47 protein-coding genes and 2 pseudogenes (2 of these 49 cut by a window edge) are annotated in these 57,671 nt (G+C 61.8%); 20 read left to right on the top strand and 29 right to left on the bottom strand.

Going from position 1 to position 57,671, the window contains the following annotated elements; genetic code table 11:
• A protein-coding gene (locus CO666_RS18075; RefSeq protein ID WP_097613678.1) for a methyl-accepting chemotaxis protein crosses the window boundary here: on the top strand, positions 1 to 1,738 show its 3' portion. Its footprint begins 767 nt before the window's first position; 1,738 of the gene's 2,505 nt are visible here — the last part of the coding sequence; its start codon lies off the left edge, out of view; its stop codon occupies positions 1,736 to 1,738.
• A gap of 11 nt (positions 1,739 to 1,749) precedes the next feature.
• Here the strand turns inward: CO666_RS18075 and CO666_RS18080 are convergent, their stop codons facing one another.
• The 9 genes from CO666_RS18080 to araD all read right to left on the bottom strand — a co-directional run bounded on the left by CO666_RS18080 (position 1,750) and on the right by araD (position 7,529).
• On the bottom strand, positions 1,750 to 2,001 hold the full coding sequence (locus tag CO666_RS18080; RefSeq protein WP_097613575.1) for a hypothetical protein: 252 nt from the start codon (positions 1,999 to 2,001) through the stop codon (positions 1,750 to 1,752).
• 30 nt (positions 2,002 to 2,031) lie between these two features.
• On the bottom strand, positions 2,032 to 2,559 hold the full coding sequence (locus CO666_RS18085; RefSeq protein WP_097613577.1) for a hypothetical protein: 528 nt from the start codon (positions 2,557 to 2,559) through the stop codon (positions 2,032 to 2,034).
• 171 nt (positions 2,560 to 2,730) lie between these two features.
• Positions 2,731 to 2,991 (bottom strand): hypothetical protein, encoded by a 261-nt coding sequence (locus CO666_RS18090; protein ID WP_097613679.1) that lies wholly within the window; start codon positions 2,989 to 2,991, stop codon positions 2,731 to 2,733.
• A gap of 131 nt (positions 2,992 to 3,122) precedes the next feature.
• Positions 3,123 to 3,353 carry a hypothetical protein gene (locus tag CO666_RS18095; RefSeq protein ID WP_097613579.1) on the bottom strand — a complete coding sequence of 77 codons (231 nt, stop codon included), beginning with the start codon at positions 3,351 to 3,353 and terminating at the stop codon, positions 3,123 to 3,125.
• Between the two features lie 341 nt (positions 3,354 to 3,694).
• The gene (locus tag CO666_RS18100) at positions 3,695 to 3,943 is read right to left on the bottom strand and encodes a hypothetical protein (protein ID WP_097613581.1); all 249 of its coding nucleotides are present in this window, start codon (positions 3,941 to 3,943) and stop codon (positions 3,695 to 3,697) included.
• A 67-nt stretch (positions 3,944 to 4,010) separates the two neighbouring features.
• Positions 4,011 to 4,412 carry a hypothetical protein gene (locus CO666_RS18105; protein WP_097613680.1) on the bottom strand — a complete coding sequence of 134 codons (402 nt, stop codon included), beginning with the start codon at positions 4,410 to 4,412 and terminating at the stop codon, positions 4,011 to 4,013.
• A 53-nt stretch (positions 4,413 to 4,465) separates the two neighbouring features.
• On the bottom strand, positions 4,466 to 4,756 hold the full coding sequence (locus tag CO666_RS18110; RefSeq protein ID WP_097613583.1) for a hypothetical protein: 291 nt from the start codon (positions 4,754 to 4,756) through the stop codon (positions 4,466 to 4,468).
• Positions 4,757 to 5,019: 263 nt separating this feature from the next.
• Positions 5,020 to 5,730 (bottom strand): ribonuclease activity regulator RraA, encoded by a 711-nt coding sequence (locus tag CO666_RS18115; protein ID WP_097613585.1) that lies wholly within the window; start codon positions 5,728 to 5,730, stop codon positions 5,020 to 5,022.
• A 62-nt stretch (positions 5,731 to 5,792) separates the two neighbouring features.
• Positions 5,793 to 7,529 (bottom strand): L-arabinonate dehydratase, encoded by a 1,737-nt coding sequence (gene araD, locus CO666_RS18120; RefSeq protein ID WP_097613587.1) that lies wholly within the window; start codon positions 7,527 to 7,529, stop codon positions 5,793 to 5,795.
• Positions 7,530 to 7,666: 137 nt separating this feature from the next.
• On the opposite strand from araD, the gene CO666_RS18125 reads away from it, so the two are divergent.
• Both CO666_RS18125 and CO666_RS18130 read left to right on the top strand, forming a co-directional pair.
• Positions 7,667 to 8,386: a GntR family transcriptional regulator gene (locus CO666_RS18125; protein ID WP_097613589.1), complete on the top strand. Its 720-nt coding sequence runs from the start codon at positions 7,667 to 7,669 to the stop codon at positions 8,384 to 8,386.
• Positions 8,387 to 8,754: 368 nt separating this feature from the next.
• Complete coding sequence (locus CO666_RS18130) at positions 8,755 to 9,942, top strand: hypothetical protein (protein ID WP_097613591.1); 1,188 nt, start codon at positions 8,755 to 8,757, stop codon at positions 9,940 to 9,942.
• Positions 9,943 to 10,051: 109 nt separating this feature from the next.
• Here CO666_RS18130 and CO666_RS34195 read toward each other — a convergent pair whose 3' ends face one another.
• Complete coding sequence (locus tag CO666_RS34195) at positions 10,052 to 10,213, bottom strand: hypothetical protein (protein WP_179869710.1); 162 nt, start codon at positions 10,211 to 10,213, stop codon at positions 10,052 to 10,054.
• Between the two features lie 360 nt (positions 10,214 to 10,573).
• A complete protein-coding gene (gene treZ / locus CO666_RS18135; protein WP_245436810.1) occupies positions 10,574 to 12,337 on the bottom strand; it encodes a malto-oligosyltrehalose trehalohydrolase in 1,764 nt (587 codons plus the stop codon).
• Between the two features lie 208 nt (positions 12,338 to 12,545).
• Between treZ and CO666_RS18140 the strand changes: the two genes are divergently transcribed.
• Positions 12,546 to 12,827 (top strand): type II toxin-antitoxin system ParD family antitoxin, encoded by a 282-nt coding sequence (locus tag CO666_RS18140; RefSeq protein WP_097613595.1) that lies wholly within the window; start codon positions 12,546 to 12,548, stop codon positions 12,825 to 12,827.
• Positions 12,827 to 13,144, top strand: coding sequence for a type II toxin-antitoxin system RelE/ParE family toxin (locus CO666_RS18145; protein ID WP_097613597.1), 318 nt, complete (start codon positions 12,827 to 12,829; stop codon positions 13,142 to 13,144). The genes CO666_RS18140 and CO666_RS18145 overlap by 1 nt, the downstream gene beginning before the upstream one ends.
• Before the next feature lie 34 nt (positions 13,145 to 13,178).
• Here CO666_RS18145 and CO666_RS18150 read toward each other — a convergent pair whose 3' ends face one another.
• Together CO666_RS18150 and CO666_RS18155 are read right to left on the bottom strand one after the other, a co-directional pair.
• Positions 13,179 to 14,852, bottom strand: coding sequence for a response regulator (locus CO666_RS18150; protein WP_097613598.1), 1,674 nt, complete (start codon positions 14,850 to 14,852; stop codon positions 13,179 to 13,181).
• Between the two features lie 10 nt (positions 14,853 to 14,862).
• Positions 14,863 to 21,165, bottom strand: coding sequence for a HAMP domain-containing protein (locus tag CO666_RS18155; protein ID WP_097613599.1), 6,303 nt, complete (start codon positions 21,163 to 21,165; stop codon positions 14,863 to 14,865).
• 168 nt (positions 21,166 to 21,333) lie between these two features.
• Here CO666_RS18155 and CO666_RS18160 point away from each other — a divergent pair.
• The 5 genes and pseudogenes from CO666_RS18160 (at position 21,334) to CO666_RS18180 (ending at position 25,076) form a co-directional block, all read left to right on the top strand.
• A pseudogene (locus CO666_RS18160) lies at positions 21,334 to 21,786 on the top strand (hypothetical protein).
• 26 nt (positions 21,787 to 21,812) lie between these two features.
• A complete protein-coding gene (locus CO666_RS18165; RefSeq protein ID WP_097613600.1) occupies positions 21,813 to 22,094 on the top strand; it encodes a hypothetical protein in 282 nt (93 codons plus the stop codon).
• A gap of 161 nt (positions 22,095 to 22,255) precedes the next feature.
• Positions 22,256 to 23,281: an ABC transporter substrate-binding protein gene (locus tag CO666_RS18170; RefSeq protein ID WP_097613681.1), complete on the top strand. Its 1,026-nt coding sequence runs from the start codon at positions 22,256 to 22,258 to the stop codon at positions 23,279 to 23,281.
• The gene (locus CO666_RS18175; protein ID WP_097613601.1) at positions 23,278 to 24,318 is read left to right on the top strand and encodes a FecCD family ABC transporter permease; all 1,041 of its coding nucleotides are present in this window, start codon (positions 23,278 to 23,280) and stop codon (positions 24,316 to 24,318) included. The genes CO666_RS18170 and CO666_RS18175 overlap by 4 nt, the downstream gene beginning before the upstream one ends.
• Complete coding sequence (locus CO666_RS18180) at positions 24,315 to 25,076, top strand: ABC transporter ATP-binding protein (RefSeq protein WP_097613602.1); 762 nt, start codon at positions 24,315 to 24,317, stop codon at positions 25,074 to 25,076. The genes CO666_RS18175 and CO666_RS18180 overlap by 4 nt, the downstream gene beginning before the upstream one ends.
• Before the next feature lie 16 nt (positions 25,077 to 25,092).
• Here the strand turns inward: CO666_RS18180 and CO666_RS18185 are convergent, their stop codons facing one another.
• Positions 25,093 to 25,560 (bottom strand): Lrp/AsnC family transcriptional regulator, encoded by a 468-nt coding sequence (locus tag CO666_RS18185; RefSeq protein WP_097613603.1) that lies wholly within the window; start codon positions 25,558 to 25,560, stop codon positions 25,093 to 25,095.
• Between the two features lie 147 nt (positions 25,561 to 25,707).
• Between CO666_RS18185 and CO666_RS18190 the strand changes: the two genes are divergently transcribed.
• Both CO666_RS18190 and CO666_RS18195 read left to right on the top strand, forming a co-directional pair.
• The gene (locus tag CO666_RS18190) at positions 25,708 to 26,886 is read left to right on the top strand and encodes an amino acid aminotransferase (protein WP_097613604.1); all 1,179 of its coding nucleotides are present in this window, start codon (positions 25,708 to 25,710) and stop codon (positions 26,884 to 26,886) included.
• A 25-nt stretch (positions 26,887 to 26,911) separates the two neighbouring features.
• A complete protein-coding gene (locus CO666_RS18195; protein WP_097613605.1) occupies positions 26,912 to 28,540 on the top strand; it encodes a thiamine pyrophosphate-dependent enzyme in 1,629 nt (542 codons plus the stop codon).
• Positions 28,541 to 28,547: 7 nt separating this feature from the next.
• Here CO666_RS18195 and glgB read toward each other — a convergent pair whose 3' ends face one another.
• The gene (gene glgB / locus CO666_RS18200) at positions 28,548 to 30,806 is read right to left on the bottom strand and encodes a 1,4-alpha-glucan branching protein GlgB (protein WP_342588128.1); all 2,259 of its coding nucleotides are present in this window, start codon (positions 30,804 to 30,806) and stop codon (positions 28,548 to 28,550) included.
• A 21-nt stretch (positions 30,807 to 30,827) separates the two neighbouring features.
• Between glgB and CO666_RS18205 the strand changes: the two genes are divergently transcribed.
• From CO666_RS18205 to CO666_RS18215, 3 genes are read left to right on the top strand one after another with little or no spacing between them, the layout of a single operon-like run.
• Entirely contained in the window at positions 30,828 to 31,190 is a 363-nt protein-coding gene (locus CO666_RS18205; RefSeq protein ID WP_097613682.1) for a hypothetical protein, read from the top strand.
• Between the two features lie 46 nt (positions 31,191 to 31,236).
• Positions 31,237 to 32,118 carry an MBL fold metallo-hydrolase gene (locus CO666_RS18210; RefSeq protein WP_097613606.1) on the top strand — a complete coding sequence of 294 codons (882 nt, stop codon included), beginning with the start codon at positions 31,237 to 31,239 and terminating at the stop codon, positions 32,116 to 32,118.
• 11 nt (positions 32,119 to 32,129) lie between these two features.
• Complete coding sequence (locus CO666_RS18215) at positions 32,130 to 32,903, top strand: phosphotransferase enzyme family protein (RefSeq protein WP_097613607.1); 774 nt, start codon at positions 32,130 to 32,132, stop codon at positions 32,901 to 32,903.
• A 9-nt stretch (positions 32,904 to 32,912) separates the two neighbouring features.
• Here CO666_RS18215 and corA read toward each other — a convergent pair whose 3' ends face one another.
• Positions 32,913 to 33,956 carry a magnesium/cobalt transporter CorA gene (gene corA / locus CO666_RS18220; protein WP_097613608.1) on the bottom strand — a complete coding sequence of 348 codons (1,044 nt, stop codon included), beginning with the start codon at positions 33,954 to 33,956 and terminating at the stop codon, positions 32,913 to 32,915.
• A 161-nt stretch (positions 33,957 to 34,117) separates the two neighbouring features.
• Positions 34,118 to 34,330: pseudogene (locus CO666_RS18225) on the bottom strand (DUF4272 domain-containing protein); the annotation flags it as partial.
• Between the two features lie 200 nt (positions 34,331 to 34,530).
• Here CO666_RS18225 and CO666_RS18230 point away from each other — a divergent pair.
• Entirely contained in the window at positions 34,531 to 36,411 is a 1,881-nt protein-coding gene (locus CO666_RS18230; RefSeq protein ID WP_097613609.1) for a HAMP domain-containing methyl-accepting chemotaxis protein, read from the top strand.
• Between the two features lie 69 nt (positions 36,412 to 36,480).
• On the opposite strand, the gene CO666_RS18235 is transcribed toward CO666_RS18230, so the two are convergent.
• From CO666_RS18235 to CO666_RS18255, 5 genes are all read right to left on the bottom strand, one after another.
• Positions 36,481 to 37,932, bottom strand: coding sequence for an NCS1 family nucleobase:cation symporter-1 (locus CO666_RS18235; RefSeq protein WP_097613610.1), 1,452 nt, complete (start codon positions 37,930 to 37,932; stop codon positions 36,481 to 36,483).
• Between the two features lie 176 nt (positions 37,933 to 38,108).
• Positions 38,109 to 39,287: an alpha/beta hydrolase gene (locus CO666_RS18240; RefSeq protein WP_097613683.1), complete on the bottom strand. Its 1,179-nt coding sequence runs from the start codon at positions 39,285 to 39,287 to the stop codon at positions 38,109 to 38,111.
• A gap of 177 nt (positions 39,288 to 39,464) precedes the next feature.
• A complete protein-coding gene (locus CO666_RS18245; protein WP_097613611.1) occupies positions 39,465 to 42,536 on the bottom strand; it encodes an efflux RND transporter permease subunit in 3,072 nt (1,023 codons plus the stop codon).
• Positions 42,533 to 43,618 (bottom strand): efflux RND transporter periplasmic adaptor subunit, encoded by a 1,086-nt coding sequence (locus CO666_RS18250; RefSeq protein ID WP_097613612.1) that lies wholly within the window; start codon positions 43,616 to 43,618, stop codon positions 42,533 to 42,535. Before CO666_RS18250 ends, CO666_RS18245 begins: the two co-directional genes overlap by 4 nt.
• Positions 43,615 to 44,688 carry an efflux RND transporter periplasmic adaptor subunit gene (locus tag CO666_RS18255; protein WP_097613613.1) on the bottom strand — a complete coding sequence of 358 codons (1,074 nt, stop codon included), beginning with the start codon at positions 44,686 to 44,688 and terminating at the stop codon, positions 43,615 to 43,617. Before CO666_RS18255 ends, CO666_RS18250 begins: the two co-directional genes overlap by 4 nt.
• A 111-nt stretch (positions 44,689 to 44,799) precedes the next feature.
• Here CO666_RS18255 and CO666_RS18260 point away from each other — a divergent pair, with 111 nt between their 5' ends.
• Both CO666_RS18260 and CO666_RS18265 read left to right on the top strand, forming a co-directional pair.
• Complete coding sequence (locus CO666_RS18260) at positions 44,800 to 45,432, top strand: TetR/AcrR family transcriptional regulator (protein WP_097613614.1); 633 nt, start codon at positions 44,800 to 44,802, stop codon at positions 45,430 to 45,432.
• Positions 45,433 to 45,507: 75 nt separating this feature from the next.
• On the top strand, positions 45,508 to 46,587 hold the full coding sequence (locus tag CO666_RS18265; protein WP_179869711.1) for a LacI family DNA-binding transcriptional regulator: 1,080 nt from the start codon (positions 45,508 to 45,510) through the stop codon (positions 46,585 to 46,587).
• A gap of 14 nt (positions 46,588 to 46,601) precedes the next feature.
• Here CO666_RS18265 and CO666_RS18270 read toward each other — a convergent pair whose 3' ends face one another.
• Positions 46,602 to 47,633, bottom strand: a complete 1,032-nt coding sequence (locus CO666_RS18270; protein WP_097613615.1) for an AraC family transcriptional regulator — start codon at positions 47,631 to 47,633, stop codon at positions 46,602 to 46,604.
• A gap of 226 nt (positions 47,634 to 47,859) precedes the next feature.
• Here CO666_RS18270 and CO666_RS18275 point away from each other — a divergent pair, with 226 nt between their 5' ends.
• Entirely contained in the window at positions 47,860 to 49,011 is a 1,152-nt protein-coding gene (locus CO666_RS18275; RefSeq protein ID WP_097613616.1) for an ROK family transcriptional regulator, read from the top strand.
• 241 nt (positions 49,012 to 49,252) lie between these two features.
• Here CO666_RS18275 and CO666_RS18280 read toward each other — a convergent pair whose 3' ends face one another.
• The 6 genes from CO666_RS18280 to CO666_RS18305 are packed head-to-tail and all read right to left on the bottom strand — an operon-like array spanning position 49,253 to position 57,390.
• Positions 49,253 to 50,299 (bottom strand): carbohydrate ABC transporter permease, encoded by a 1,047-nt coding sequence (locus CO666_RS18280; protein WP_179869714.1) that lies wholly within the window; start codon positions 50,297 to 50,299, stop codon positions 49,253 to 49,255.
• A gap of 13 nt (positions 50,300 to 50,312) precedes the next feature.
• Positions 50,313 to 51,299: a carbohydrate ABC transporter permease gene (locus tag CO666_RS18285; RefSeq protein WP_097613618.1), complete on the bottom strand. Its 987-nt coding sequence runs from the start codon at positions 51,297 to 51,299 to the stop codon at positions 50,313 to 50,315.
• A 2-nt stretch (positions 51,300 to 51,301) separates the two neighbouring features.
• Positions 51,302 to 52,408, bottom strand: coding sequence for an ABC transporter ATP-binding protein (locus CO666_RS18290; protein WP_097613619.1), 1,107 nt, complete (start codon positions 52,406 to 52,408; stop codon positions 51,302 to 51,304).
• Positions 52,396 to 53,760 carry a polygalacturonase PglB gene (gene pglB, locus CO666_RS18295; RefSeq protein ID WP_097613620.1) on the bottom strand — a complete coding sequence of 455 codons (1,365 nt, stop codon included), beginning with the start codon at positions 53,758 to 53,760 and terminating at the stop codon, positions 52,396 to 52,398. Before pglB ends, CO666_RS18290 begins: the two co-directional genes overlap by 13 nt.
• On the bottom strand, positions 53,757 to 54,851 hold the full coding sequence (bglB, locus tag CO666_RS18300; protein WP_097613621.1) for a beta-galactosidase BglB: 1,095 nt from the start codon (positions 54,849 to 54,851) through the stop codon (positions 53,757 to 53,759). The genes pglB and bglB overlap by 4 nt, the downstream gene beginning before the upstream one ends.
• Positions 54,852 to 54,867: 16 nt before the next feature.
• Complete coding sequence (locus CO666_RS18305) at positions 54,868 to 57,390, bottom strand: hypothetical protein (protein WP_097613622.1); 2,523 nt, start codon at positions 57,388 to 57,390, stop codon at positions 54,868 to 54,870.
• Positions 57,391 to 57,580: 190 nt separating this feature from the next.
• On the opposite strand from CO666_RS18305, the gene CO666_RS18310 reads away from it, so the two are divergent.
• Positions 57,581 to 57,671, top strand: partial view of an ABC transporter substrate-binding protein gene (locus CO666_RS18310; RefSeq protein ID WP_097613623.1) — the beginning only. Its footprint extends 1,196 nt past the window's final position; the window shows 91 of its 1,287 coding nt (coding positions 1–91); its start codon is at positions 57,581 to 57,583; its stop codon lies off the right edge, out of view.

A 57,671-nucleotide genomic window follows, 5' to 3' on the forward strand; every position in this document is an offset into this window, starting at 1 on the left:
TGCAACGGGTCAGATCGTCGTCAGGCTGCCCGAATTGCAGACGGTCGCCGCACGGAGGCTGAAGGCGGTAACGGATAACGCGGCCGAGACCGCCAAATCGGTCGAGCGCGCCAAGACCAGCCAGAGAGACGGCCAGAAACTGACGACCTCGGCATACGTGATCCAGATCGTCATGGCGAAACTGACGCTCGCCCCGACCGATGCCAATCTCCAGCGGCTTTCTCAGGAAATCACGGCTGTCAGGAAAGGGTTGGACATGCTGATTTCCAACGCCGGCGGCGTTGCGCAATTCGACAACCTCAAGCCGAAGCTCCTGCCGGCGCTGGACAAGATGCAGAAGGCCGCCGCCGACCTCGTCCGCGTCAGCGCGCAGCGCCAGGACGAATTCCGCGCCGCAGCCGCCGATGTGGACGGCATGTGGTCGCAGCTGACGGCCTTCGCCGAAATGCAGCGGCAGAACGCGGCCGAAGAGCGCACCGACGCCAATTCCATGTCTCTCGGCACGACGATCCTCGGCGTGGTGATCGCAGTCCTCGCCGGCATCGGGCTGACCGTCACGCTCAAGGGCCCGATCAACCAGATCACCTCGGCCATGCGGCGGCTCGCCGACGGCAAGCTCGAAACCTCGATCGTCGGTGATAACAGGGCCGATGAAATCGGCGACATGGCCCGTGCGCTCGGGGTCTTCAAGAACAATGCCATCGCCAAGGTCGAGATCGAGGAACGCAGCGAGATCGAACGGACAAGGGCCGAAGAGGAGAGGCACCGCAACGACGAAGAAAAACGCGCGGTCGAGCAGCAGATCGACTTTGCGGTCACGGCACTGGCCGAAGGTCTCGGGCGCCTGGCGCGGGGCGATATTTCGCAGACCATCGCAACGCCCTTCTTCGGGCGGCTGGAGCAGCTTCGCAACGATTTCAATTCGTCGCTGCTTCGCCTGCAGGAAACGATCGACCAGATCCGCACCAATACCCGTATGATCGAAGGAAATGCCGGCCAGATGGATCTGGCCGCAGGCAACCTGGCAAAACGCACCGAACAGCAGGCCGTCGCACTGGAAGAGATCGCCGCGGCCATCGAGGAAATCACCACCACGGTTCGTTCGTCCGCGCTCTGCGCCGACGATGCCCGCCAGATCATCAATGACACCAAAGAGACGGCCGATTCCTCATCCGAGGTAGTTGCCAGCGCTATCGACGCGATGGGCAAGATCGAAACGGCTTCCGAAGAGATCGTGCAGATCATCGGCGTCATCGACGAGATCGCATTCCAGACGAACCTGCTCGCGCTCAACGCCGGCATCGAAGCGGCCCGCGCCGGCGAGGCTGGAAAAGGTTTTGCGGTCGTGGCTCAGGAAGTCCGCGATCTCGCCCAGCGCTCCGCCGAAGCCGGCCAGCGGATCAAGCAGCTGATCGGGCGCTCGCGGGCCGAGATTACCAATGGCGCGCGTGTCGTGCGCGAAACGAGTGAAGTCCTCGGAAACATTTCCGCAAAAGTGGTCACCGCCTCCGAGCAGATGGACGTCATTGCCCGCTCGAGCAGGGAGCAGTACAACGCCCTGCACGAAGTCAATTCCTCGGTGAACCGGATGGACCAGATGACGCAGCAGAACGCTGCCATGGTCGAGGAAACCAGTGCGGCGACGAAGGAACTTGCCGACGAGACGAGGACGCTCCTGCAGCTCATCGACCAGTTTCAACTGGATGAAACGCACAAACAACGCGTAGCCGCGGCATAGCGCGATGCGCGTCAGTGACGGCTGTAGAGCGGCGGCATCACCTCTTCGTCGGCGAACTCCGGATAGAGACGCCTGCGCATGCGGTCGAGCGCCTCCGCTTCCCTGCGGTTTCGTTCCAAGAGAACGGCGGTGACGTCCTTGTAGGGCGTGCCGTCCGACAAGGCGACGCGGACCGTAGCGCCCTGCGAGAGAAAGTCGCAGAACGACCGTACCGAGCGCAGACGCGTGGTAATCTCGATGTAGCGGTCGTCATGTCCAGCCATGTTCGTCTCCCTTTTGAAAATAAGATCTCACTAATATTTCGGCAAGAAGATGGCGCCCGTTTCAATTCGCTTCGAGACCTGACCGACCAAGGGCATCGCCGTCGTTGCTACGGTCCCCAGAGGTAGCCGCCTGATACCCCTCGTGACGACGAATGCCGCCGCCATTGCGCCGGCCAGCTTGAGCCAGGGCTGCGTGCCGAGCTGTGCTTGCGCGCTTGCATCGGCCCACCGCAGGTTCTGCGCAACCACGGTCGCCGCCTGACGCCGGATCACATGAAGGCGAGCACGGAGGTTTTCGAGTTCTTCCCTCAGGTCTCGCAGACGGCTTTCCAACGCATGATGATCGGAGGCCGGGAGGGCGGTATCGACGAGACCTTCAACCGGAACACGGCCACCGAGCGTCGCAACATATGCCCGATATTCGGCCTGGCTCGCAAAACCCTCACGCCTGATCAGATCGGGATTGGCGTTCGCCTCTTCGAAGGCAGCCGGTGCGGTGCCGGCACTGTCGCGCATACCCTCGTTTATACCGATATCGCCGAGTTCGTCCTTGAACATGATGCATCTCCAGCTATTTCCTGGCGATAGAACGCTCGAGGGCTCAAAAGGATGCATTCGGCCGCCGACGCCAACTGGGCCAGCGTCACCGTTGCGCCGATTATCATCTTCGGCCAGCACGACTTCGAGATGGGCAGGTCGCCGCCGCGTCGCGGTTTCCCTGGAACTGCTCTAATCGTAGAGCTCGCCGTGACCGATCTGCTCCTGCCTGGCAGTGTCGCTGCTCACATTATCTTCGGCCGGATCGGGATCTTTCTTGTTGGCATCACTCAGAAACTGCGCAGCCTTAAGGATCGCGGCGGTTATCTCTTCGGTTGCCCATCCGGCTTCATTGGCGGCTGCAATCAACCCTTCCAGAGCGTCGCGCGCGGCAATGGTCGCCTCTTCGAAGCGCGGCACGACAGCTTCGGTTTTCGGTGGTGGAAAGGTCATCGGCATTCCCTCCGTGGCTCTGGCTGTTGGAGATGAACGCAGGCCGCGGGAAATGGATGCACGATCACGCCGATTTAATGAACGGATGCCTGTCCACGCAAAGCAGACAAGAGCCGGCACCGATTCCCGCCTCAGATGACGGTCTGCAACAGAAACGGCGAACGCTCCAGCGGACGCTGGGCAAGAATCCTCAGCATTGCAGGGCCCTGTATCCCGGTCGTCGTTGTCGAGCGGCCGTCGTGATAGACCACCGTCATCACTCGGCTCAGGCTATCGTACCTGATCTCGGCGATCGTGCGCGTGTGAACCGGAAAGATGAATTCGTGGGGCTGAGATTTTCGCCCGGAGGTCTTCGAGGTCATCGTCATGCCTCAGCCAAACAATAGCAGGATTGACCCGGCTGTCCCCAGCTCGGGACGAGCGTGATAGTCGGCAGCACATCCCTCATCGCGTGTCTCCAACACACCGGAAAATCGATCGAACAACAAGACCGCCAGTTCCGGCAATCGGACCGGCGGCGCATGAGACCTCGGCCTCACCCAACGATAACGATCAAGCACATATTGTTTCCACGGTCGCGTGACATCGGCGTGACACGCGGACCGCGGCTCGAAAATTCCAGAACGGGCTTCGTGCAGTCTCAGTTCCCTGGAACAGGATGAACGGGCTGTCGCCTAAACCACTTAGAGGCGGCGGCCGTTCGTCAATGCAATGTTCTCGCTGTCCCGTGAACCGGGGCGGTCTGCGGCCAGCATTCGACGGACCGTGCAAGCGACCGAATGGCTTCATCCACGACGAAAACCGCATCCCCGAGCCGTTCGATCTCGTAATCGAGCTCGTACATCTCAACTTCGTCCAGGCCCTTACTGTCCAGTAGCCGCCTGCTTGCCTCGATCAGGCGCTCCGTACGCCCAACAATATCAAGGGCGTCTCGTATGATGATGTCGAGCATGCAGTTGCCCTCGCTTGGATGATTAAGTGTCGGGCATAACGGGCATGCTGACAATCCCGAAATCTTGTCAGATGCGCTCGCGGACGGTGTCGTAAAATTCCCTCAGATCGCGTAGCGCCAGTTGATGGCGCGGCAGGGAGGCGCGGCGCGCAGCGAAGACGAACGCAGCCGCAGCAGCCGCAAGAACGAGGAGCGTCGAGGCCGGATAGCGCTTCACCGCCACTTCTGTCTGACGCATTGCCTTCCCGGCACCACCCTTTACCAATCGGGCGCCATCGAGGAACTGCTGCTGGAGCGCGTCGATTTGCTGTCGCAGCGTGTTCAGCTCCTCCTGCAGACCATGGTCAGGCTGCCGGGGAATGCCGACAGAGGCGGTGACGGTGTCGATGACAGCCTTCGGGACCGGCTCGCCTATCCTCGCTCCTTTGGTGTCGAGCGTCGTCGTCTGACTGCTCTTGCGTCGCGGCATGATCAATTCTCCTTCTCCAGGGCAGCGCGCAAAATCGCTTCCGCACTTTTGCTCTAGTCGTCGTCGAGCGAGAAGATCGGCCGGTAGTGGCGCTCGGCGATGAGCAAGCTCCGGTCGGGCCGGATGATGTAAATTTCCTCGACCTCGCGCCCCCACTGATCTGTGAAGCTGTGCGGGAAGGAAGAACCGGCAGGCGATTTCGTCAGCTTCGTGCGAGGCTGACCATTATAGGTAATGCTGCCCGGAATGGGGGCCAGCCCCGTCGACGAGTAATTGCCTGAGCCGGTCGTGCAGCCCGTCAATGCAACGGCGAAAATCAGCCCAAATCCCATGCTCCGCCTCATCGAACCCTCCCGCTGCCTCGTCCTTCCCGCATCACTGATTTTATCGCCAGTGTAACAGGGGACGACAGACATTGTTCCAGAATTCGGCAGAAGGCCGAGCAAATCGCCCGCAACCGGAACAACCGCGCAATCGCCTCGATCGGCAAACCGGCGTCGGGCGGGCGTTCGCTCGCCCCTTGCCGGACAGCCTCTGCCCCGGCAATTCAACATCAGCCCGAGCCCAAAGCCCGTCTGTCGCGTTAGTTGGCCGCCGACGCGCCGCTCTAGCGGCCGTTCACCTTTCGCCAGTCCGCAAAGAGCGCCAGATTGCTTTCGTCGGTGGCCGGATAGAGACCGATGATCGTATGTCCTTGCTTGACGCGCTCGGTGACGAAATCCTCGTAAGCGGTCATCTCGACCGCTTCGTCAGCGACTTCGTCAGCGATCTCGGCTGGGATGACGATCACGCTGTCGTCGTCGCCGACCATGATGTCGCCCGGAAAGACCGCCACATCCCCGCAACCGATCGGCACATTGATGTCGATCGCCTCGTGGAGCGTGAGATTGGTCGGGCTGGAGGGACGATGATGATAGGCGGGAATCTCAAGACCGCCGATGGTCATGGCGTCGCGGAAGCCGCCGTCGGTGACGACGCCGGCACCGCCGCGCATCATCAGGCGGGTAATCAGGATGTCGCCGGCGGACGCCGCGCGCGGATCCTTGCGGCTGTCCATCACCAGAACATGGCCTTCCGGACAGGTCTCGATGGCAAGCCGCTGCGGATGTTTCGGGTTGCGAAAGACGTTCATGGCGTTGCGGTCCTCCCGCGCCGGCATGTAACGCAGCGTGAAGGCCGGCCCGACCATATTGCGGCCCTTCGGCTGCACCGGCCGAACGTCCTGAACCGTCTGGTTTTTCAGACCGCGCTTGAACAGCGCCGAGCAGAGCGTCGCGACGGAGACACTCATCAGCTTTTCGCGGGTTGCGGGGTTCATAATTCCTTCTCCTCATTCAAATTCAGACGCCGAAGTCGATTGGGATCAACCATCGTGGTCCCTCAGTTGATGGCCGGTTCAGGCGTCTTGCCACCGAATTCCGTCGTCAGGAAATCGAAGTCGCAGCCTTTGTCGGCCTGCTCGATATGGCTGGAGAACATGAAACCGTAACCGCGCTCGTAGTGCCGCGTGGGCGCCACCCAGGCGGCCCGCCGCGCTGCGATCTCTTCTTCGGAAACCAGCATATTGAGGCTGCGCGTGGGAATATCGAGCTCGACCATGTCCCCGGTTCTCAGCAATGCCAGAGGGCCGCCGATGTAAGATTCCGGCGCAACATGCAACACGCAGGCGCCGAAACTGGTTCCGGACATCCGGGCATCCGAGATCCGCACCATGTCGCGCAGGCCGAGCTTCAACAGCGCCTTCGGCATCGGGATCATGCCCCATTCCGGCATGCCCGGGCCGCCCTGCGGGCCGGCGTTGCGCAGCACGAGCACGGTGTCCGGCGTCAGCGGATAATCCGGATCGTCGATGATCTTCTTCATGTCCGCATAGTTGTCGGCGACCAGCGCCGGGCCGCAATGGCGATGGAATTTTGGATCGCAGGCCGCGGGTTTGATGACCGCGCCATCGGGACACAGGTTCCCCTTGAGCACAGCCAGCGAACCTTCGTGATAGACCGGGTTCGACAATGGCCGGATAACATCGTCATTGTAGATCTTCACCTGATCGAGGCCGTCCGTCAGCGGTTTTCCCGTGACGGTAATCGCTGTTGAATCCAGCTTGTCGCCGAGTTGTTTCATCAGTGCGCGCAAGCCGCCCGCATAAAAGAAATCCTCCATCAGGTAGGTCGAACCGGAAGGCCGGATGTTGGCGAGAACCGGCGTCGTGCGGCCGATGCGATCGAGGTCGTCGAGCTCCAGCGGGACGCCGGCGCGCCGCGCCATGGCGATCAGGTGAATGATCGCATTGGTGGAGCAGCCGGTCGCCATGGCGACCGTGACGGAATTGTCGACCGCCGCCCGGGTGATGATCCTGTCGGGCGTCAGATCCTCCCACACCATATCGACGATCCGCCGGCCACAGGCCGCCGACATGCGCTGGTGGTTGGCGTCGGCCGCCGGAATCGAGGACGCGCCCGGCAGCGTCAACCCCATGGCCTCGGCGATCGCCGTCATCGTCGACGCCGTGCCCATGGTCATGCAATGGCCGTAGCTGCGGGCAATCCCGCCTTCGATACCCTGCCACTCCTCCTTGGAGATCGTGCCGGCACGCCGCTCGTCCCAATATTTGAAACCATCGGTCCCGGAGCCCAGCGTCTTGCCGGCATAATTGCCGCGAAGCATCGGGCCAGCAGGCAGATAGATAAAGGGAATGCCCATGCTGACGGCGCCCATGACAAGACCCGGCGTGGTCTTGTCGCAGCCGCCCATCAGCACGGCGCCGTCGACAGGATGGCTCCGCAACAGCTCCTCGGTCTCCATCGCCAACATATTGCGATAGAGCATGGTGGTCGGCTTGACGAAATTTTCGGAAAGGGAAAGCGCCGGCAGTTCCATGGGGAACCCGCCCGACTGAAGAATTCCCCGCTTTACCCATTCGGCGCGCTCGCGGAAATGCATGTGGCAGGGCTGTGCATCGGACCAGGTGTTGATGACGGCAATGATCGGCTTTCCTTGCCAATCCTCCGGTGCATACCCCATCTGCATGGTCCGCGACCGGTGACCGAACGAGCGCTGATCATCCGGCAGCATCCATCGGGCCGACCGCAATTGCTCGTAAGTTTTTCCAGCGGCCACGGCTCTCTCCCAACTTTTGGCTTGCTCATCTCAGGCCCGTAACTGATATTTTAGTTTGACATATATATCAACGAGAACCTTGTATTCTTGTGCCTTGAGCCATGCAAAGCTATGAGTGGTGCGAAAGGATGCCCCACATGAATTCCCAGTTCGCCTCCACATTCGGCCTGACTGCACTCGCTTTTCCGGCCCCAGCCGGCAGCACGGTCCAGCGGGTCTATGACGATCTCAGGAAGCGGATCATCACCATTCAGCTGCCCCCAGACACCACGCTGTCGCGCACCGAGCTTACCGAGACCTATGAAGTCAGCCAGACTCCCATTCGTGACGCGCTTCAGCTTCTCAAACAGGAAGGCCTGGTTCGCATTCACCCGCAGTCCCGCACTGTGGTGACCAGGATCGATGTCCTGCAAATTTATGAGGCGCATTTCCTTCGCGTCGCGCTGGAATCGGAAGTCTGCCGCCGCCTTGCGACCGATCCGGATCCGGATCCGAGCGTCCTCACCCGAGCCCGCTCGATCATCAAAATGCAGTCGGCAGTCGCCGACGACATCGATCAGATTGCCATGTTCCAGGAACTCGACGAGCTCTTTCACCAGACATTATTCGCAGGCGCCAAACGTAGCAGCCTCCATCAATTGGTTCGCGAGCGGTCCGGCCATCTCGATCGCGTTCGTCGCTTGCATCTGCCCGAGAAGGGCAAGATCATGAGCATTCTCGATGGTCACCACGCCATCATCGACGCAATTGCCGCCCGCGATGAACAGCGTGCCGTCGACGCGATCCGTGAGCATCTCAGCCAGACCGTCGCAAAAGTCGAAGAGCTCAGGAAGGCGTTCCCCGATTACTTCGTATAAGCCGGCCGCGCCGCGGCGGCGGGAAGGACAATTCCGCTTACCGCACTGAAAACGCGTAAAAAATCCGGCGACGATTTCCCTGCCATTCGGTCGTTTGAGGCTTGCAAAAATCGAGAGAATACACTTTATGTGTGACGATGAACCGCAAAACTACCTCTGATAGAGAAAATGCTGCCGTCCATTCCCGGCGGAAGATCGGCTATGTCTCTTCAGCCCAGCGGTTCCGACGGAGCCTGACCTCCTCGCCCCCAAATTAGCCGACCAGATGCAACCCAGACATTCCCGCCGCCTCTCATACCCGAAAGGCGGCTGGGATATGTCCGGCAGTTTCGCAATCCCGTATCTACTTTCGACATAAGGATATCTTCGTGAAGCACATGCGCAATTTCCACCTGATGATGGCAAGCACCGCCTTCCTGACGCTCGCCGGCCCGGCGCTTGCTCTTGACGGCGCTGACCTGATGAAGAAGCTCAATGCCGCAACCAGTCCCGGCGGCACGATCATCACCTTCGAGAAGGCCGATGTCGACGGCGACACGGTAACGGCTACGGGCGTCCAGGTGGGATTACAAAACCTGCCCGGCGATAGTTTGAAGATCGGCGAGCTCACCTTCGAGGGCGTCGAGGAAACCGAAGGCGGCGGCTACCACGCCAAGACCGTTTCTTTCCCGGATATCGACAGGAGCCAGGGGGAAGGCCGTTTTTCCGCCAAGGATATCGAGATCACCGACCTGACGATCCCCGCCAATCCAGCCGGCGACACGCTGAATAATATTCTGCTGTACGAAACGTTCAGCACCGGCCCGATCGCCGTCAATGTCAAAGGCAAGGACGTGCTGGCGATCGAGAGCATCGAGGCGAACATGGAACGCAATGACGGCGGCTTGGCCTATGACGCCAATGTCGCCGGCCTGAAGGGCGACCTGTCGCAGGTCGAAGACGCAAGCGCGAAGGAGGCCATCGAGAAACTCGGGCTGACGACGCTCGACGGCACGGTGACGATGAAGGGCAGCTGGGAAATCGAAAGCGGCAAGGTCGCCGTCGACGAATATGCTTTCGACTTCGAGAATGTCGGCCGGCTGAACTTCGCCGTCGACTTTTCCGGTTACACGCTGGGCTTCATCAAATCGCTGCAGGAGGCGGTGAAGACCGCCCAAGCCAATCCGAACAAGGAAGAGGCCAACCAGGCCGTCGGCCTAGCGATGTTGGGGCTGGTGCAGCAACTGACGTTCAACAGCGCTTCGATCCGCTTCGACGATGCCTCGATCACCAAGAAGGCGCTCGATTATGCCGGTTCGCAGCAGGGCATCACAGGCGAGCAACTGACGCAATCCCTGAAAGGCCTCGTGCCGATCATGATGGCGCAGCTCAACCTGCCGGAGCTGCAAAACCAGGTATCGGCTGCCGTCAACACCTATCTCGACGGGCCGAAAAGCCTGACGATCAGCGCCGCCCCGGAAAAGCCGGTTCCATTTCCGATGATCATAGGCGCAGCCATGGGTGCTCCGAACACCATTCCTTCGGTGCTCGGCGTCAAGGTCACGGCGAACGACTGAGCTGCTTCAAGAGCAGCTGCAGCCAGAGGCGGGTTTTCCAACCTGCCTCTGGGGTCCATTCCCACGGGACGGCCAAGCAATAGGCCGATGAAAAGCTGGCCGAATAGCTCTAAAACTCGTCGCTGCGACGCCTGACGGCGTGCTTCACAGCGATCAGATGTCTTCGCCGCTCCAGCACATAATCGGCATAGCCGATACAGATGAACAGCAATGTCGGGCCGGCGTAGATGATGATCAGAGCCAATGCGATAAGGATGATTGCGGTCGTCATGATCTTGTCCCATCATATTGGTCGCACCGCCTTTAAAGCGGCGAAAGCGGATAGGCCGTCATCTTAACATTCCTGTCCTTATTCGTGTAAATTCGCTGGCTGCCTATTCGTTCCTCCGCGATCGATTTTCCTTGGCGCGGCAGCTCCGATCGAACGACGATCACGAAGCTGACGGCTCGCTCGACCTCAATCACTCCCGTGGCCTTTCTTCCCGCATGGCCGCCGCCACGCTCTTGAGCCGCGGGCTCGACATCAGTTTCTCCAGCAAAAGCGATAGCTTCGGCCTCCTGTTCGGATAGTTGTCGCGGGTGCCCGGAATGCGGCTCGATTTCATGCTTCGGTCCCTTCTTCCCACCGCCGTCACACCGCGCTGATGCTCCAGATCACCGTCCACGGGCCGAGACCGTCGCCGCCGCTTCCGCCGAGACGGAATATCGTCTCGGTGTCGTCCTGCCGCGGCTCGAGCAGCGGCGCCGCCGCGTTGCCGAGGTTGGCGCGCAGATGAAGACGCCGGCTTTCCGCAAGGGTCCAATCCACCGCGATCGCATTTCCCGCCGAGCGGTAGACCGCGCTTCCGCCAACGGCACCTTTCAGCAAAGGAACGATCCGCCGGTGCCGGAGGTCGAGAAGTGTTTTGTAATAGTCAAGCATGTCGGAGGTGGTGCGTTTCGACCAGTCGAGCTTGGCCGCAGCAAAAGTCAATGGCGTCGTCGGGTCGAGAAGGTCGCCTGCGTCGAAGCCGGGCAGACGCGAAAGCTCCTGGCGCCGGCCTTGCCTGACCTTCTCGTTCAAATCTTCATCGAAATCGCAGAAAAAGGGAAAAGGTTCGGTGGCGCCCCATTCCTCGCCCATGAACAGCATCGGGATCTCGGGCGCCAGCAGATAGATTGATATGACGGCCTTGACGGCATCGACCGGGCTCGACGCCAGAACCCGGTCGCCCAGCGCCCTGTTGCCGATCTGATCATGGTTCTGGATGAAGGACACGAAGGCGGTGGGCGGCAGGTGGCCGCTCGGCCTGCCGCGGTTCCTCCCGCGATAGGGCATATGTTCGCCCTGGAACACGAAACCTTCCGCCAGCGCCTTGCCGAGCGTGCCGGCGTCGCCGGCGTAATCGGCGTAATAGCCGAAGGTTTCATCCGTGGCGGCGACATGCAGCGCGTGATGCACGTCGTCGTTCCACTGGGCGGTGAACAGCCTCGCCTCGCCCTTTTCGTCACGCTTCAACAACTCACTGTCGTTTTCCTCGTTTTCGACGATCAGGTGCACATGCCGGTTGCCGGCCGCCGCCCTGACGCGGCGGGCAAGCGCGTGAAGCAGATGTTCGTCGCTGTCGTCCTTGATGGCGTGGACGGCATCAAAGCGGAAACCGTCAAGCCTGAACTCGGTGATCCAATAGATGGCATTCTCAATGATGAATTCGCGGATCATCTCCGACCCGTCGCCGTCGTAATTGACCCCGTGCCCCCAGGGCGTTTTGTGATGATCGGTAAAGAGCGGCGCATAGGACGGGATATGGTTTCCATCCGGCCCGAAATGATTGTAGACCACGTCAAGGAAAACGGAGATACCGCGCTGGTGTGCTGCATCCACCAGCGCCATGAAATCCTCCGGCCGACCGTAGCTGCTGTCGGGCGCATAGGGAAGCACGCCGTCATACCCCCAGCTGTAACGGCCCGGAAATTCACTGAGCGGCATGATCTGCAACGCCGTGATACCAAGCCCTTGCAGATGATCGAGTCGCTCGATCGCGGCCCTGAAGCTGCCTTCCGGCGTGAAGCCGCCGATATGCATCTCGTAGATGACCATCTCCTCCCAGGGCCGGCCGGTCCAGTCGCCCGCCTTCCAGTGATAGGAGGAAAGGTCGACCACTTCGCTCGGGCCATGCACGTCCAGCGGCTGGAACCGCGAAGCGGGATCGGGAATTTCGAGATCGCCGGGCAAGACGAAGCGGTAGCGTGTCCCGGGACGAGCATCTGCAATAGTGCACTCGTGCCAGCCGTCTTCGCCCGCCCGCATTGGGCGCGGATCGGCGCCTTCGAGCTTCAAGGATACGCTTTCATGCAGGGGAGCCCACAGGCGAAACAGAATGCCCTCTTCGGTAAAAACAGGCCCGAACGTCATTTTTGCCAAGGGAAAGCCTTTGGTGAAGTGAAGATGGGATTTGGGTAACTTTTGTCAGGACAAAAAGTTTCGCCGGCGCGGATAGCGCAAGTGGCCCGTCGGCGCGGAATGCCTATTCGGCAGATGCCAGGAAGTATGATTCCATCCTATCGCGAGTAGGATTTTATCCTATCGTATGGTATAAGGATGCTGAATAGGAGTGCATTCAATGCGTTCAACACAGCAGATGAGCATTACATTGCCGGTGGAAATGGCCAAACTCGTCAAGCAACGGGTGTCCAACGGTGATTACGCCTCGGAGAGCGAAGTCATACGCGAAGGACTGCGGGCTCTGGCAGAACGCGAAAATGCCGTCGAGCATTGGCTGCGAACCGAAGTCGCGGCCACCTATGATGCCTATAAGGCCGATCCCAGCAAAGCCAAGCCCGTCGATGAGGTCTGGAAGCGCCTCGAAGCGCGCATGGACGAAATCGATCGGGAAGAAGATTGATGAAGCGCTATCGTATCCGCCTGACCGATGAGGCGGAGTTGGATTTGGCGCGTATCTATCGTTTCGTCCGCAAGAAATCTGCATCTTCTGCCGCCGCCCGCGATTACGTGGCCCGCATCAAGACCTTTGTGAATGGGTTCGATACATATCCGGAGCAAGGTAGCATCCGTGGTCAGGTTCGGCCGGGATTGCGTATTGTCGGCTTTGAGCGCCGGATCAGCGTGGCGTTCGTGGTCGAGCCCACCGAGGTTGTTATCCTCCGCATCCTCTATGCCGGGCAGCAGTTTAAGAGCGACGAGAGCGACAGCCGGCCCTAATCGCAGGACACGCGGCGCATCTCCGCCTCGATCGTCAGGCTGCTGCGACCTTGCCCGAAAGCGCCTGATCCATCGCCGCCCGAAGCTGTTCCTGCGTGAACGGCTTCTTCATCCGCAGCATCCGGCCGAGGCCATGGTCTTCGGAGAACTCGGCATAGCCGGAAGCAAGAATAATGGGCAGGCCGGGGAAAACCGAACGAAGGTGACGCGCAAGCTCCGCGCCCGTCATGCCGGGCATGGCATGATCGGTGATGACGAGATCGCAGTTCGGGCCGTCGGCAAGGAATTCCAAAGCCTGGGAAGCCGAAGACGCTTCCCGCGGCAGGTGCCCGAGGTCCTCCAGCATCGCCACGGTTCCCGTCCTGACGAGCGCATCGTCGTCGACGACGAGAATGGCAAGCGGCCGCGACACCGGTGTCAGCGGCTCCGTCACCGGAGGCTCGACGACCGGCTGCGTCTTGACGAAGGTCTCGGCGACGGGCAGCCACAGGGAAACGGTCGTGCCCTTGCCCCGCGTGCTGGCTATCTGGATCGAGCCGCCGGATTGCGCCGCCAGGCCGTGAACCATCGATAGGCCGAGACCGGTGCCTTTGCCCACGCCTTTGGTAGTGAAGAACGGTTCGGCAGCACGGGAAACCGTGGCCTCGTCCATGCCTTCGCCATCGTCCGACACCGATATCCTGATATAGTCCCCGCCCGCGAGAGCCGCCGGCCGGCTCTCTTCGGCGGCCGCAGCAACCGTCACGGCGCCGCCGCTTTCGAGCGCGTCCCGGGCATTGACGAACAGATTGAGCAGCGCCAGTTCCAGCTGGTTGCTATCGACCAGCAGAGGCGCGAGGTCCACCGGAATGCTTTTCCGGATTTCGATGCGTGGCCCGACCGCTTTGGCGAGAAGATCCTCGACATTTTCAAACAGCCTGAGGAAGTCGACCGCCTGCGGCTTGAGTTCCTGGCGGCGTGCGAAGGCCAGCAGGCGCTGGGTCAGCGCAGTGCCGCGTTCGGCGGCCTGGATCGCATTCGTCACCAGCCGTTCGCTGCGTTCATCCGCCGGCAGCCGCTTCTTCAGAAGGTTGAGGCTGCCGAGCACCGCCATCAGAAGATTGTTGAAGTCGTGCGCCACGCCGCCGGTGAGATGGCCGATCGTGTCGAGCTTCTGCGCCTCGAACAGCTGCGCCAGCGCCTCTTCGCGCTCGCGTGTTCTCTGATCGATCCGATGCTCGAGCTCTTCGTTGAGCTGGCGCAGCTGGTCCGCGGATGCCTCGAGTTCGGCGGTGCGCTGGCGAACCCGGGCTTCTAGATCGGCGTTCAGACGCTCAAGCTCCCGCGTCTTCCTGTAGAGATCGGCAAAGACCCTGACCTTGGCCCTCAGAACCTCCGGCACGATCGGGACGGAGACGTAATCGACGGCGCCGACGGCGTAGCCGCGCAGCCGGTCCGGCTCCGCCAGCATGACGGCTGAAACGAAGATGATCGGCGTGTTCTGATAGCGTGGATGCTGCCGGATCATGCTGACCAGCTCGAAGCCGTCCTGCTCGGGCATGCAGACATCGACGAGGATCACGGCGATTTCGGTGCGCAGCAGGTGCTCGAAGGCTTCGCGGGCGGATTGCGCCTTGATGAGGTTTTCCTCGAGCTCTTCGAGAATGACCTCGTAGCTCAGGAGCTTGGCGGGCTGGTCGTCGACGAGGAGGATATTGACGGGGTTCATGGCCGGGTCCTCAGCGGTGCAGCCACATGCGCAGAGCCGACAGAAGCTGCTCGGTATTGACCGGCTTTGCCAGATAATCCGACGCGCCGGCTTCCAGGCATTTCTCCCGGTCGCCCTTCATCGCCTTGGCCGTCAGCGCCAGGATCGGCAGCCGCCGGAAGCGGGGCTCCGAGCGAATGACCTGCATCGTCTCGTAACCGTCCATGCCGGGCATCATGATATCCATCAGCACGATCGCGACCGAGGGTTCGGTGTTGATGACGTCGATCGCTTCACTACCCGTCGTCGCTGTCAGCACCCTCATGCCACGGCGTTCCAGAACGCTGCTCAGCGCAAAGATGTTGCGGGCGTCGTCGTCGACAAGCAGCACCGTTTCGCCGACCAGATCCTCGTCGGAGCTGTGCAACTCCTGCAGCGTCGCCTGTTTTGCCGCCGGCAGGTCGGCGACGACCCGGTGCAGGAACAGCGCCGTCTCGTCGAGCAGACGTTCGGGCGACTCCACCCCTTTCACCACGACGCTGCGGGCCATGCTGTGCAGCGTCGCGTCTTCCTCAGGCGAAAGCTCCCGACCGGTGAAGACGACGACAGGCACTTCGGCGATCCCGTCGTCGTCGCGGATCTGCTCCAGGACTTCGAAGCCGGACATGTCGGGGAGTGTGAGGTCAAGCACGACACAGTCGGCGGAGCCCTGCCGGAGAATGTCGAGCGCCTCCGATCCGGAGCCGACGCTCGTTATGTCGATATCGTCATGCCCGAGAAGGGCGGTGACGCTTAGGCGCTCGGCCTCGTTGTCTTCCACCAGCAGCAGCTGCTTGCGGCGCGGCTCGGCATAGGCTTTCAGCCGCGACAGCGCCTTGCCGAGCCCTTCCGGCGTCGTCGGCTTGCTCATGAAAGCGAAGGCGCCGCGCGTCAGCCCATGCTGGCGGTCCTCGTCGAGACTGATGATCTGCACCGGAATATGCCGCGTCTGCGAATTCTGTTTGAGCTGGCTCAGCACCGTCCAGCCGAGCATGTCGGGCAGGAAGATATCGAGCGAGATCGCCGACGGCTTGTACTCCTGCGCAAGAACAAGCGCATCGCTGCCGCGCATAGCCACCAGCACCTTGAAGCCGTTGTCGCGGGCGAGATCGACGAGGACGCGGGCATAATGCGCATCGTCCTCGACGACGAGCAGCACGGAGTCGCCCGCCTCTATCCGGTGACGGTCGTCAGCGACGTGTTCGATGGCTTTTTCGGCGCGGCGGCTCGCCGCCGCTTCGGCGAATTCCACGACGTTTGCCGGGGCGGGTGCGGGCCTCGGCGCGACCGCACCGGCGCCGACATAGGTCAGCGGCAGGTAGAGAACGAAGGTGCTGCCGACGCCCGGCGTGCTGCGCAGCTGGATCTCGCCGCCGAGCAGGTTCGCCAGTTCGCGGCTGATCGCCAGGCCGAGGCCGGTGCCGCCATATTTGCGGCTTGTGGAGGCATCCGCCTGCTGGAACGCCTCAAAAATGATGCGCTGCTTTTCCGGCGGAATGCCGATTCCGGTGTCGACGACTTCGAAGGCGATCACCGAAGGCGCATGCCGGAGCGACGGATGATCGGGCGACCAGCCGCTGGTTGCCAAGGCGACGCGAAGCGTCACACCGCCCTGGGCGGTGAACTTGAAGGCGTTCGACAGCAGGTTCTTGAGAATCTGCTGCAGGCGCTTGGAATCGGTAATGATGCTCTTCGTGACGTCGCCGTCGACCTCGACCGCAAACGACAGGTTGCGGTTTTCGGCCTCATGCCGGAACGGCCGGGCCATCATCTCGAGCAGGTTGCTGACGAAGATCTCCTCGGCATCGACTGAGACCGTCCCGGACTCGATCTTAGACAGGTCGAGGATATCGCTGATGAGGTTCAGAAGATCGGTTCCTGCGCCGTGGATCGTCTTTGCGAACTCGACCTGCTTGCCCGACAGGTTCCCGTCGGGGTTTTCTCCGAGTTGCTGGCCGAGGATGAGGATCGAATTCAGCGGCGTGCGCAGCTCATGCGACATGTTGGCGAGGAATTCGGATTTGTATTTCGATGTCAGCGCCAGTTCGGTCGCCTTTTCTTCCAGCGCGCGTCGGGCCTGCTCGATTTCCTGGTTCTTGGCCTCGACTTCGACGTTGCGTTCCTCCAGCTGCTGCGCCTTCTGCCCGAGCTGCTCATTGGTCTGCTGCAGCTCGCGCTGCTGCGTCTGCAGCTCGGCGGCAAGCTGCTGCGACTGCTTGAGCAGGCCTTCGGTCTGCATGGTCGCTTCGATCGAGTTGAGCACGATGCCGATCGACGTCGTCAGTTGGTCGAGGAAGGAGAGCTGCAGCTCGGTGAACTCGCCGGCCGAGGCAAGTTCGATCACCGCCTTCACCTGCCCCTCGAAATGCACGGGCAGCACGATCGCGCTCCGCGGCAGCGTCGTGAACACGCCGGAGCTGATCGGAATGACGTTGTCCGGAAGATCGGTGACGAGGATGCGGCGGGCATCGCTGGCGCATTGCCCGACGAGGCCCTGGCCGAAATCGAGCCGCAGCGGATGCGCCGCCTCGACGCCTTGCGCATAGACCGAGAGCAGCGACAGGAACGGCTGGCTCTCGTCGGCATCCACCTGGTAGATCACCCCTTGATGCGCACCGACCAGCGGCGCCAGCTCCGAGAGCATCATCTTGCCGACCAGCGTCAGGTCGCGCTGGCCCTGCAGCATGTTGGTGAAGCGCGCCAGATTTGTCTTCAGCCAGTCCTGCTCGGTATTGCGCTCCGTCGTCAGGCGCAGGTTGTCAATCATCGTATTGATGTTGTCCTTGAGCTCGGCCACTTCGCCGCGCGCATCGACCTTGATCGACCGCGTCAGGTCGCCTTTGGTGACGGCGGTGGCCACCTCTGCGATAGCGCGAACCTGGGTCGTCAGATTAGCAGCCAGCAGGTTGACGTTGCCGGTCAGGTCCTTCCACGTTCCCGCGGTACCAGGAACATTCGCCTGGCCGCCGAGGCGGCCCTCAACGCCGACTTCGCGCGCCACCGTCGTTACCTGATCGGCGAAGGTCGCCAGCGTGTTGGTCATGTTGTTGATGGTTTCGGCAAGGGCCGCCACCTCGCCTTTGGAGGCGACGGTGAGGTTCTGCTTAAGGTCGCCGTTCGCGACCGCCGTCACCACCTTGACGATGCCGCGGACCTGCTCAGTCAGGTTGGCGGCCATGACGTTGACTGTGTCGGTCAGGTCCTTCCAGGTGCCGGCGACACCAGGCACCTGCGCCTGACCGCCGAGCTTACCTTCGGTGCCGACTTCGCGCGCCACGCGCGTCACTTCGCCGGCGAAGGCGTTCAGCTGATCCACCATGGTGTTGATGGTGTTCTTCAGTTCGAGGATTTCCCCCTTCACGTCGACGGTGATCTTGCGCGACAGGTCGCCGCGCGCCACGGCGGTCGTGACTTCGGCGATGTTGCGCACCTGGGTCGTGAGGTTGGCGGCAAGCAGGTTGACGTTGTCGGTCAGGTCCTTCCAGGTGCCGGCGACACCGGGAACGACGGCCTGGCCGCCGAGCCGGCCATCGGTGCCGACCTCGCGGGCGACGCGGGTCACTTCGCCGGCGAAGGACCGAAGCTGATCGACCATCGTATTCAAAGTATCCTTCAGCAGCAGGATTTCGCCGCGCACATCGACGGTGATCTTGCGCGACAGGTCGCCATTGGCGATCGCGGTCGCCACTTCGGCGATGTTGCGCACCTGCGCCGTCAGGTTGCCGGCCATCGAGTTGACGCTGTCGGTCAAATCCTTCCAGGTGCCGGCGACGCCCGAGACCTGCGCCTGGCCGCCGAGCTTGCCTTCGGTGCCGACTTCGCGGGCGACGCGTGTGACTTCGCCGGCAAAAGCGTTCAGCTGGTCCACCATCGTATTGATGGTGTTTTTCAGTTCGAGGATTTCCCCTTTCACGTCGACGGTGATCTTGCGCGAGAGGTCGCCGCGCGCCACGGCGGTCGTGACTTCGGCGATGTTGCGCACCTGGCCCGTGAGGTTGGAGGCCATGGAGTTGACGTTTTCGGTCAGATCCTTCCAGGTGCCGGCGACGCCAGGCACCTGCGCCTGGCCGCCGAGCTTGCCTTCCGTGCCGACCTCGCGGGCAACGCGCGTCACCTCAGAGGCGAAGCGGTTCAGCTGGTCGACCATGGTGTTCAGCGTTTCCTTAAGCTCCAGGATTTCGCCCGAGACGGACACCGTGATCTTCTTCGACAGGTCGCCATTGGCGATAGCGGTGGAGACTTCGGCGATGTTGCGCACCTGCGCGGTCAGGTTGCCCGCCATCGAGTTGACGCTGTCGGTCAGATCCTTCCAGGTGCCGGCGACGCCGAGCACGTTCGCCTGGCCGCCGAGCCGCCCTTCGGTGCCGACCTCGCGCGCCACGCGCGTGACTTCACCGGCAAAACCGTTCAGCTGATCGACCATCGTATTGATGGTTTCCTTCAGTTCGAGGATTTCCCCCGACACCGTCACCGTGATCTTCTTGGAAAGGTCGCCTTGGGCGACCGCGGTCGCGACTTCTGCGATGTTGCGCACCTGGCCGGTCAGGTTCGAGGCCATGGAATTGACGCTGTCGGTCAGGTCCTTCCAGGTGCCAGCGACACCGCGCACGTTCGCCTGACCACCGAGCCGGCCTTCCGTGCCGACTTCGCGGGCCACACGCGTCACTTCCGAGGCGAAGGCATTCAACTGGTCGACCATCGTATTGATGGTTTCCTTCAGTTCGAGGATTTCGCCCTTCACGTCGACAGTGATCTTCTTGGAAAGATCGCCATTGGCGATCGCTGTGGAGACTTCGGCGATATTGCGCACCTGCGCCGTCAGGTTGCCGCCCATCGAGTTGACGTTTTCGGTCAGGTCCTTCCAGGTGCCGGCCACACCGCGCACGTTCGCCTGGCCGCCGAGCCGGCCTTCCGTACCGACTTCGCGGGCGACGCGCGTCACCTCAGAGGCGAAGGCGTTCAGCTGGTCCACCATCGTATTGATGGTTTCCTTGAGTTCGAGGATTTCGCCCGACACCGTCACCGTAATCTTCTTCGACAGGTCGCCATTGGCGATGGCTGTGGAGACTTCGGCGATGTTGCGCACCTGCGCCGTCAGGTTCGAGGCCATCGAATTGACGTTGTCGGTCAGATCTTTCCAGGTGCCGGCGACGCCTGGCACCTGCGCCTGACCGCCGAGCCGACCTTCGGTGCCGACTTCGCGTGCCACACGCGTCACTTCGCCGGCAAAACCATTGAGCTGGTCCACCATCGTGTTGATGGTTTCCTTGAGTTCGAGGATTTCGCCCGAAACGTCGACGGTGATCTTGCGCGAGAGGTCGCCGCGCGCGACCGCCGTCGTCACCTGCGCGATATTGCGCACCTGCGCCGTGAGGTTGCCGCACATGGCGTTGACCGAGTCGGTCAGATCCTTCCAGGTGCCGGCCACACCCGGCACCAGCGCCTGACCGCCGAGCTTGCCCTCTGTCCCGACCTCGCGGGCGACGCGCGTCACTTCGGAAGCGAAGGAGCGCAGCTGGTCGACCATGGTGTTGATCGCTTCCTTGAGCTGCAGGATTTCGCCGCGCACGTCGACGGTGATCTTCTTCGAAAGGTCGCCATTGGCGACGGCGATCGTCACTTCCGCGATGTTGCGCACCTGCGCCGTCAGGTTCGACGCCATCGAGTTGACGCTTTCGGTCAGGTCCTTCCAGACGCCCGTCACCTCGGGCACCTGCGCCTGGCCGCCGAGCTTGCCGTCGGTGCCGACTTCGCGGGCAACACGCGTGACTTCCGAGGTGAAGACGCTGAGCTGCTTGATCATCGTGTTGACGATATCGGCCGAGCGCAGGAATTCGCCCTTCAGAGCCCGCCCGTCGACATCGAGCGGCACGGTCTGCAGCAGGTCACCCTTGGCGACGGCGGTGATCGTGCGCGTCACCGCCGTCGTCGGCCAGAGGAGATCGTCGATCAGGCCGTTGATCGAGCCTTCCATCTCCGACCAGGAACCATCCGACAGGCCGAAGCGCACCCGCGTGCTCGTTCGCCCGTCGCGGCCGACGACCTGGCCGACATGTTCGAGCTGCTGAGCCATGCGCTGATTGGCGGCGATGATGTCGTTCAAGGCATCGGCGACCTTGCCGGTGACGCCGGTGAGATCGGAGCGCATGCGCACGGAAAAGTCGCCGCGCCTGACCGCGACCAGGACTTCCAGAAGCGCGCTGGCGTCGTCGAATGCCATGGTTTTGTGGTCGCGCCCATTGAGGCTCTCTGCCACGGCATCGTCGCGCGAAAATTCACTGGTTTGCTTGCTCACGGATTCCCCCTTATTCGACAGAGGGTAATTAGTGCTCCGCTGGAAAAAGGGTATGGGTGTGCCACAGGGTTGCAGAGATAGGCCTAACCCAAAGTCAACGGCCAAACTTTACCCGCGCGGGAACAGTTTCCCGTCGGCCGTCGTTTCCGTCCTGACAAGGAGAACGACATGTCGAACGTCTCGAGAACCGGCAAGGACGACATCAACAACGCGACCAGCCCGACCACTTTCGGACGGTCGGTCGAAAGCCAGGCGCAGATGCAGGATGCGGCAGCGGAGGCATCGCCCGAATCCGGTGGCGAGATGCTCAACATCTACCGACTGGAGCCGATCGCCAATTCAGACGATCCCAGATGGGGCAATGCCCCCAACCATGGCATCGTCGTCGTGGCCGCCCGGACCCCGGGCGATGCCAGGATCGTTGCTGCAGCCCGCGAACTCGATTTCATGGAAGTGGATGCGGCTCCCGCCGAGGATGTGACGACACCCAATGCCAGCGCCTTTCGCGACGATAAACTCTAAACCGTGATCGAGATCGATCGGGACAGACGTGATATAAAGCGGGGTATCCTCGACGGCACGGTCTCGGTCGACACCATCCGGCCGGTCGAGGCGGACTAGAAATCCTTCTTTACCCGGGAGTTCTCATGAATACCGCCAATCTGCAGCTCAAAGGCCTGATCATGGCGATGGCCTCGATATGCGACGCGATCGCCGAGAAGGAATTGCTTACGCGCGGGGAAATCGGCGCCGCGCTCTCGAAGGCTCAAAAGGCGATCGAGGAGGATGACGACCACGAGCTTTCCGGCGCCAACCGGGCGGCGATCCTGTTTCCCATCCGCGTGCTGCAGCTTGCTGGCGAGGCAGGCCGGAAAGGCGAAGGAGCCACGTTTTCGGACTATGCCAAGCTCGTGGGAAAACTCACCTGACCCTATTCGAAGGGTTTGCTTGCAGCGTCGGAGAGCATGACTCCGGCGGCAACATCCGGCGCTGTCGATTTTTGCTATAAGTTGAATATTTTTGTCTTGTTTTATTGCCGCGCCTGTGGCTATACCCCGGCCGCATATATTCACGCACCGGGATTTTCTTCGTGACCAGCCTCAAATCAATTTTGGCCGCCTGTGGCCTCTCCGCCCTGCTCGGCCTTGCCGCAACCCCCTCATTGGCCGGTTCGACCACCTATCCGCTGACGCTGGAAAACTGCGGCGCCGAGGCGACGTTCAAGAAGGCGCCCGAGCGGGCGATCGGGCTTGGCCAGAACAGCGCGGAAATCCTGCTGCTGCTCGGGCTTCAGGACAAGATGGTCGGCACCGCTTTCTGGCCGAGCAAGGTCCTGCCTGAGCTCGCCGAAGCCAATGCCAAGGTCAAGCTTCTCACCGTCGAGATGCCGACCTTCGAATCCATGCTCGCCGAAAATCCCGATTTCGTGGCCGTCGCCCTGCCGAGCCTGGTCGGGCCGAACAGCAAGATCGCCAAGCGCGAGGATTTCGACAAGGTCGGTGTTTCAACCTATCTCTCGCCCAGCACCTGCCTCAGCACCAAGGACGTCAAGGACCAGTACGGCAGCCGCGGCGAGCTGTGGAACTTGGATCTCCTCTACAAGGAGATCGACGAACTTTCTCAGATCTTCGACGTCGCCGACCGCGGCCAGGCTGTTATCGCCGACTTCAAGACTCGTGAGGCAAAGCTTCGCGCGAGCGTTGCCAAGGACGGCAAGAACCTCTCCTACGTCTTCTGGTTCTCAAGCCCCAGCCCGTCGGCCGACGCCTATGTCGGCGGCAAGAACAGCGCTTCCGGCTTCATCGCCGACCTGCTCGGCGGGCACAATGCCATCGACGCGGCAGCCGAATGGCCGACGATCGGCTGGGAAGGCATCATCGCCGCCAATCCCGACGTCATCGTCGTCGCCAGCCTCGACCGCAACCGCTGGGAACTCGACAAGCCCGAAGCCAAGATCAAGTTCCTGAACACCGATCCGGCTGTCAGCCAAATCCCGGCCGTCAAGAACAAGGCTCTGGTCGTCATGGACGGCCAGGCCATGAACCCGACCATCCGGACGATCTACGGCGCCGAGCAGGTGGCCGAGCAACTGAAGGTACTCGGTCTGCGGAAGTGAGCGACGCAGGCCGTCTCTTCCGGCAGCTGGGAGCGATCACCGCGCTGCTGCTCGCTTCCCTCTGCCTCATCGCTGTCGCCATCGGCGTCAGCGTCGGGATCGGCGATCTGCCGATTCCGCTTGCGACCACCTTTTCGGCCGTCACCAACCGGCTCGGATGGACCGCGGTCGAGTTGAACCGCATCCATGAGACCGTCATCTGGGACTACCGCCTGAGCCGCGCGCTCGTCGCCGCCTTCTGCGGCGCAGGCCTGGCGCTGTCGGGCGCCATCATACAGTCGCTGCTGCGCAACCCGCTTGCCGAACCCTATGTGCTCGGCATCTCCGCCGGTGCCTCGACCGGCGCCGTCGCGATCGTCATCTTAGGCGTCGGCGCGGGCGCGGTGTCGCTCTCTGCAGGCGCGTTTGCCGGTGCCTTCGCAGCCTTCTTCTTCGTCGCATTGCTGTCGAACGGCACGCGGGGCGGCGCCGACCGCACCATTCTTGCCGGTGTCGCCGCATCGCAGCTCTTCAACGCCTCGACCTCCTATATCGTCACCACCTCGGCGAATGCCCAGCAGGCCCGCGACGTCATGTTCTGGCTGCTCGGCAGTTTCGGCGGCGTGCGCTGGCCGGAATTCGCGCTGGTCTCGGTCGTCGTCGGTCTCGGCCTTGCCGCCTGCCTGCTCTACGCCCGCGTGCTCGACGCTTTCGCCTTCGGCGATGAGGCGGCATCCTCGCTCGGCGTCAATGTCGGGCGCGCCCGCATGGTGCTTTTCGGACTGACGGCAATGATGACCGCCACGATCGTCAGCATGGTCGGCTCGATCGGCTTCGTCGGCCTCGTCGTGCCGCATGTCGCCCGCTTCGCCGTCGGGCCGCTGCATATCCGCCTCCTGCCGGCCTGCGCCATCGGCGGAGCGATCTTCATGGTGCTTGCCGACATTGCCGCGCGTGCCCTCATTCCCGGTCAAATCCTGCCGATCGGCGTCGTCACGGCGCTGGTGGGCGTACCCTTCTTCTCGATCATCCTCTACCGGTTCCAGCGCGCGTCATGAGCATCAAGGCCGACAATCTCACCTGGAAAATTGGCAGGAAGACCATTCTGGACGGCGTCTCCCTGGAGGCGCAGCCCGGCCGCATGCTCGGCCTGCTCGGGCCGAACGGTTCGGGCAAGACCTCGCTGCTCAGGCTTCTGGCCGGTCTGAAGCGGCCGCATTCCGGCCGCGTCACGCTCGATCGCAGCGACATCGGCACGATCAGCCGCCGCTCGATCGCCCGGCGGATCGCCTTCGTCGAGCAGCACGCGACGACCAATGCCAATTTGAAGGTCGTCGACGTCGTCAAGCTTGGCCGCTTCCCGCACCGCTCGATGTTCTCGGGCTGGACGAGGGCCGACGAAGAGGCCGTCGAGGCCGCGCTCGAGCGCGCCGGCATGGCTGAAAAGCGCGACGATCGCTGGCAGAATCTCTCGGGCGGCGAAAAGCAGCGCACCCATATCGCCAGGGCGCTCGCCCAGTCGCCGCAAGAGCTGATCCTCGACGAACCGACAAACCATCTCGACATCCAGCACCAGATCGGCCTGATGCGGCTTGTCTCCGGCCTGCCAATCACCAGCATCGTCGCTCTGCACGATCTCAACCACGCCGCCATGTTCTGCGACGAGCTTGTGATCATGCAGCAGGGGAAGATCGTCGCCTCCGGGCCGCCTGAGAAGGTGCTGAGCGAGACGCTTTTGCGCGAGGTCTTTTCCATCGAGGCCCGTGTTGAAGCCTCGCCCTATCATTCACGCCCGCACATCCATTATCTCAGGTGAGTGGCCGTAGCCGCTCTCACGTCAGGATCTGCAGCGGCAAAGCCGTCGTCTTTTTCAGTGTCTTCAAGACGATGCTTGACTTGACCGAGGCCAGATTGTCGGTGACGCGGATCATTCTTTCCAGAAACTGGCTGAGATGGTCGAGGTCGCGCGTCATGACCTTCATCAGAAAATCGGCGTCACCGGTCTGCGAATAACATTCGAGAATCTCCGGTGCGGTCTCGATGAAACGGTGGAGCCGCTCGTTTCCCCCTTCTGTATGCGCTCTCAAGCTGACAAGCGTATGCGCAACGACGGTGAAGCCCAGCTTGACCGGGTTGAGGATGGCAACGACGCTCTGGATATATTGCTCGTTGCGCAGCCTCTCCAAACGGCGGGCGCACTGGGTCGCGGAGAGATTGACCTTCTGGGACAGTTCGCTCTGCGTCAACTCGCTGTTCTGCTGGAGAGCGGCGAGCAGTTTGATATCGAACGGGTCAAGCATGCCCTCTCCAGACGGTGATTTTCTGCACATCATAGGCTATTTTCGCCAATTGTCTGCATGATTAGGTCGAAACAAGGAGAAAATCGCAGAAATTCGCCGTTGGACTTCAGTTAATCTCCGGCCAGTAGTAAACAGCGAGGTGGAACTGTGTTTGAGCAACTGAACAGCCGGCCGGCCGATAGCCTGCTTGCCCTCATCAAGGCCTTCCAGGCCGACGATCGCGCCGAAAAGATCGACCTCGGCGTCGGGGTCTATCGCGACGCGATGGGACGCACGCCGGTCATGCGCGCCGTGAAGGCAGCGGAGCAGTTTCTGCTGGAGAACCAAGACAGCAAGAAATATCTCGGCCCGGAAGGCGACCTGCAATTCGTGCGCCTGCTCGAGCCGATCATTTTCGGCACATCGCCTGATTTCGCCAACCGTCTCGTCGGCATCCAGACGCCGGGCGGCAGCGGTGCCTTGCGTCTCGGCGCCGAACTCATCCAAGCGGCAAATCCATCAGCGAAGGTTCTGCTCGGGACGCCGAGCTGGCCGAACCACGCGCCGATCTTCGCTTCAGCGCGACTGGCCGCAAAGGAATATTCCTTCGTCGATCTGGCGTCCCAGCAGGTAAAATTCGAAAGTGTCATCGCCGCCTTGTCTTCCGCTGGAGAAGGCGACGTCGTGCTGCTGCATGGTTGCTACCATAACCCGACCGGCATCGATTTCACCATGGAGCAGTGGCAAGAGATTACCGATCTCCTCGTTGCGCACACGCTGGTGCCCTTCATCGATCTTGCCTATCAGGGCCTCGGCGACGGGCTCGAACAGGATGCCGCGCCGACGCGCATGATCCTTAATGCGGTGGACGAGGCGCTGATCGCCTATTCCTGCGACAAGAATTTCGGCCTCTACCGCGAGCGCGTCGGCGCGCTCTATGTCATGGCCCGCAATAGCGATGACCTGACGAAAGCCGAAAGCAACATGGCGGCTCTCGCCCGTGTGAACTGGTCGATGCCGCCGGACCATGGGGCTGCCGTCGTCAGGACCATTCTCGAAAGCGCGGAGATGACGGCGATGTGGCGCGCCGAACTCGAAGAGATGTGCCAGCGCGTCAACGGCAATCGCGCGGCGCTGGCCGCCGCCTCTGCCGATCTCGCCTTCATCAGCCGGCAGCGCGGCCTGTTTTCCAATCTCGCGATGCGCAAGGAGACGGCGGTCGCGCTCAGGGCCAACCACGGCATCTACATGGCGGATTCCGGTCGCATGAACCTTGCCGGTATGCAGCCCGCCGATGCCGGCGCCATCGTCGCGGCGCTCCGGGCCGAAGGCTGCCTGAAGTCGTAGTCGAACGCAGCATTGGAGTCTCAGAATGAGCAGGAAAGAAACGACCGGCCAGGCGATCACCCGTTCGCTTGTCGCCCATGGCATCGACACGGTCTTCGGCATCCCCGGCGCCCATATGTATGATTTCAACGATGCGCTCTATGACGCCGGCGATAAGATCCGGTTCATTCACACGAGGCACGAACAGGGTGCGGCCTACATGGCCTACGGCTATGCCAAATCCACCGGCCGGATCGGCGCCTATACCGTCGTGCCCGGCCCGGGCGTGCTCAATTCGGGTGCTGCGCTTTGCACCGCTTACGGCGCCAACGCGCCGGTGCTCTGCATCACCGGCAACATCATGTCCCATCTGATCGGCCAGGGCAGAGGCCAACTGCACGAACTGCCGGATCAGCTCGCCACCATGCGCGGGATCACCAAGACGGCGGAGCGCATCAACCACCAGTCCGAGGCCGGTTCCGTCATGGCTGGCGTCGTCGCTAAGATGCTCTCCGGCCGCCAAGGCCCGGGAGCGGTCGAAGCCCCTTGGGACGTGTTCGGCCAATCCGGCCCAGAGATCGAGGTTCCCGTTGCCGCGAAAGCGCCTCACCCGGCCGTCAATCCCGATCAAATCGCCGCAGCGGCGGCGCTGATTTCAGGCGCGAAGAATCCGATGATCATGGTCGGCGGCGGCGCGGCGGATGCCGGCGCCGAGATCGCCGCGCTTGCGGAATTGCTGCAGGCGCCTGTGACGTCCCATCGCTCCGGCAAGGGCATCGTCGCAGACGACCACCCTAATTATCTGAATTTCGTCGCCGCCTACGAATACTGGAAGAAGGTGGACGTCCTGATCGGGATCGGCAGCCGGCTCGAATTGCAGTTCATGCGCTGGAAGTGGCTGCCCAAAGATATGAAGATCATCCGCATCGACATCGATCCCACAGAGATGGTCCGCCTCAAGCCCGATGTTGGCGTTGTCGCGGATGCAAGAGACGGAACGCAGGCGCTGACCGATGCGCTGACGGGGTTCGTCCGCGAGGACCGCACGCGCGAATTCGCCGACCTCAACAAAGACGCCAGATCTCGTTTCTCAGCAGTGCAGCCGCAACTCGCCTATCTCGACGCCATTCGCCAGGCTCTTCCGAGAGACGGCTTCTTCGTCGAGGAGGTCAGCCAGATGGGCTTTACCGCCCGGTTTGCCTTCCCGGTCTACGGCCCGCGCCAATACGTGACATGCGGTTATCAGGACAATCTGGGTTTTGGTTTCAACACGGCCCTTGGCGTGAAAGTCGCCCATCCCGACAAAGCCGTTATTTCTGTTTCCGGCGATGGCGGCTTCATGTTCGGCGTTCAGGAACTTGCCACATCAGTCCAGCACAAGATCAATGTCGTCGCCATCGTCTTCAACAATTCGGCCTATGGCAACGTCCTGCGCGACCAGAAGCAGGCCTATGAAGGCCGTTATCTCGGTTCGGATCTCACCAATCCCGATTTTGTCGCTCTTGGGGAAAGCTTCGGCATCCGGTCATTCAGGGTAACGAGCCCCGGCGAACTGAAAAGCACGATCGACAAAGCCCTCTCTCTCGACGAACCCGTGCTCATCGAGGTTCCGATCGAGAAAGGATCCGAGGCAAGCCCCTGGCCTTTCATTCATCCGGCGCCGCACGCCGAATGAATCCCGGTCAAGGCGACGGTCCCTTGAAAAAGACCGTCGCCAGCGGCGGCAGCGTCAGCGACAGGGAGACCGGCCTGCCGTGGGCCCGTACGGGTTCGCTCGAAACTGCGCCGTTGACGAGGCCGGAACCGCCATATTCCCGCGCATCCGTCGTGATCCGCTCGATCCACACCCCGTCCTGCGGCACGCCGATCCTATAACCGTAACGCGGCACCGGCGTGAAATTCGATACGACCAGGACAGACGAGGATTGGTCCGGCCCATAACGGAGCAGGCCGAGCACGGAATTGACGGCATCGTCGGCAGCCGCCCATTCGAAGCCCTCGGGATGAAAATCTCCGAACTGCAATGCCGGCTCGTCTCCGTAGAGGCTATTCAGATCCTTGGCGAGGCGCTGAATGCCGACATGCGCCGGCCGGTCCAGCACGTCCCAGGTGACCGAAGCGTCATGATTCCATTCGCCCGGCTGGGCGACTTCGCTTCCCATGAACAAGAGCTTTTTGCCGGGATGGCCCCACATGAAGGCGAGATAGCTGCGCAGATTGGCGAATTTCTGCCAATCGTCGCCCGGCATCTTCGTCAGCAGCGAGCCTTTTCCATAGACCACCTCGTCGTGGGAAATCGGCAGGATGAAGTGTTCGGAATAGGCATAGATCATGCCGAAGGTCATCGTGCCGTGATGGTAGCTCCGATAGACCGGGTCCTTCTCGATGTAGCTCAGGCTGTCATGCATCCAGCCCATGTTCCATTTGATGTCGAAGCCCAGTCCGCCCTCTTCCGGCGGCTTGGTGACGCCGGGCCAAGCCGTCGATTCCTCGGCGATCGTTATCGCATGCGGGCAGCGCTCGTGGATGATGCTGTTCAGGTGCTTGAAGAATTCCACCGCCTCCGGATTCTCACGGCCGCCATACCGGTTGGCGATCCACTCGCCCTCGTTGCGGCTGTAGTCGCGATAGAGCATCGAAGCCACAGCGTCGACGCGCAAGCCGTCGACATGATAGCGGTCGAGCCACTCGAGCGCGCTGGCGATCAGAAAGCCCTTCACCTCGTTGCGCCCGAGATTGTAGATCAGCGTGTTCCAGTCACGGTGAAAGCCCTCGCGGGGATTCTCGTGTTCGTAAAGCGCGCTGCCGTCGAAGCGGGCGAGCCCCCAGACATCAGTGGGGAAATGGGCCGGCACCCCGTCGAGGATGACGCCGAGCCCGGCGCCGTGACAGCGATCGACGAAATAGGCGAAATCCTCCGGCGTTCCGTATCGGCCAGTCGGGGCGAACAGACCGAGCGGCTGATAGCCCCAGGATCCGCCGAACGGATGCTCCATGATCGGCAGCAGCTCGATGTGGGTAAATCCCATGTCGCTGGCATAGGGAGCGAGCCGCTGGCTGAGCTCGACCCAGTCGAGATGCCTGTTGCCGTCCTTCTGGTCGCGCAGCCAGGAACCGGCATGGACCTCGTAAACGGACATTGCACCCTCCAGTCTCGCCTGCCGGGACCGGCCCTTCATTGTTTCGCCATCGAGCAGGATCGCCGTGCGCTCGGCATCGGATGCCCGTTCGAGACTGTCGGCGAGGGCCTTCAATTCGGTGCGGAGCGCGGCATCCGCATGCGTCTCGGCCGAGCGGACGAGGTTCAGCCCCTCCTGCAGCTCGAGCTTCAAATCCAGCCTGGCATCGTGTTTCTTCGTCAGCTCGTAACGAAAGATCGCAAGCGGGTTCTTCCATGCCTCGACGGCAAACTCATAGCGTCCGGTGCGTTCCAGCAGGAATTCGGCGCGCCAGCGGTCGTTCTCGACCAGTTGCATCTCCGTCTCGTTCCACTCCGCCATGGCATCGAGCGGCCGCCACAGCAGGATCGCGGCGATCGGATCGTGGCCGTCGGCGAATATATCAGCCTCGACGGTGACGATGTCGCCGGCCACCCGCTTGACGGGGAAGCGCCCGCCATCGACCCGCGGCATGATGTTTTCAATGGCAAGCCGCGCCGACGTTGCCGCTGCTCGATCTCGAGGATCGGCCGGGACGTGATCGGCACCGGCGCCTTGCATTCGACCACCCGGGTCTCCCCTGCCCGCAGCCGCAACCGCAGCGCCGCGCCGTCTGCCGCAACGGGAAGAAAACCGGAAGCCGCTTCGCGAAGTGCGATCACCGGGGCGGGCGCGCTTTTCCGAAGGTCCCTGTTGAGCGGCAAAGCTATCCACGACACGAAGAGACCTTGAGCATTCGTGCCGCATTTGGGTAATCTTCCACCGTCCTGGGAGGTGAGTCATTTGACTGTTGACGGCGCATCCATGCTTCGATCCATCCTTGTCGCCGCAACCCTGTCGGCCTGCATCCTTTGTCTCGCCTCCTGGAGCATCGAAACCGATCGCTCCACAGCGGACAAGCACGGCCTGTTCGAAATTCGCGAGGAGGCCAAGCGTTTCATCGCGCAGGAAAACACCAAAGGGCAACAGCAATGGGATGTGCTGGAACCGAACGCGAAGGTACTGGTTCCGCGATGCGCGGTCCCGCTCGAGGCACAATGGACGCCGAAGAGTCTCGGCCGCTCAAAACCCAGCGTGATGGTGATATGCGCAACAGCTGTGCCGAATGTTGTGATGAACCGGTGGGATGTGCCTGTACCAGTTCGACAGAAACCAAAATCGAAGTAAGCGTTTCAGGACGAAAATATTTCGGCTGCAACAAAGGCGACCAGACGTGAATGCATCGGTAGAATTGTGCTCCTATCCCGGACTTGACGAGCGGATCGTCATCGTCCGGGCGGGGGACGAAGTGGATGCCGTGTTTGTCAGGGCCGAAAGGTTCGACGTTCTGATCGATACGCTCGGGACGCCGGAGCTATGCCGGATGGCGTTGGATCTACTTGAGGAAAGGGCGGAGGAGCGTCCGCTGATCGTCGTCAATTCGCATATGGATTGGGATCATTTCTGGGGAAATGCCGCCATTGCCGGACGCGCTCCCATTATCGCGCATGCCGCCGCGCTCGACCGTTTGCGCGATCCTTCCACCCGCGAGATTCTCCGGGACAAGACGGGCCAGGAATCACGGTTTCGCAACGTGGAGTTCATCGGCCCCGATATCACCTTCTCCGGCGCCATGGTTTTGAATGGCGGCGATCTGACGCTGGAACTCATTCATACGCCAGGACACACGCCCGACCATATCGCCATATGGATTCCCGAACTTCGCGTCTGCCTGGCCGTCGACGCGGTGGAATACCCCATTCCCGAAGTCTGGAGCAAAACTGCAGGCGACCTTCGCCTGATCCGTTCCTCGCTCGAGCGGATACGTGACCTCGACGCCAGACTGGTCATCCCTGCGCACGGCCGGACATACTCTCCTTCCGCGGTGGATGGGAACCTGGCCTATTTCCAGGCCCTGGCCGATCGTGTCGGCGGCTTGAGCGAGAGCCAGCTGGCGGATCCGCAACTCGGCAGAGCAAGCGGGTTCCGGCTCGAAGATTTCGTCGCCATTCCCGAGGGAATGCCTTCGGATACAGTGGCGTTCTATCGGAACTGCCATGAGACGAACCTTGGCGCCACGGTTCAGGCCCGTATCGAAAAACCGAAATCCGCGTAGGAGGCCATGACGTGGAACTATTGGAGGGCGGACGAACGGGGCGAATCTGGCGCGACGGCGATACCGTCGTCAGGCCGTCCGGCGAATGGACGCCAACCGCGCACCGGTTCTTGCGCCACCTCAGAAGCAAAGGCTTCCTGGCAGCGCCGGAGCCCTTTCAAATTACCAGCGAAGGCGAGGAGATCGTCAGCTACGTCGCCGGGCGCGTCTGCGAAGACCTCGGCGATCCCCTTGCCGGATCGGAGCGCATGCTGGTTTCCGCAGCAGGACTTCTGCGCGCTTTTCATACCGCATCTCAAGGTTTTCTGGAATCGGACAGCGAGGCTCAGACGTGGATGCTGCCGCCGCAGGAGCCGCGCGAAATTGTCTGCCACGGAGATTATGCACCTTATAATGTCGCCACGGCAGGCCCTGAGGCGGTCGGAATCATCGATTTCGACACCGCCCATCCCGCATCGCGCCTATGGGATCTCGCCTATGCGGTCTATCGCTGGGCGCCGCTCTCAGATCCCGCCAATCCTTCCGTGGCATTCGGCCTCGACGACCAACTGCGGCGGGCGGAAATCTTCTGCGCCACCTATGGCGCGACCGTCGAGGAAAGGCGCCGGCTTCCCGAGATGATCTGCAGGCGACTTCAAGCCCTCGTCGATTTCATGTTGGCAAGGGCCGCGGCCGGGGACCAGACCTTCGCGGACGACGTGGCTGAAGGAGATGTCCGCCTGTATCTCAGCGACATCGACTATATCAGGCAGCATCGAGACCCGGTTCTGAAAGCGCTCTGCTGACACGCTTCGCTACAGCCACTTCCTCCGGCGAAAGAAGCCGAAAAGTCCGAGGCACAGGACGGCGATGACGCCGAGCACGACGAAATAGCCATACTGGAATTTCAGTTCGGGCATGTCGCTGAAGTTCATGCCGTAAATGCCGGCGATCGCGGTGGGAACGGCGAGGATCGCCGCCCAGGCGGCAAGCTTGCGGGCGATCGCCGTCTGCTCCGTCTGGCCGATCATTACGCTCGCCTCGAAGGCGAAGGCAAGGACCTCGCGCAGCGCGTCGATATCTTCCTGAACCCGGCGCACGTGATCGGTCACATCGCGAAACAGCGACTGGAGCGTCGGATCCATGCCGGGAAGATCGATATGCTCGTATCGCCGGCAGACGTCGACGAGCGGCACGACGGCGTTGCGCAGCCGCAGGAGCTTGCGCCGCAAAAGGTAAAGCCGTTCGATATCGGACTTTCCTAGCTGCTCGCGCAGCACCAGATCCTCGAGCTTCTCGACTTCCTCCTGCACCACCTCGATGACGGGCATGTAGTTATCGACGATGAAATCGAGGATCGAATAGAGAATGTAGTTCTCGCCATGGGCAAGGGCGGCCGGCGTCGCCTCGCATCGCTGCCTCACAGCCAGATAGGAGGAGGATTCTCCGTGGCGAACGGAGACGACATAACCGCGGCCGACGAAGAGATGCGTTTCGCCGAAGACGATTTCGTCGTCCTTCATGTGGGCGGTGCGGGCGACGATGAACATCGCCTCCCCGTAAATCTCCAGCTTCGGGCGCTGGTGGGGCTGCGCCGCATCCTCGATCGCCAGCGGATGGAGATTGAACTCGGCCTGGATCTGGTGGAGCAGAACTTCGTCAGGCTCGTGCAGGCCGATCCAGACGACCGCATTCTCCCGGTTTCGCCATTCGCCGGCCTCCTCGATCCTGATGTCGCGAATGCGTTGCCCCTGCTGGTAAACGGCGGCAGCGACGACGCCGGGCCGTTCATAGGGCGGCGATGCCGAACCGCTGCCGGTCCGCACGGAAATACTGTCCAGATCCTTCAGCTGTTCCAAATCCTGCCGTCCTCCCACTCCCGCGCGGATCATAGCTCCGCAGCCAACGCTGGCTAAACGCCGCTTTGATCATAATGCTATTTCGTAAAACATGCATCCGCTTCAGCGCAGGTGCTGAACGAACCTGCCTCTGCCCGGGGACATCACGTATCCGTGGAAATTATCGTGCGCTGAACGACGGCTTTTGTCTTCCGACGGGTACTGTCGCTTTCGGGCTCGATGAGCGGCAGATGATCGATGGTCGGAACGCCTTCCGATTGAAGCTGGGCGATGGAGCGGGCTTTGCGTGCCTGCGTTTCATCGGCGGGTGGCGAAACGGCGGCCTTCACCGGAATGATCAGGACGAGAAGGGCGGAAAATATGCGTTTGATCATGCCTGACTCATTCCCATCTCTGGCGGCGGATCGATAAACATTTCCTGCGTTATCGGGATATGGCTTGCGCAAATGCGACCTCGCTTCTGCGCGAAGGTGGTAAACGGCATTTTACCCATTGAGCAAATCGTTAAATTTTTTCTGTTAGAAAATGCCGCATCAGTCCGGCCTGAAGCCGGAGGTTCTATTGAGGACTTTCAATGCGCCGCCCAAACATCAAATCCAGTTTGCTGTTGATTTTCAGTGTCATAGCCATTCTTTTCGGCGTTGTCGCCTACCTCGCGGTCGACGGTCTTCGCAAGACGAACGGTTCGACCGAAGAAATCGCCACCGACTGGCTACCGAGCGTGCAGGCTTCGCAGGCAATCAATCTCAACATGACGAATTTGCGCCTCGCTTACCGCGATCACATCATCGCGCAGTCGGAGGCGGAAAAGAAAACACGCGAGGACGCCATCAAGGTCGCCGAGGATGCGATTCGCAAATCGGCAGACGCCTATCTTCCACTGGCTTCGTCCGATCGGGAGCGCGACTTGATCAAGACGATCAAGGAGAGCGTTGAAGGCTACATCTCCAGCAGCTCGCAGCTTCTCATCCTTTCACGCGCCAACAAAACCGAGGAAGCCGGCCAATATCTGGGCGGAGAGATGCGCTCTTATTCCGACAAGCTTAAGGAAGCTACGGCGGCCCTGGTCGAATTGAACGTCAGCGGCAGCAAGAAGGCTGCCGACCTCAGCGCCGAGACTTTCGACTCCATAGAATTCTATCTGCTTGCAACGATCGGTGTCGCGGGATTGCTCGTTCTCGGCGCTGTCGCCTTCGTGCTGACGGCCATTGCCAATCCGATTACCGGCATCACCGCCTCGATGCGGCGGTTGGCCGAGGGAGACACCGGTTCGGAGATCCCGTTTGCCGACCGCGCCGACGAGATCGGATCGATGGCGGGCGCGGTGGAGATTTTCCGCCAGGCTGCCATCACGAACAAGCAGATGGCACTGGAAGCCGAGGAAAATCGCGGCCGGGCTGAGGCCGATCGCCTCGACGCGCAAAGGCAGGCGGAAGCCGCTGCATCGGAGCGGTTGCGCATTGCCACCTCGGGTCTTGCCGCCGGTTTGAAGCGGCTCGCCGCAGGCGACCTGGCCTTCCAGCTCAATGAGGCCTTCGCCCCCGATTTCGAGGCACTGCGCCATGACTTCAATCAGTCCGTCACCCAGCTCCGTGCAACGCTGAGGGCGATTTCCGAAAGCATCGGCACGATCGACGAAGGCACACGGGAAATCTCCTCGGGAGCGAGCGATCTTTCAAAGCGCACGGAGCAGCAGGCAGCCTCGCTGGAAGAGACTGCGGCCGCACTCGAAGAGATCACGGCGAACGTGTCGAACTCCAGCAAGCGAACCGAGGAGACCCGGACGGTGGCGACCGAGGCAAATCGCAGCGCCGGGGTCTCCGCAGAGGTCGTTTCCCACGCCGAAGAGGCGATGGAGCGTATCGAGACCTCATCGCAGCAGATTTCCAATATCATCAGCGTCATCGACGAAATCGCCTTCCAGACCAACCTTCTCGCGCTGAATGCCGGCGTCGAAGCGGCAAGAGCGGGCGAAGCCGGCAAGGGCTTCGCGGTCGTCGCCCAGGAAGTGCGCGAACTCGCCCAACGCTCGGCAAGTGCCGCCAAGGAAATCAAGGGCTTGATCCAGAACTCCTCCAAGGAAGTGGAAAGCGGCGTCAAGCTGGTGCGCGATACCGGCCAGGCCCTGAAGACCATCGGCGGCTTCATCACCCAGATCAATCACCATATGGATTCCATCGCCACTTCTGCGAAAGAGCAGTCCATAGGACTGAGCGAAGTCAATGTCGCCGTCAACCGGATGGACCAGACCACGCAACAGAACGCCACCATGGTGCAACAGTCGACCGCCGCATCCGATTCACTCGCTCAGCAAGCCCAGACGCTTCGCGAACTTATCGCCCAATTCAGGCTTGACGACGCGGCCAGCCAGTCGTCGGCCCTTCGCTCGACGGCGAGAACGATGGCCCAGCCCGCGCCGCGTCCAGCCATGCACGCTGTTGCCGCACGCCGCTGAAACAGACGGCTGTCGGAACCTCTCATGAAAAGGCGCCCGGCTATTGCCGGGCGCCTTTCATTCATTCGGTCACGACGCGAAGGCCGGATTGCGCCGCGCGCCCACTCTCAGCACGAAATAGATCGCTCCACCAATCCCGACGCCGAAGAACCAACCATAGGTCCCCCACCAATCCGGCAGGATGCTGGTGAAGGTCGGCAGGATCGAAGAGAAGAGCGCACCGACCACAAATGCGATGAAGGCATTGCCGTGCCATCCGTTCTGGAAGCGGAACTCGCCATTCTCGTGATAGAGCGCCTCGACGTTCAGCTGGCTCTTCCGGATGAGGTAGTAGTCCACCATCATGATGCCGAAGATCGGCCCCATCGTCGAGCCGATGAAGTTGACGAAATGCGCCGCACCCGTCTCCCAGGGGGCAAACGGATAAAGCACCAGAGCGATCAAGGCGGCGATGTATCCGCCACGTTTGAAATTGATCTGGCGCGGGAAGACATTGGCGAAGTCGAAGGCCGGCGAAACGAAATTCGCCACGACGTTGATGCCGAGCGTTGCAATCGCGAATGTCAGTGCCGCAAGCAGCGCCAGGAACCAGCTTTCGAATTTCGCCGATATCATTTCCGGATGCAGCAGCACCTCACCGTATACGGTGAAGGCAGCCGTGGTCGTGACGCCGGCGACAAGGCAGAAGGCGAGCAGGTTGATCGGCAGACCCCAAAGATTGCCCTTCCGTAGCGCCCTTTCGCTCGTCGCGTAACGCGAGAAATCGCAGAAATTCAGATAGAGCGCTGCGAAATAGGTGATCCAGGTAGCGGCCACTGCGGCAAGTGCTGCAATCGAGCCGGGCTCGCCCGGCACGCCGGCATCCTTGGTCTTCTCGATCAGCACGTCGCGCGGGATCTCGGAGCCGAAAGAGAAGGTGCCTGATTTCACGACCAGATAGGTGGCCAGGATCAGCATCATGATCCAGACGGCGGGACCCGCCCAATCCTGGAAGCGGCGAACCGTTTCCATCCCCCGCTGAATGATCAGCAACTGCAGCGCCCAGACGATGACGTAGCAGATGAGTTCGAGGGTCGAATGGCCGAGCATGTGGCTGTTCTGATGAAAGGCAAGCAGGCTCTCGTTCCTGATCAGCAAGGCGACGATGGCGCCGGATGCGGCGGCGGTCTGCGCACCGTACCAGAAGCAGGCGACCACCGCCCGGACCAGAGCCGGAACGTTGGCGCCGAACGTGCCGAAGGAGGCGCGCGCCAGAACCGGAAAGGGTACGCCGGTGCGCACGCCGGCATTGCCGACCAGGCTCATCAGGAAGAAGATGACGAGGGAGCCGATGCCGATGGCGATGACGAAATTCACGAAGCTGCCGCAGAGCAGGAACAGGCTCGCCGCCAGATAATATCCCCACAGGCTATGAACGTCCGATGTCCAGACGTTGAAGATGCTGAATGCACCCCATTTGCGCTCCTCGGCGGGTGCAAGATCCTCGTTATACAACGAGGGAGACGGATTTCGAATGCTCATGAATGCCCTCCCATATCCCCTGAGGCCGACTCGGCCACGGAGGGAAGTCTGCTCTTCATTTATGCATCTGACAATTTAATAGTCATATTGTACGCAATCTTCGTGGATGCCTTATTCATGAGCACCGGCGGCAACCTTGGAACGAACTTTTGCCGGCCGACCGCGCTCCTCGCGCTTCATTGCCCAGCGACGACGCGCCCGGCCAGACGGAACGGGCTTGCGATGGCGGCGCCGGCGGCATCGAAGACGAAGGCGCCGACTTCTCCTGCGCTGGAACGCTTGCCATTTTCGAAGCTGGCAAACTGCGCGCTGAATTTCGCGAGCGACGCATAACGGTCGTGCCCTAATCCATCGGAAGTCTGGATCGACGTGATGTCGATGACCCGAAGCCGTTCCTTCAACGCTGCCTCCCGGATGACGGGATCGTCGATATCGAGGCGGCCGACGCGCGCCCGCTCCCCGGCGATGAAGCTCGAAGCCCCGAGCGCACGGTCGTCCTTGGAAACGAGAAGGGAGATCGGGATCGGCATCTGGCCGATATCCGCAAGCTGGGAACGGAAGACATCGATGTCGATATCGGGCGCGGCAAGCACCACGGCCAGCTTGCCGACGACGTCGTCGCGGTGCTGCAGCTTGAGCTGGCGCACCGTCTCCATCACCAGGAACCCGCCCATGCTGTGCCCGAACAGGATGATGCGCTTCACCTTGCCCGATGCCGAGAGCGATGTGACGAGGGAATTGAGTTCGCTGCGAGAGGAAAGTGCGGCATCGCGGTCGGCGACATATCCCGCCACGGACGCTGCTGAAGGCCAGGAAAACAGGATCGGCGCTCCCGGTATTTTGGCATCCGCGGCGATCTGGGCGGTGCGATAGAGCGCCTCCTGGTAACTGTAGTTGTAGCCATGCACGAATATGCCGATGGTGCCGTCAGCCTGCACGGAAGCGAGCGCCTGCTGCACGAAAGCATCCTGCGGCAGCCGCTTGCGCTCGACGACGGCAAATTGCCGCTCCGGATCCGGCTTTGCCGTCGGATAAGTGATGGCGGTGTCCTTCCGGCCAGGCGGGACCGAAAAGGCGTATTCCTCATAGGTAAGCTTCTCGGCCCATGCACTGCCGAAGCCGCCACTTACACTGTCGGGGGTTCGGTTTGTCGCAGCCAGCACGCTCACCCGATCCGGAGCCGTTTCGGAACGAACCGGCCCGCTCAGATGAACAGGCTTCAGGACTTCAGGCGATGGCCTCGTCGCGCAGCCTGCCAGCATCGCCAGGCCGACCGCGACGGCGATGGTCGGACCTGTCTTCGACAGCCGTTGGGAAGTTGCCGTCAGCGACGCCCGGGGATACTCTTTCGTCATCGATCCATTCCATTGGAAACCAAAGGCTTTCGGGCGCATCCGCCGATCTCGTTATCCGGCATATGACCCCGCTCCGGTGTGGGATGGCATCGCCTTCGCCATCCCACCTATTTCCTGGCGGCCCGTGTTGCAGCGGCCGCCGCGGCGGCCGTAGGCGATGGCCGTCAAAGCCTGCCCTCATGCTTCTGCCGCGACTTCGGCCCTGGCTTTCTCATCCCGCGGGATTCTGAACCATGCGACGTAGAGCGCCGGCAGGAACAGCAGGGTGAGCGCGGTTCCCACAACGATGCCGCCCATCATGGCGTAGGCCATCGGTCCCCAGAAGATCTCGCGCGAGATCGGGATCAGCGCGAGGGTGGCGGCGGCCGCCGTCAGCATGATCGGCCGCATGCGGTGTTCGGTCGCCTCGATGACCGCCTGCCATGGCGCCATCCCTTCGGCACGCAGATGCTCGATCTGCACGACCAGGATGACGGAGTTGCGGATCAGGATGCCGATCAGCGCCAGAATGCCGAGGATCGCGACGAAGCCCATCGGCGCATTGCTCAGCAGGAGTGCCGCGACCACGCCGATCAGAGCCGTCGGCGCGACCGCGAAGACCAGGAACAGGCGGCTGAAGCTCTGCAGCTGGATCATCAGGATCGTCGCCATGGTGAACAGCATCAGCGGAGCCACGGCGGCGATCGGCCCCTGCGCTTCGGCGCTGGACTCAACTGCACCGCCGATTTCCACCTTGTATCCCACGGGAAGCGTCTTCTGGAACTCTTCCACCTTTGGCTTCAGCTGTTCGACGATCGTCGCGGGCTGCGTCGAGCCGATGACGGCCGCCTTGAGCGTGATGGTGGGCTGCCGGTCACGACGCCAGATCGTCGGCTGCTCGAGTTCGTAGCGGAAATTCGCGACCGCCGAGAGAGGCACGACCTTGCCGTTTGAAGTGGAGAGCTGCAGATTCTCTAGCGTCTGGACGGAATCGCGCTCGGATTTGCTGGCTCGCCCGATGACGTTGACCAGGTAGATATCGTCGCGGATCTGCGTCGCTGTCGAACCCTCGACGATGCCGTTGAGAGCCGTCGCGATATCCTCGGAAGAGACCCCGAGCTGGCGCGCCTTGTCCTGCAGAACATCGACCTTCACCACGCGCGAGGGCTCGTTCCAGTCCAGCACCATGTTCGACAGCAGCGGATGGGTGCCGACGACGCCGGCGAATTGCTGGGAGATATCTCGGACCGTCTGAATATCGGGGCCGCTGATCCGGTACTGGACCGGCTTGCCCACCGGCGGGCCGATGTCGAGAAGCTTCACGAAGGCGTCGGTGCCCGGGAAGGTTTTCGTCAGATAATCCTGCAGCTCCGCCCGCACTTTGTCGCGCACGTCGAGGCCTTTGGTGACAATGATGGTCTGCCCGAAGGTGACGTCAGGCGTCTGCACGTCGAAGGACAGGATGAAGCGCGGCGCGCCTTGACCGACATAGGTCGTCCAATGGTCGATATCCTTGTTATCGGCCAGCATCTCCTTTTCGAACTTGGCCATCTGCCTGTTGGTCTCGGCAATCGAACTGTTATGAGGCAGGTTCCAGTCGATGACGAGCTCGGTTCTGTCCGAGTTCGGGAAGAACTGCTGCTGCACCAGCCCCATGCCGCCGACCGAGAGAGCGAAGACGCCGACCGTCAGCACGATGGTGATCCAGCGCCAGCGCATCGCGAGCTTCAACAGCCAGGAGAAAACGGCGGCGAAGCGGCCCTTCTTCTCATGATGCGACTTCATCGTCTTCGGCAGGATCGTGACCCCGAGAAGCGGCGTGAACAGCACGGCGACGATCCAGGAGACCACAAGCGAAACCGCGATGACGACGAAAAGCGTGAAGGTGAATTCGCCGGCCGCACTGCTGTTGAGGCCGACCGGGATGAAGCCCGCGACGGTCACCAGCGTTCCCGTCAACATCGGGAAGGCGGTCGAGGTGTAGACGTAAGTGGCGGCCTTCCTCAGATCGTCGCCCGCCTCCAGGCGAGCCACCATCATCTCCACGGCGATCATGGCGTCGTCGACGAGCAGGCCGAGCGCGATGATGAGCGCGCCGAGCGAGATGCGCTGAAGCGAAATGCCGGAATATTCCATCACCACGAAGGTGATGGCGAGCACGAGCGGAATGGAGATCGCCACCACCATGCCGGCGCGAAGGCCGAGGCTGATGAAGCTGATGACGAGCACGATCACGATCGCTTCGAAGAGCGCGCGGGTAAAGCCCGAAACAGCCTCATCGACGACCGCTGGCTGATCGGAAACGCGGTGGACATCCACGCCGATCGGCAGATCGGCGACGACGTGTTTCATCTGAGCGTCGAGCGCCTCGCCGAACTCCAGCAGATTGGCGCCCTGCTTCATGCCGATGGCAAGCCCGATCGCCGGTTCGCCTTTGAAGCGGAACAGCGACGACGGCGGATCCACATAGCCGCGCGTGATCGTGGCGACATCGGTCAGCGGGAAGAAGCGGTCATTGATGCGAAGGTTGATCGACCGCAGGCTTTCCTCGGAAGTGAACTGCCCACTCACCCGCAAGGCGATGCGCTCCGGCCCGGCATCGACAAAGCCGGATTGCGTGACGGCATTCTGGGCCTGCAGCGTCTGGATGACCGACTGCTGGTCGATGCCGAGTGCCGCGATCTGGCGCGTGGAGAATTCGAGATAGATCGCCTCGTCCTGGGCGCCGATCACGTCGACCTTGCCGACATTGGGCACCGTCAGAACCTCGGAGCGGGCGTTTTCCACGAGGTCGCGAAGCTGGCGCTGGCTCAGGCCGTCGCTGGTGAAGGCGTAGATGTTGCCGAACACGTCGCCGAAGCGGTCATTGAAGAAGGGACCGACCACCCCGCTCGGGAAATCGCCCTTGATGTCGGCGATCATGTTGCGGATGCGCAGCCAGGTCGGCGCGACATCCTTAGCCTTGGTCGTCGGCAGTAGTTCTACGAAAACGGTCGTCTGGCCAGCGACGGTCTGGCTCTTGGTGTAGTCGAGCGATTCCAGCTCCTGGAGCTTTTTCTCGATCCTGTCGGTCACCTGCCGCGTCACCTCCTCGGCGGAAGCGCCGGGCCACTGGGCGGTGATCACCATCGTCTTGATGGTGAAGTTCGGGTCTTCCTCGCGGCCGAGGTTCAGATAGGAGAAGGTGCCGGCGAGAATGAAGACGATCATGAAGTACCAGACGAGCGAACGGTGCTCGAGCGCCCAGTCGGAAAGATTGAAGGACTTCACTGGCTGATCTCCTGGTCGATCCTGATGGCCTGGCCATCTTCAAGTTTATGCACGCCGGCTACAACCACCCTTTCTCCGGGTGAGAGCCCTTCGGTGATGCGGACGGTGCCGCCGTCGACGACGTCGCCGTCGATTTTCACGCGGCGCAGCGTCACCTTCTTGGCCGGCACGTCGACGATCCACACAGTCGGGCCATCGGCGCCGGCGAGAATGGCGGAGGAAGGCAGCACGATCTCGGGATCGGCGGCGATGGTCGCGGAAGCCGATATGACGGCGCCGATCCTGAAAGCGGTCGGCGGGTCGGTGAGCGCGATCTTGGTCCGGCTCGTGCGGGTGGCGGTCTCCGCCTCCGGGGCGATTTCACGCACGACTCCCGTGGTGCGGATCGAAGGCTCGAGCTGCAGTGTCACTTCGAAGGGTGCGCCGATCTTCAGCTTCTGGGCGGCGGCCTGGGGCACGTCGACCACGGCGTCGCGCTTGTCCGGCCGTGCAATGGTTACGACCGTCTGGCCGGCCGATACGACCTGCCCGACCTCGGCCGAAGTCGCCGTCACCACGCCGTCGAATTCCGCCTGAAGCTGCGCATAGCCGAGCTGCTCCTTGGCCTTGTCGAGATTGGCCTGCGCCTTGGCGACGGCGGCCGCAGCCGTGCGCCTCGCCTGCTCGGCCTCCTCAAGCGAGGCTTCGGTGCCGGAGCGCGACTCCAGAAGCGCGCGCTGGCGCTCTTCCGTGGTCACCGCGTTCCTGAGCTGCGCATCGCTGTTTTCCACGTCGGACTGGGCGCTGCGCACGGCAAGCTCCAGCGCCAGCGGATCGATGGCGGCAACGACATCACCCCGCTTGACGATATCTCCGACGTTAACGTTACGGGCGATCATCCGCCCGAGAATCCGGAAACCGAGCTCGGTCTCGATCGTCGGTTCGATCGTGCCGGTGAGGCCGAGACTCGTAGCCGGCGTCTGCTTGACTGTCGTCGACAGCACCGGACGAGGCGCTTCCTCCTTGCTTTCCTCCTGCTTGGTGCAGGACGAGATCAGGGCCGTACCCATCATCAGTGCGATTATCTTGGGACGAATACTCACTTGGAAGCTTCCTTGACATAAGACACGATTTCACCGGGCCTGAGGAACTTGGTTCCGTCGGTCACCACGACCTCTCCCTCCGACACGCCCGACTTCACGATGAAGCTGCCGGTCTCATAATCGGCGACGTCGATCGCCCTGACCGATACGGCGGACGATGCGGGATCGACGATCCAGACGGCGGGTTTGCCGTCCCTGGAGGTCATCGCCGACCAAGGAAGCTGGATGACGTCCTGCGAAACGTAACGGAACCTGCCGACGACGGGAGCACCGAGCGGAATGGGAGCGTCGCTCGATACCGCAACCTTAACCCGGATGGTTCCCGTCGCAGAATCGATCGTCGGCGAAATTTCGCGAACCTTCGCCACGATCTTCTGCGTCGGGTCCGACAGAAGATTAACGGTCCCATCGCCGTCGATCGGGCGCAAGAACGCGCTCTCGACCACTTCGAAGACCGCATCCCGGTCACCGTCATGAGCAAGGGTGAAGACGACCTGGGCCGCCTGCGCCACCTGCCCGACCTCGGCATTGCGGGCGGTGATTACCCCGTCGGCATCCGCCTTCAGCTCGGTATAGGACAAGGTATCCTGCGCAGTTTCCAGAAGCGCCTGCGCCGATTTCGTCGAGGCCTGTGCAGTCAGGAGAGCCTCCTGCGCCTGATCGAGCGCGGCGCGCGTCGTCACCTGCGTTTTAAACAGGCTCTGCTGGCGGTCGAATGCGAGCTGCGCCTGGGTCTGCTGCGCCTCCGCCGACTGAAGATTGGCCGCGGCCACATCCAGGTCGGCCTTCTGCTCTTCCGGGTCGATGCGCGCCAGAAGTTGCCCCGCCTTCACGGACTGCCCGACCTCGGCCAGCCGCTCGATGATCTTGCCGCTGACGCGGAAGGACAGATCGGTCTGGACACGGGCGCGAATCTCCCCCGTGATCGCGCCACCCTGGGCCAGCGGCTCGGGCTTGGCGACGACGGTGGCGACCTGCCGCGGCGTGGGCTCGGTCGGCCCGCCCGCATCGCTGCATGATGCGAGACCGATGGCGCATACGATCGCTGTGGCGACCAGAATGGTTCTCATAGTTGACCTCTTGCTCTCAACGGCAGCTGCTATATAATTGACTGACGCATTAGTCAATGAAACTTTGTGCCGCAGGGAACGAGGGCGTGCACGACACCGGAGGCGAGAAAAATGGCAGCTCAGAAGAAGCTCACCCGCGCGGAACAGAAAGCGCTGCGGCCCATCCAGATTCTCGATGCCGCCTTCGAGGAATTCGTCAGATCCGGTTTCGCGGGCACGCGCGTCGAAGACATCGCCGATAGGGTGGGTGTCACCAAGGGCACGGTCTACGTCTATTTCGAAACGAAGGAAAAGCTTTTCGAAGCGATGATCAACCACTTCTCCGTGCCGTTTCAGGAACTGCTGGGGATCACCGAGAGCCTCAGCGGCAGCGTCACTGACAGGCTAACCTCCATTCTCGGGCTGCTCTACGAACAGGTCGCCGAGGATCGCACGACCCGCGAGCTGACGCGGCTCGTCATTGCGGAAGGACATCGCTTCCCGGACCTGATCGACCGTCACCACGATCAGTTCATCGAGCCGATCATCGCCAAGGTTGACGCTCTCATTCTGGAAGGGGTTGCGTCCAAGGAGTTTCGCGAGGTTCCGGTGGAATTCTCCGACATCGTGGTGGCGCCTATCCTGACCACGACGGTTCTCAGGCTGATATTCGACGATCGCCGCGTGCCCATTCCCAACAAGGACGCATTCCTGCGGACCTATTTCGACCTGCTGCTGCACGGCCTGCTTGCCAAGCCTCATTGATCACGGAATGACGACAAATACCACGCGAAACGCATAGCTTTTCTCAAGTTTTTATGTGAAAACATCGAGTTAGCGATGCCTTCGAAGGCATGGCCTCAATTCGTGACGGAAAAAGTGGAACGCAAAGTCAATCTCAAGGATGTCGCGCGCGATGCCGACGTGTCGCTGAGCACGGCCTCGCACGCTCTCAACGGAACCGCGCCGCTGACGATCGAGGTGCGCGAGAGGGTTCTGGATTCGGCCAAACGCCTCGGTTACCTCGACCGCCGGCGGAAAAAGGCGACGATCGCCGCCTTGCGTGTCCTGCTTCTTGCCATTCCCGACGATGCCGCGCCGGAAAGCGACCTCAACCTGGTGAGTTGGACGATCCTCAACGGTCTCAGGAGGGAGTGCGAGCGCCGCGGCATCCGAATCGTGCCCTTCGTCAGCACCGGCCGGCGCATCGACGGCACCCAGGTCAGGCAGATCGCGCTCGCCGAGCGTGCCGACGGTATCGTCGTCCTGAACGACGACCAACCAGAACTCATCCGCAGCCTCGCCTCCCCCGACATGCCTGTTGTCATCGTCAATGGCGAGGATCCGGCCATGCTGGTCGATACGGTGACACCCGAAAACCGCTTCGGCGCACGGCTCGGCATCGAGCACCTGCTGGCGCTCGGGCATCGCCGCATCCTGCATCTGACCTGGAAGGGCCGTACGACGATCCAGCGCCGGTATGACGGCTTTTCCGATGCTTATTTCGCCGCCCAGCTTCCAATGCCAACCGATATGATTCTGGAGGCCGAGGGATACGAGCCGAGACACGGCGAGGCGGCCATAAACGCGCTGCTCGACCGCGATCCCACGATGAAAGGCGCGACCGCTGTCTTCTGCGCCGCCGACAATCTGGCGCTCGGCTGCCTGAAGGCCTTGGCCGATCGCGACATCCGCGTGCCCGAAGCGATCTCCGTCCTCGGTTTCGACGATATCGTCCCCGGCGAATTCAGCCGTCCGCCGCTTTCAACGGTCAGCGTTCCCACCGACAAGCTCGGTGCCGCTGCCTTGGCGCTCATCGAACAGAGGCTGATCGCCAACGACCCGCAGCGGCCCGCCCATCGCCTGGAACTCGGGTGCCACCTCGTCTTGCGCGGCAGCATCGCGCCACCCCGCCTCTGAAAGATCCGCCGCGCTCAGCGCGGCGAACTCTCCGCCCGCAGGCGCGTGTCGCGCGGGCTTTCTCCGAAAGCACTGCGATAGATCGCAGAAAACCTGCCGGGATGAAAGAAGCCCCACGTTGTGCAGATGTCGCGAAGGGTTTGCTGGTTGAAGGGATCCCGCAATTGGTCGTGAACGGCTTTCAGCCTAATCGTGCGCAGATAGGCGCCCGGCGACGTTCCCCGAAAGGCCTTGAAGCCCGTTTGCAGCGCGCGCAGTGAAATCCCGACTTGATCCGCCACCATCGACATGGTGAAAGGCTCGGCAATGTTGGCGTGCATATAGTCGATGGCGCGCCGGACATGCCACGGTGCGACAGCCGATACTTTCTTTTTTTCGAAATGGGCGGAAAGACGATGATGGCCAAATCGAATCACCAGGTCGGCGAGCGTTTCGCTCATCGTCGATACGGCCAGCGGCGAGGATAGAAGCGGCCCACCATTGCGCATGCCCTGCACGATGGTTTGCGCGAGGTTGCCGATAAGCCGGCCGGACGGTGTCGCGAGATCCACGACGGGTTCCAAATCGATCGAATCGAGGGTCGGTGTTTCCAGGAGAGAAAAGAGCGTTCGCCTGACGACTTTCCAATCCAGCAACAGCGCATCCAGACAGGGCTGATCGCCTTGAACCGTGCGATCGCCGGCTTGGTGGTTGTTGGCCATGAGAATGCGGCCCGCCCCGCCTTCGACCATCCGGTTGCCGATCGTCAGGCGAATAGATCCCGAGTGCGGAATATAGAAGGCGAGGTGTTGCGGGGTTTCATCGAGCGTTCGAACTTCGAAGGAGCTGTGAAAAACCGAATGAACCGCCGTCAACGAGCCGCTTGCTCTCAAATCGGTGGCCCAGGCGAAGTTTCGCTCATCGTGCAGCGGCTTCGCGCCAAAGACCCCATAGCCAGTCGTAAAGGCTTGCACCATCGACTCGAAGTCATCGCCCTCATGAGTCGGCGTGAAGCCGTAGTCCCGTTCGCGCGGATAAGCCGGTTTCTGAGATCTCAACCATACCATGCAGCTCGGTTCTTCTCCTTTTTCACGCCCGCCGATCCACCGCGCTCTCCATCTTCTCGGATATAGTCCCTTCGTCTCCAGGAAATACCGTCACCTTGGCTGGCTTGGCCGACTTCGATGCGGTAAGCAGGACTTACAAATTGGGGACAGACCCTCGGTTTGACAGAAGCAAAGCATTTCCCTCGGCAGGTTTCACACCTGCAGTGTAAATCAAATCGATCCGAAAATGAAGTACGTCCCTCTCAATCATGTTGCGGCGCAATTCTTGCGGGATACGCAACCTGCGCGCGTTGCCTCCCGCAATGAGCGGGACCTTTTGCGGCTGATTTGGAAGTCGCCGGGGATCGAGCGCTCCGACCTGACCGAGCCTCTCGATCTCACCCAGCAATCGCTGCACAGGATCGTCGGGCGGCTTCACGATCGGGGAATGATCGTCTTTTCCCCATCGGAAACCCGGCGCCCCGGACCGCCCAGTCCCGAGCTTAGCCTCTGCAGGGATTGGTGTTTGACGCTCGGCATCTCCGTGAATGTCGGCTCGATCGGCCTTTGCCTCATGGGCTTCGGAGAACCGTTGGAAAACATGGAAATTCCGCAGACCGGATCGTCGCTCGCCACGGAGATGGCGCGTATCGAAGCGGCGGCCGAAGAGCTTCTTGCACGCCGGGATGCCAAGCGGCGCGATATTCTCGGCGTGGGTCTGGCCGTCGCCGGCCATCGCATGCTGGACACGGCCTTCAACTGCCCGCTGCCGCTTGCTCATTGGTCGTTGATCGACCTGGCGCCCGTGCTAGGAGAGCAGCTCGGCCTGCCGGTCTGGGTAGACAATGTGGCCAGGACCGCCGCCTTGGCCGAAGCGATTTTCGGCGTCGGCCGCGATGTCGCGGATTTCGCCTATATCGCCCATCTTCACGGTTATGGCGGCGGCCTCGTTTCCGGCGGAATGCCGTTTCGGGGCAGCTTCGGCAATGCCGGCGAATATTCCGTTCTTTTCAATCGTCAGGAATACGACGATCGCCCCGCGCTCAGCCTCCTGCTTCAACATCTTCATGCCAAGGGTCGCGCCGACCTGACGCTGGCGGACTTGAAAGACGAGGCTTTGGTGCAATGGGACGGCGTCGCGGAATGGGTCGACCGCGTCGCGCCGGCACACAATCGAGCCATCAATGCGATCTGCGCCGTCTTCGACCCGGCCTTGATCGTGCTCGGCGGCGGGTTTCCGCATTCGCTGGCACGAATGCTGATAGACCGGACCGAATTCAACAATCTGCCTCGGCACGGCGTCCTGCGGGATGTCCCCAGCCTTGCGGTGGCTGAGGTCGTCGATGCCCCCGGCGCCATCGGCGCGGCCTTGATCCCGCTCTTCGAAACCGTTTTGTGACCCCAATGAATTCGCCGTCACGAAAACCTATGTGCCGCTCCATGAATGAATGCCGAGCAGGCGATCGGACCTGAACCGCTCCTGTCCGAAGCGGTAAGGCAGAGCCGGAAGCGCGCCGCACCGATCAGCTTCGATGCGGCGCGCTTCAGCCGCGCTCGGAGATACGAATGCGGTGTCACGGCGGGGAGAAGATCCGGCTCCACGGCTCGACCCCGTTTTCGGGGATTATACGCCGGCCACTCTATTTCATGCCGGTCCCGGCAATGCCTGTCGTGATGTACTTCTGCAGGAACAGGAAGACGACGGTGACGGGCAGCAGGCTGAGGAAGGTCATCGCCAGGATATAGTGCCACTGCACCGAGAACTCGCCCTGGAAGGCGTTGAGGCCGACCTGCAGCGTGAAATTCTCGCGGCTGTTGAGAACGATCAACGGCCAGAGAAAGTCGTTCCAGCGCCAAAGCACCGAAAAGATCGCCAGAACCGCGAGCGCCGGCGCCGTCAGCGGCAGGATGATGCGCCAGAAGATGCAGAATTCGCTCGCCGCATCGACGCGCGCCGCCTCGATCAGCTCATCGGGGATCGTCAGCATATATTGCCGCAACAGGAAGACGGCGGTCGGAGAGGCGATCGTCGGCAGGATGACGCCCCAGAGATTGTCGGCAAGCCCGACCCCGACAATGACGAGATAGGCCGGCACCATGACGACGGCGAGCGGGATCATCAGGGTCGAGATGATGATAACGAAAACCGTCGTGTCGCCGCGAAACTTGTATTTCGACAGCGCAAAGGCCGCCATGGCGTTGACGATAAGCGTCAGAAGCGTCGCAACCACGGTGACGAACACCGAATTTTTCAGGAAGGTCAGGAAGTTGAAGCGCGTCAGCGGATCGGTGTAATTCTCGGTGGCGACAGTCAGGTGCTGCACCGGCGTGATCCCCTTCACGTCGACGCTGACCGGCTGCCCCGGATTTGCCGGATCGACCATCTGGGCCTTGAGGCCGATGCGTCTGATCATGGCCATTTCGCGCTGCTGACCGTCGATGGTGACCTGCCAGAGGCTGAGCGGTTTGTCGAAGCCGGGCACGGTCTGCTCCACGGCGGCGCGCGGCAGCAGGCTCGGCGGAAAACGGGTGATTTCGGCCGCCGGCTTCAGCGAGGAGAGGCCGGCCCAGACGACCGGAACAAGCACCGCCAGCGTTCCGCCGATCAGCCAGACCCATGACAAAATATCGGTGATGTCGACGCGTCCGGCCCGGCGCGTGCGCATCATGAAGCGGATCGGGTTCATAGAGCTGTTCATCTCAGGACTCCATTCGCTTGCCCAAGCGCAGTTGGATGAGGGTGAGAACCAGAAGCACCAATCCCATGAGAACCGATGCGGCAGAGGCAAGACCGAAGAGGCGCAGATCGCTGCTGAAGGCCATCTGGTAGATATATTGGACGATGAAACTGTTGGCTGTGCCCGGACCGCCGCCGTTGGTCAGAACCCACGCCTCGTCGAAGATCTGCACGGACTTGATCATCAGCAGGATGAAGACGACGAGCAGGTTCGGTGCCAGCAGCGGCAGCGTAATCCTGAACAGGGTGCGGCGCGGCGAAGCGGCATCGATGGAGGCGGCCTCATAGAGTTCCTTCGGGATCGCCTGCAGGCCGGCGAGCAGGATGAGGGTGTAAAAGCCCATATGGAACCAGACCGACACCACCACGACGAAGAAGCGCGACCAGCCGACATCGAGCAGGAAGATTTCAGGCGGCACGCCGATCATCTGGAAGAAGGCGTTCAGCAACCCGTTGCGATCGAGGAACCATTTCCAGATCAGGCCGATGACGACGGGCGACAGCAGGACGGGATAGAAGAACATCGCCCGGAAGAAGCCGCGCGCAAAGATCGCCCGATTGAGGATCAGCGCCGTGATCAAAGCCACCAGCAATGTGGCGGTGACATTCAATGCCACGAACCAGAGCGTGTTCCACACCGCCGTCCAGAACAGCGATTCCTGGCAGGTTCCCGGCTGCAGATAATTGCCGCAGGAAAGCAGGGCGCGAAAATTGTCGAAGCCGACGAAGGGCCGCTCCGAGACGAAAAGATTGGTGCCGCCGGTGAAGGCGTAACCAACCGCGATCGCGATCGGAAGGAAGGTGAAGATGGCAAACAGAACAAGGTTCGGCGCCAGAAACAGCCAGGGCATGCGCTTGCGGCCGAAGACGCGCTCGACCGCATTCATCGGAGCCTCGACCACCCTCATCGCCATTTCACCCGCCTGGGAGAGCAATGCACCAGCCGCCATGGTCAGCGCCTCCCCTGTCCGGGCCGACGGGCAAAAGCAAGTTCGGTCTTGGGATCGAACAGATGAATACGTGCCGGATCGGCATCGATCACGAGCCGGTCGCCCTGGTGAGGCGCGAAATGGCCGGCCTCGTGGATGATGATCTGCTCGTCCTGTCCTTCGAGATTGCCGTAGACATAGGTCTCGGTTCCCAGGCCTTCGTGATACTGCACGACGAAGGGCAGTCCCTGTCCGCTGGACCGCGAGAAATGAGCAGGCCTTATGCCGGCGAGAACCTCCTGCCCGATGGCAATGCCGGCGGGATCGACATCGCTGACGATCCTGCCGCCGTTGGCGACATCGATGGCGATGCCGCTTTCCGTGATGGCCGCAACCTTGCCCTTGATGATGTTCATGCGCGGCGAGCCAAGGAAGCCGGCGACGAAGAGATTGCGCGGGTGGTCGAAGAGTTCGAGCGGCGCGCCGACCTGCTCGACCCGCCCGGCACGCAGCACGACGATCTTGTCGGCCATGGTCATCGCCTCGACCTGGTCGTGGGTGACATAGATCATCGTCGTCTTGATTTCGCGGTGGAGCTTGGTGATCTCGGCCCGGGTCTGGACGCGCAAGGCGGCGTCGAGATTGGACAGCGGCTCGTCGAAGAGGAAAATATCCGGTTCGCGCACGATGGCCCGGCCGATCGCCACACGCTGGCGCTGGCCGCCGGAAAGCTGCTTCGGGCGCCGGTCGAGATAAGGTTCGATCGCCAGCATCCTGGCGGCCTCGGCAATCCGCGCCTCGATCTCGGCGCGCTTGAACTTCAGATTCTCCAGGCCGAAAGCGAGGTTCTTGCGAACGCTCATATGCGGATAAAGCGCGTAGGACTGGAACACCATGGCGATCTTGCGCTCGGCCGGCGACAGGGCGCTGACGTCCCGGGCTCCGATCGCAATTCCGCCCGACGTCACCTCTTCGAGGCCGGCGATGACGCGCAAAAGGGTCGACTTGCCGCATCCCGACGGGCCGACGAAGACGACGAATTCGCCGTCCTTGATGTCGAGTTCGACGTCATGCAGGACTTTGACGGAGCCATATGACTTGTTGACGGTGGAAAGTTTCAGTTCTGCCATGTCCCGCTCCCATCATGTGCCGCCGTTTCGAGGACGACGTCGTTTTCGTTCCAGCCTTGCGGCAGCGGTGCCGGCCGTGTGATCCGCACCTCGTTCATCAAGATCCCGGTAACGCCGGCTACGTAGACGGCCGGCATTCCGCCGGGATAATCCTGCAGGCCGATCACCCGGCCGTCCGAACCGCGGGTCCAGGCATTGGCTCGCCCGCCGCCATCGGCCTTCGGCGCGAGGTCGGCATTCGTCGGGCGCAGGTCATAGGTCCGCCCGGTGCCGATCGCCCCGGGCCGCTGATCTATGGCGATACGGGTCAGCGACACGTTCCGGATGCCAGAAGGTGCTGCCGCAATGATGGTGATCGCGCCTTCCATACAGCCGGTCACGTCTTCGACGATGAGATTTTCAACGGCGCCCGCAGGGCGTTCGGCGATACGGTCGACGACATTGACGGTCAGCGCCTCCCCCGAGCCCCAGAAACCATCCGGTGTTTCCTTGCACTCTACCGAAATTCTGGAAAACCTCACATTCGAGATACGGCCGCCGTCGCGGGAAAATATGCCGAGCGCCCGGTTGGAAGACGAGACGCTGCAATCCTCGAACAGGACATTGGTGACGTCGCCATGTGTTTCCGTGCCGATCTTCAGCGCGCAGCTCAAGCTCTGAACGGAGCAGCGGCGCACGAGAATGTTCTCGCACCGGCCGATGGCGACGCCTTCAGGGCCGATGCTCGTCTTCAGGCAGATGCCGTCATCGGCCGTCGATATCTCGCAATCCTCGATGACGGCGCCGCGGCAGGCATCGAGCACGATGCCATCCGTATTGGGAAGGCGGCGGTCGTTTTCGATCGTCACGTTGCGGACCGCGACGTCGGTGCAGTCGACGAAGTGCAGCGTCCACATCGGCGAGCGGCTGATGGTAACGGAACTGATCTCGACCTCGTCGCAGCCTTCGAAGACCACGACGCGGGGACGGAATTCGGCCGGGATGAAGGTTCCGACAGTCTCGTCGTCGCCTGTGATGAAACTCTCGCAACCGGCTTCGATGCGCCCTTCCCCCGTCAGGCCGATCCGCCGCGCGCCTTTGGCGACAATCATGCCGCGATCCGACTTCTCGGCGATCACCGAAACCGTCGTATGCGCATAAGCCGCATAGTCGGGGACCGGACGCAGGATCGCGCCCGCGGCAAGGTGCAGATCGACGCCGGAGCGCAGCCGGAGCCCCTGGCAAGTGTGGATGCCTGCCAGGAGCTCCAGGCGCCCGCCGCCAGAAGCGGAAAGGCTGTCGATCTCAGCTTGCAGACGGTCGGTATTGTCGCCGTCGAGCGCTTCGATCGCGACGAGGGAGGTGGCACTCATTGGCGGCAGCCGCTTTCGATAAGGACTTCCGTCAGAAGCAGCATGGTCAGCGCCTGGCCGTAAGGCGTCGGCAGGTTCGGGATGCGCCGATAAAAATCGAGATCGTGACCCATCGGCGTGCCGTCAGAAACGCCGTGGACGACGCCTTCCTCGTCGATCTCAGCCAGCACCGCCGCAAGCGCGCGCTCGGCATAGATCTTGTCGCTCTTGTCGAGAATGCCGGCATCGATGGCGCGCAAGATGCCGTAGGCGATGCCTGCCGTGGCCGAGGTTTCGAGCGGCGAGGACGGATCGTCGAGAAGTGTCGTGAACATACCGTCCGGCCGTTGATATGCCTTCAGCGAGCGCACCTGGCTGACGAGGACGTTCGACAGGAAACGCCGGTCCTTCTCGCCGAGCGTCGGGACGAGATCGAAGAGTTCGGGGATCGCCACCGTGATCCAGGCATTGCCGCGCGCCCAGAAGGCCTTGGCGAAATTGTGCCGGCCGTTGAAGGTCCAGCCGTGATACCAGAGTCCGCTCACCGGGTCCGAGAGATAGCGGGTGTGGATCACGAACTGATAGACGGCCTCGTCGATCCAGTCGTTGCGCCCGCAGAGCACGCCCGCCTGGGCGAGGAAGAGACCGGCCATGAACAGCGTATCGTCCCACAATTCGCCGTCGTTGAGGCGTTCCTTGACGACATGCTGGAAGCCGCCATCTTCGGTCTTCGGCAATTCCTTGACGAGCCAGTCGGCCCAGTCCTCGACGAGGGCGCGGAAATCGGGGCGGTCGACATGCTGGACGAGGATCGCCAGCGGCAGCATCGGCGCCGTGCTGTTGATCTGACGCGGTGGGATGCCGCGTTCGATCTGAGCGCCGTACCAGGCAACGAGTTCCTGCAGCGCTTTCTGGTCGTTGGCGGAAATCGCGCGCCTGAGGAATCCGTAAAGGCCGACGCCGACTTCCCAGTCCCATTCGTCGAACTGGATGCCGGAGGCGGCATTGTCCGTGACGAGACCTTCCTTGATGCCCTTGAGCCGGCTGAAAGCCGTCGCCACGCGATCGATCGTCGTCAGGAGGGCGGCGTTGTCGACAGATGCTGTGTTCATGCTGGAGACCTATGTTTCAGGAGTAGAACGGCCCGTCAGTGCCGGCTTGGGACGCGGCGCTGTCGTGGGTGAGGATCGGGTGCGGCTGATCATGCGTGAACGGCCGGGGTTTGCCGGCGATCGAAAGACCGTCGGCATAAGAGAGGGAGATCGCAGGCCCGCCCGGCGGCGTCAGCGCAAGACGCCGAAGCGCGGAATCGAAGGAAACCGTCGTCTGGCACAGGCGTTCGAGGAAAGCCTTGAAGGCGTCGCCATTGCCGCATCCGACGATAGCCGCCCAGCCGCAGAGCGGCCCGTAGGAGCGCGCCTCGCGGCCGGCGGTCGGCCCATCGGTGATCAGTTCCAGGCCGTTCGACGCCCAGAGGGCGGAAAATCCCCTGCCCGAGCGCGCGATCAGCCACTTGTCTTCGACGATCAGATCGTCGAGGCCGTCGCGGCCGATATAGGCGTGCGTCCAGGCATGCCGCGCATCGCCTGTATCCTCAATCAGAAGGGCGACGTCGCGATGCTGGGCGACACGCGGCAGGATGCCGTTGCCGGCCCAATAGGAAGGTCTTTGATTGCCCCACGGGTCGTCTTCGCCGGGATGGTTGATCCAGAGCCTCGCCATCGGATGGCCGGCGAGCCTGACATCGAGAACGTGCTGCTGATGCCCCTTCCGGCCGGTCTTGTGGTCGACGACGGTCGAAAGCTGCGCGGCCTCGTTCTTGTAGAGCACGAGCTTTCCGCTCTCCAGCCCTTGGCTGTAGCGCGCCTCGACGCTGCGTCCTCGCGGAAGTGCGGCAAGATCGACAAGATCGGCCGGCGGCTCATAATCGCCGGCGCAGAACATGGTCAATGCCGCCACACCATTGTTCAGCCAGCCGGTGCCAAAAGCGACCTGGGCAAAGGGCGCAAGCTCGGTCAGCGGACCGGCGCGCAATTCCTTGTCATAGGCGCGGCCCTGCGAGCCGGCCGGAACGCCGGCGAGCGTATGAAGGGCGATCATGCGGAAGATGAGATCGATCTGGCCGCGGGCGCGATCGGCGATCCCGCTTTCGGCCCAGCGCTCCAGCGCCAGCAGGCCGATGAAATCGATCGGGTAATAGGCGGCCGAGTTCCATTCCGCCAGGCCATGGGCCTCGACGCTGTCGAACCAGCGCCCGAGGCGCCCGATGGCGAGTTCCGCCTGCTGCCGACCCGTGCGCCCCGAGGCCGAGAACACGTCGTCGGGCAGGAGGAGCCCGGCCAGAAGCTGGCTGGTATGGAAGCAGAGCACATGGTTCTCGCTCCAGAACCACATCGCATCATTGCCCGGCTCGTCGACCCAGTAGCGGTAGGAGAGAACGGAATGACGGATGCGGTCGACCGTGGCCTTGGGCATGCGGTCGCCATAGGCGCCGAGCAGCCACAGGAGCGGCACCATGATGAAATCCGAGCAATCCTCGCGCTGATCGATGGAGGCGAGCGTCGCATCGATGATGCGGTCGAAGCTTTCCCGATCATCGTAGCCGGTTTCCATCATCGCGATGAGACGCCCGGCGCGATTGGCGCCGAAGCGGGCGCTGTATTCCAGCGCCTGCCGCTTGCGGGCGGCAAGCGATGCCTCGGCCGGCATTGGCGAAAGGCTGCTCATAAAGGCGGCATCGATGACGCGGGTGACCGAGCCCGTCCCGGAACCGATCGTCATGTGGATGCCGTGGTAGCCATCCGCAATGCCTGAGACATCCTCGGCGATCAGACGGCTCTGATGCGCACGCAGGGTCAGTTTCGAATGGGCGAAAACGGGCCGCTCATGGCCATGGCCGACGACCTTCAGTTCCACCGGCAGGTCGCGCTCGGGCGCCGTGTCGAAGATGATTTCCAGCGGCTCTCTGACGAAGACGTCGCGGGCCGGGCGTACGCCGCGCGAAAGGCCCTCCAGCTCGCGCACCTCGTCCTGGTCGAGCGCCACCGGCAGCAGCACCGAGAGCGGCTCTTTGTCCAGCATCTCCAGCTCGAAGAACCAGGTCGTGTCGCGCTCGGCAAGATCTTCGGTATGGACGAGAATCTCGTTGTCGCCCGCGTCGAGCGGCAGCGTTATCTCAGTTGCGCTTTCGACATTGCGCTTGAATGGCTCGAAGCGCACCGCCTGCTGCCCGTTGACCCAGATGCGAACGCCGCCGCAAGTCTTGAGCGCGAGCGTGAGCAGGCGGGGAGCGTCCGCCCTGAACGTGCCCTTCAGCCATCGCCTGACATGGGTCGGCACATGCCAGAAGCTGGTAAACTCGACGCGGCGGTTGGAGCCGGGAAGATAGAGGCTTTCGGTTGGCCAGGACGTGTCGGGCGCCAGCGCCCGCCCCACCATGGTCGACCAGAAAGCCTTGCGGCAAGGCAGGTCGCCGACATCGACGAAACCATTGATGAAGCGATAGTTCACGCGATCTTCGGCCGGGGCCGGCTCGCCGGGAAAATAGCTGGCAATGAGGCCGGAAACGGCCCATGCCGTCACCGTCTGCCCCTCGGCCACGCTGTATGCCGGCGCCGTCTCGCCCGGCTGCTTGATGCTTTCCGCTTTCACAGATCGCCTCCTCCGCAATCCTATGAAAATATTTTCATTAGGTCTTCTGGTGCGTGATTTTTGAAAATTGCTCAAAAACATCGCTATTTGCGTAGAAAATAGCTTGACGGAACGAATGTCAAGTATATGAAATTCACTTATCGATGGCTGAGGCCGCGATTGATGAAAATGTTTTCATGGGAGGATGAAAATGAAAACGTATCTATCAGGGGCTTTCGCATTGGCGCTGGCCACCGTTTCTTTCGCATGGTCGAGCGTCGCCATGGCGGAAACCCAGACGA

It is taken from the genome of Rhizobium chutanense, assembly GCF_002531935.1.
In the GTDB taxonomy this organism is placed as follows: Bacteria; Pseudomonadota; Alphaproteobacteria; order Rhizobiales; family Rhizobiaceae; genus Rhizobium; species Rhizobium chutanense.

Coding starts and splice junctions, on each gene's coding strand:
- CO666_RS34195 (WP_179869710.1), bottom strand. CDS start 10,213: ATGACGACCGCAATCATCCTTATCGCATTGGCTCTGATCATCATCTAC.
- CO666_RS18230 (WP_097613609.1), top strand. CDS start 34,531: ATGCGCCGCCCAAACATCAAATCCAGTTTGCTGTTGATTTTCAGTGTC.
- CO666_RS18270 (WP_097613615.1), bottom strand. CDS start 47,633: ATGGTATGGTTGAGATCTCAGAAACCGGCTTATCCGCGCGAACGGGAC.
- CO666_RS18235 (WP_097613610.1), bottom strand. CDS start 37,932: ATGAGCATTCGAAATCCGTCTCCCTCGTTGTATAACGAGGATCTTGCA.
- glgB (WP_342588128.1), bottom strand. CDS start 30,806: ATGACTCACCTCCCAGGACGGTGGAAGATTACCCAAATGCGGCACGAA.
- CO666_RS18080 (WP_097613575.1), bottom strand. CDS start 2,001: ATGGCTGGACATGACGACCGCTACATCGAGATTACCACGCGTCTGCGC.
- pglB (WP_097613620.1), bottom strand. CDS start 53,760: ATGAGTGCCACCTCCCTCGTCGCGATCGAAGCGCTCGACGGCGACAAT.
- CO666_RS18280 (WP_179869714.1), bottom strand. CDS start 50,299: ATGAACCCGATCCGCTTCATGATGCGCACGCGCCGGGCCGGACGCGTC.
- CO666_RS18285 (WP_097613618.1), bottom strand. CDS start 51,299: ATGGCGGCTGGTGCATTGCTCTCCCAGGCGGGTGAAATGGCGATGAGG.
- CO666_RS18145 (WP_097613597.1), top strand. CDS start 12,827: ATGAAGCGCTATCGTATCCGCCTGACCGATGAGGCGGAGTTGGATTTG.
- treZ (WP_245436810.1), bottom strand. CDS start 12,337: ATGACGTTCGGGCCTGTTTTTACCGAAGAGGGCATTCTGTTTCGCCTG.
- CO666_RS18185 (WP_097613603.1), bottom strand. CDS start 25,560: ATGCTTGACCCGTTCGATATCAAACTGCTCGCCGCTCTCCAGCAGAAC.
- CO666_RS18090 (WP_097613679.1), bottom strand. CDS start 2,991: ATGACCTTTCCACCACCGAAAACCGAAGCTGTCGTGCCGCGCTTCGAA.
- CO666_RS18165 (WP_097613600.1), top strand. CDS start 21,813: ATGAATACCGCCAATCTGCAGCTCAAAGGCCTGATCATGGCGATGGCC.
- CO666_RS18125 (WP_097613589.1), top strand. CDS start 7,667: ATGAATTCCCAGTTCGCCTCCACATTCGGCCTGACTGCACTCGCTTTT.
- CO666_RS18290 (WP_097613619.1), bottom strand. CDS start 52,408: ATGGCAGAACTGAAACTTTCCACCGTCAACAAGTCATATGGCTCCGTC.
- CO666_RS18275 (WP_097613616.1), top strand. CDS start 47,860: ATGAAGTACGTCCCTCTCAATCATGTTGCGGCGCAATTCTTGCGGGAT.
- CO666_RS18180 (WP_097613602.1), top strand. CDS start 24,315: ATGAGCATCAAGGCCGACAATCTCACCTGGAAAATTGGCAGGAAGACC.
- CO666_RS18240 (WP_097613683.1), bottom strand. CDS start 39,287: ATGACGAAAGAGTATCCCCGGGCGTCGCTGACGGCAACTTCCCAACGG.
- CO666_RS18095 (WP_097613579.1), bottom strand. CDS start 3,353: ATGACCTCGAAGACCTCCGGGCGAAAATCTCAGCCCCACGAATTCATC.
- CO666_RS18100 (WP_097613581.1), bottom strand. CDS start 3,943: ATGCTCGACATCATCATACGAGACGCCCTTGATATTGTTGGGCGTACG.
- bglB (WP_097613621.1), bottom strand. CDS start 54,851: ATGAACACAGCATCTGTCGACAACGCCGCCCTCCTGACGACGATCGAT.
- CO666_RS18140 (WP_097613595.1), top strand. CDS start 12,546: ATGCGTTCAACACAGCAGATGAGCATTACATTGCCGGTGGAAATGGCC.
- CO666_RS18115 (WP_097613585.1), bottom strand. CDS start 5,730: ATGAACCCCGCAACCCGCGAAAAGCTGATGAGTGTCTCCGTCGCGACG.
- CO666_RS18265 (WP_179869711.1), top strand. CDS start 45,508: ATGCCTTCGAAGGCATGGCCTCAATTCGTGACGGAAAAAGTGGAACGC.
- CO666_RS18205 (WP_097613682.1), top strand. CDS start 30,828: ATGCTTCGATCCATCCTTGTCGCCGCAACCCTGTCGGCCTGCATCCTT.
- CO666_RS18150 (WP_097613598.1), bottom strand. CDS start 14,852: ATGAACCCCGTCAATATCCTCCTCGTCGACGACCAGCCCGCCAAGCTC.
- CO666_RS18195 (WP_097613605.1), top strand. CDS start 26,912: ATGAGCAGGAAAGAAACGACCGGCCAGGCGATCACCCGTTCGCTTGTC.
- CO666_RS18255 (WP_097613613.1), bottom strand. CDS start 44,688: ATGAGAACCATTCTGGTCGCCACAGCGATCGTATGCGCCATCGGTCTC.
- CO666_RS18260 (WP_097613614.1), top strand. CDS start 44,800: ATGGCAGCTCAGAAGAAGCTCACCCGCGCGGAACAGAAAGCGCTGCGG.
- CO666_RS18110 (WP_097613583.1), bottom strand. CDS start 4,756: ATGAGGCGGAGCATGGGATTTGGGCTGATTTTCGCCGTTGCATTGACG.
- CO666_RS18105 (WP_097613680.1), bottom strand. CDS start 4,412: ATGCCGCGACGCAAGAGCAGTCAGACGACGACGCTCGACACCAAAGGA.
- CO666_RS18085 (WP_097613577.1), bottom strand. CDS start 2,559: ATGTTCAAGGACGAACTCGGCGATATCGGTATAAACGAGGGTATGCGC.